The organism is Bacillus fungorum (genome assembly GCF_002746455.1).
GTDB lineage: Bacteria > Bacillota > Bacilli > Bacillales > Bacillaceae_G > Bacillus_A > Bacillus_A fungorum.
In genome coordinates this window covers 230,686-288,356 of the sequence record NZ_NWUW01000003.1, presented here as the reverse complement: position 1 = coordinate 288,356, position 57,671 = coordinate 230,686, and the positions used below count along the sequence as shown (strand labels likewise).

At 35.0% G+C, this 57,671-nt stretch carries 53 protein-coding genes, 7 pseudogenes and 4 other annotated features (2 of these 64 only partly in view); of the genes and pseudogenes, 22 read left to right on the top strand and 38 right to left on the bottom strand.

Features of this window, described 5'->3' with window-relative positions; translation table 11 throughout:
- From aroC to CO726_RS06120, 3 genes are all read right to left on the bottom strand, one after another.
- A protein-coding gene (aroC, locus tag CO726_RS06140; RefSeq protein ID WP_099683670.1) for a chorismate synthase crosses the window boundary here: on the bottom strand, positions 1 to 983 show its 5' portion. Its footprint begins 190 nt before the window's first position; the window shows 983 of its 1,173 coding nt (coding positions 1-983); it begins with the start codon at positions 981 to 983; its stop codon lies off the left edge, out of view.
- Positions 984 to 1,036: 53 nt separating this feature from the next.
- Positions 1,037 to 1,256, bottom strand: a binding site (T-box leader).
- A gap of 9 nt (positions 1,257 to 1,265) precedes the next feature.
- Positions 1,266 to 2,342, bottom strand: a complete 1,077-nt coding sequence (locus CO726_RS06130; RefSeq protein ID WP_099683668.1) for a bifunctional 3-deoxy-7-phosphoheptulonate synthase/chorismate mutase — start codon at positions 2,340 to 2,342, stop codon at positions 1,266 to 1,268.
- Between the two features lie 196 nt (positions 2,343 to 2,538).
- Positions 2,539 to 2,775: a binding site (T-box leader), on the bottom strand.
- A 54-nt stretch (positions 2,776 to 2,829) separates the two neighbouring features.
- Positions 2,830 to 3,066 (bottom strand) — a binding site (T-box leader).
- A gap of 108 nt (positions 3,067 to 3,174) precedes the next feature.
- Positions 3,175 to 6,687, bottom strand: coding sequence for a DUF4020 domain-containing protein (locus CO726_RS06120; RefSeq protein ID WP_099683667.1), 3,513 nt, complete (start codon positions 6,685 to 6,687; stop codon positions 3,175 to 3,177).
- Positions 6,688 to 6,836: 149 nt separating this feature from the next.
- Between CO726_RS06120 and CO726_RS06115 the strand changes: the two genes are divergently transcribed.
- Positions 6,837 to 7,274, top strand: a complete 438-nt coding sequence (locus CO726_RS06115) for a YndM family protein (RefSeq protein ID WP_098759940.1) — start codon at positions 6,837 to 6,839, stop codon at positions 7,272 to 7,274.
- A 189-nt stretch (positions 7,275 to 7,463) separates the two neighbouring features.
- Here CO726_RS06115 and CO726_RS32380 read toward each other — a convergent pair whose 3' ends face one another.
- The 3 genes and pseudogenes from CO726_RS32380 to CO726_RS06100 all read right to left on the bottom strand — a co-directional run bounded on the left by CO726_RS32380 (position 7,464) and on the right by CO726_RS06100 (position 8,864).
- The gene (locus CO726_RS32380; protein ID WP_245916580.1) at positions 7,464 to 7,994 is read right to left on the bottom strand and encodes a cysteine hydrolase family protein; all 531 of its coding nucleotides are present in this window, start codon (positions 7,992 to 7,994) and stop codon (positions 7,464 to 7,466) included.
- A 15-nt stretch (positions 7,995 to 8,009) separates the two neighbouring features.
- Positions 8,010 to 8,543 (bottom strand): annotated as a pseudogene (locus CO726_RS32375) (GNAT family N-acetyltransferase); the annotation flags it as partial.
- A 15-nt stretch (positions 8,544 to 8,558) separates the two neighbouring features.
- Positions 8,559 to 8,864, bottom strand: a complete 306-nt coding sequence (locus CO726_RS06100; protein WP_099683665.1) for a YfzA family protein — start codon at positions 8,862 to 8,864, stop codon at positions 8,559 to 8,561.
- 101 nt (positions 8,865 to 8,965) lie between these two features.
- Between CO726_RS06100 and CO726_RS06095 the strand changes: the two genes are divergently transcribed.
- Positions 8,966 to 9,484, top strand: coding sequence for a kinase (locus CO726_RS06095; RefSeq protein WP_099683664.1), 519 nt, complete (start codon positions 8,966 to 8,968; stop codon positions 9,482 to 9,484).
- Positions 9,485 to 9,535: 51 nt separating this feature from the next.
- Here CO726_RS06095 and entB read toward each other — a convergent pair whose 3' ends face one another.
- Both entB and CO726_RS06085 read right to left on the bottom strand, forming a co-directional pair.
- A complete protein-coding gene (entB, locus tag CO726_RS06090; RefSeq protein ID WP_099683663.1) occupies positions 9,536 to 10,930 on the bottom strand; it encodes a cell wall-binding protein EntB in 1,395 nt (464 codons plus the stop codon).
- Positions 10,931 to 11,126: 196 nt separating this feature from the next.
- Positions 11,127 to 11,618, bottom strand: coding sequence for a nitroreductase (locus CO726_RS06085; RefSeq protein ID WP_136699412.1), 492 nt, complete (start codon positions 11,616 to 11,618; stop codon positions 11,127 to 11,129).
- A 179-nt stretch (positions 11,619 to 11,797) separates the two neighbouring features.
- On the opposite strand from CO726_RS06085, the pseudogene CO726_RS06080 reads away from it, so the two are divergent.
- From CO726_RS06080 to CO726_RS32360, 5 genes and pseudogenes are all read left to right on the top strand, one after another.
- A pseudogene (locus CO726_RS06080) lies at positions 11,798 to 12,057 on the top strand (VOC family protein); the annotation flags it as partial.
- Positions 12,035 to 12,193: pseudogene (locus CO726_RS06075) on the top strand (GNAT family N-acetyltransferase); the annotation flags it as partial. The pseudogenes CO726_RS06080 and CO726_RS06075, both read left to right, overlap by 23 nt.
- A 155-nt stretch (positions 12,194 to 12,348) precedes the next feature.
- A complete protein-coding gene (locus CO726_RS32370; RefSeq protein WP_245916574.1) occupies positions 12,349 to 12,654 on the top strand; it encodes an FAD-binding protein in 306 nt (101 codons plus the stop codon).
- Positions 12,655 to 12,720: 66 nt separating this feature from the next.
- A complete protein-coding gene (locus CO726_RS32365) occupies positions 12,721 to 13,083 on the top strand; it encodes a hypothetical protein (RefSeq protein WP_245916571.1) in 363 nt (120 codons plus the stop codon).
- A gap of 15 nt (positions 13,084 to 13,098) precedes the next feature.
- Entirely contained in the window at positions 13,099 to 13,305 is a 207-nt protein-coding gene (locus CO726_RS32360) for a BBE domain-containing protein (RefSeq protein ID WP_245916569.1), read from the top strand.
- A 57-nt stretch (positions 13,306 to 13,362) separates the two neighbouring features.
- On the opposite strand, the gene CO726_RS06065 is transcribed toward CO726_RS32360, so the two are convergent.
- The 3 genes from CO726_RS06065 to CO726_RS06055 form a co-directional block, all read right to left on the bottom strand.
- The gene (locus CO726_RS06065; RefSeq protein ID WP_099683661.1) at positions 13,363 to 14,910 is read right to left on the bottom strand and encodes an MFS transporter; all 1,548 of its coding nucleotides are present in this window, start codon (positions 14,908 to 14,910) and stop codon (positions 13,363 to 13,365) included.
- A gap of 19 nt (positions 14,911 to 14,929) precedes the next feature.
- On the bottom strand, positions 14,930 to 15,505 hold the full coding sequence (locus CO726_RS06060) for a TetR/AcrR family transcriptional regulator (protein WP_099683660.1): 576 nt from the start codon (positions 15,503 to 15,505) through the stop codon (positions 14,930 to 14,932).
- Between the two features lie 135 nt (positions 15,506 to 15,640).
- Positions 15,641 to 16,687, bottom strand: a complete 1,047-nt coding sequence (locus tag CO726_RS06055; protein WP_099683659.1) for a DUF2332 domain-containing protein — start codon at positions 16,685 to 16,687, stop codon at positions 15,641 to 15,643.
- Between the two features lie 381 nt (positions 16,688 to 17,068).
- Here CO726_RS06055 and CO726_RS06050 point away from each other — a divergent pair, with 381 nt between their 5' ends.
- Complete coding sequence (locus CO726_RS06050; protein WP_099683658.1) at positions 17,069 to 18,571, top strand: malate:quinone oxidoreductase; 1,503 nt, start codon at positions 17,069 to 17,071, stop codon at positions 18,569 to 18,571.
- 46 nt (positions 18,572 to 18,617) lie between these two features.
- Here CO726_RS06050 and CO726_RS06045 read toward each other — a convergent pair.
- Positions 18,618 to 19,202: pseudogene (locus tag CO726_RS06045) on the bottom strand (substrate-binding domain-containing protein); the annotation flags it as partial.
- A 153-nt stretch (positions 19,203 to 19,355) separates the two neighbouring features.
- Here CO726_RS06045 and CO726_RS06040 point away from each other — a divergent pair.
- Genes CO726_RS06040 through lsrF form a run of 4 tightly spaced genes read left to right on the top strand, consistent with a single transcriptional unit; the run spans position 19,356 to position 23,027 of the window.
- The gene (locus tag CO726_RS06040) at positions 19,356 to 20,288 is read left to right on the top strand and encodes a sugar-binding transcriptional regulator (RefSeq protein ID WP_099683657.1); all 933 of its coding nucleotides are present in this window, start codon (positions 19,356 to 19,358) and stop codon (positions 20,286 to 20,288) included.
- On the top strand, positions 20,288 to 21,850 hold the full coding sequence (gene lsrK / locus CO726_RS06035) for an autoinducer-2 kinase (protein ID WP_136699410.1): 1,563 nt from the start codon (positions 20,288 to 20,290) through the stop codon (positions 21,848 to 21,850). Before CO726_RS06040 ends, lsrK begins: the two co-directional genes overlap by 1 nt.
- Positions 21,851 to 21,875: 25 nt before the next feature.
- Positions 21,876 to 22,238: a cupin domain-containing protein gene (locus tag CO726_RS06030; RefSeq protein ID WP_000909986.1), complete on the top strand. Its 363-nt coding sequence runs from the start codon at positions 21,876 to 21,878 to the stop codon at positions 22,236 to 22,238.
- Between the two features lie 6 nt (positions 22,239 to 22,244).
- Positions 22,245 to 23,027: a 3-hydroxy-5-phosphonooxypentane-2,4-dione thiolase gene (lsrF, locus tag CO726_RS06025; protein ID WP_099683655.1), complete on the top strand. Its 783-nt coding sequence runs from the start codon at positions 22,245 to 22,247 to the stop codon at positions 23,025 to 23,027.
- Positions 23,028 to 23,148: 121 nt separating this feature from the next.
- On the opposite strand, the gene CO726_RS06020 is transcribed toward lsrF, so the two are convergent.
- The 6 genes and pseudogenes from CO726_RS06020 to CO726_RS05995 all read right to left on the bottom strand — a co-directional run bounded on the left by CO726_RS06020 (position 23,149) and on the right by CO726_RS05995 (position 27,032).
- On the bottom strand, positions 23,149 to 23,652 hold the full coding sequence (locus tag CO726_RS06020; protein WP_099683654.1) for a GNAT family N-acetyltransferase: 504 nt from the start codon (positions 23,650 to 23,652) through the stop codon (positions 23,149 to 23,151).
- A gap of 120 nt (positions 23,653 to 23,772) precedes the next feature.
- Positions 23,773 to 23,943: pseudogene (locus tag CO726_RS06015) on the bottom strand (VOC family protein); the annotation flags it as partial.
- Positions 23,940 to 24,224: pseudogene (locus CO726_RS06010) on the bottom strand (nucleotidyltransferase domain-containing protein); the annotation flags it as partial. The pseudogenes CO726_RS06010 and CO726_RS06015, both read right to left, overlap by 4 nt.
- 69 nt (positions 24,225 to 24,293) lie before the next feature.
- Positions 24,294 to 24,620, bottom strand: coding sequence for a heme-degrading monooxygenase HmoA (gene hmoA / locus CO726_RS06005; protein WP_136699408.1), 327 nt, complete (start codon positions 24,618 to 24,620; stop codon positions 24,294 to 24,296).
- Positions 24,621 to 24,716: 96 nt separating this feature from the next.
- On the bottom strand, positions 24,717 to 25,937 hold the full coding sequence (locus CO726_RS06000; protein WP_099683652.1) for an MFS transporter: 1,221 nt from the start codon (positions 25,935 to 25,937) through the stop codon (positions 24,717 to 24,719).
- A gap of 51 nt (positions 25,938 to 25,988) precedes the next feature.
- A complete protein-coding gene (locus CO726_RS05995) occupies positions 25,989 to 27,032 on the bottom strand; it encodes an ArsR/SmtB family transcription factor (RefSeq protein ID WP_099683651.1) in 1,044 nt (347 codons plus the stop codon).
- Positions 27,033 to 27,196: 164 nt separating this feature from the next.
- On the opposite strand from CO726_RS05995, the gene CO726_RS05990 reads away from it, so the two are divergent.
- Positions 27,197 to 28,390, top strand: coding sequence for a NupC/NupG family nucleoside CNT transporter (locus CO726_RS05990; protein WP_099683650.1), 1,194 nt, complete (start codon positions 27,197 to 27,199; stop codon positions 28,388 to 28,390).
- A gap of 49 nt (positions 28,391 to 28,439) precedes the next feature.
- Here the strand turns inward: CO726_RS05990 and CO726_RS05985 are convergent, their stop codons facing one another.
- Together CO726_RS05985 and proB are read right to left on the bottom strand one after the other, a co-directional pair.
- Positions 28,440 to 29,687 (bottom strand): glutamate-5-semialdehyde dehydrogenase, encoded by a 1,248-nt coding sequence (locus CO726_RS05985; RefSeq protein ID WP_099683649.1) that lies wholly within the window; start codon positions 29,685 to 29,687, stop codon positions 28,440 to 28,442.
- A 29-nt stretch (positions 29,688 to 29,716) separates the two neighbouring features.
- Complete coding sequence (gene proB, locus CO726_RS05980) at positions 29,717 to 30,820, bottom strand: glutamate 5-kinase (RefSeq protein ID WP_099683648.1); 1,104 nt, start codon at positions 30,818 to 30,820, stop codon at positions 29,717 to 29,719.
- A gap of 145 nt (positions 30,821 to 30,965) precedes the next feature.
- Positions 30,966 to 31,176: a binding site (T-box leader), on the bottom strand.
- A gap of 339 nt (positions 31,177 to 31,515) precedes the next feature.
- Between proB and proC the strand changes: the two genes are divergently transcribed.
- Complete coding sequence (proC, locus tag CO726_RS05970) at positions 31,516 to 32,334, top strand: pyrroline-5-carboxylate reductase (protein ID WP_099683647.1); 819 nt, start codon at positions 31,516 to 31,518, stop codon at positions 32,332 to 32,334.
- A gap of 147 nt (positions 32,335 to 32,481) precedes the next feature.
- On the opposite strand, the gene CO726_RS05965 is transcribed toward proC, so the two are convergent.
- Positions 32,482 to 34,122: a M20/M25/M40 family metallo-hydrolase gene (locus CO726_RS05965; protein ID WP_099683646.1), complete on the bottom strand. Its 1,641-nt coding sequence runs from the start codon at positions 34,120 to 34,122 to the stop codon at positions 32,482 to 32,484.
- Positions 34,123 to 34,197: 75 nt separating this feature from the next.
- A complete protein-coding gene (locus CO726_RS05960) occupies positions 34,198 to 34,947 on the bottom strand; it encodes an IclR family transcriptional regulator (protein ID WP_099683645.1) in 750 nt (249 codons plus the stop codon).
- 266 nt (positions 34,948 to 35,213) lie between these two features.
- Between CO726_RS05960 and CO726_RS05950 the strand changes: the two genes are divergently transcribed.
- Together CO726_RS05950 and CO726_RS05945 are read left to right on the top strand one after the other, a co-directional pair.
- On the top strand, positions 35,214 to 36,638 hold the full coding sequence (locus tag CO726_RS05950; RefSeq protein WP_099683644.1) for an amino acid permease: 1,425 nt from the start codon (positions 35,214 to 35,216) through the stop codon (positions 36,636 to 36,638).
- Between the two features lie 303 nt (positions 36,639 to 36,941).
- Positions 36,942 to 37,016, top strand: a pseudogene (locus tag CO726_RS05945) (VOC family protein); the annotation flags it as partial.
- A 67-nt stretch (positions 37,017 to 37,083) separates the two neighbouring features.
- Here CO726_RS05945 and desA read toward each other — a convergent pair.
- The 3 genes from desA to CO726_RS05930 all read right to left on the bottom strand — a co-directional run bounded on the left by desA (position 37,084) and on the right by CO726_RS05930 (position 42,731).
- Positions 37,084 to 38,115: a Delta(5) desaturase DesA gene (gene desA, locus CO726_RS05940; protein ID WP_099683643.1), complete on the bottom strand. Its 1,032-nt coding sequence runs from the start codon at positions 38,113 to 38,115 to the stop codon at positions 37,084 to 37,086.
- 298 nt (positions 38,116 to 38,413) lie between these two features.
- The gene (locus CO726_RS05935; protein ID WP_099683642.1) at positions 38,414 to 40,798 is read right to left on the bottom strand and encodes an immune inhibitor A domain-containing protein; all 2,385 of its coding nucleotides are present in this window, start codon (positions 40,796 to 40,798) and stop codon (positions 38,414 to 38,416) included.
- A 259-nt stretch (positions 40,799 to 41,057) separates the two neighbouring features.
- On the bottom strand, positions 41,058 to 42,731 hold the full coding sequence (locus tag CO726_RS05930; protein WP_099683641.1) for an alkaline phosphatase: 1,674 nt from the start codon (positions 42,729 to 42,731) through the stop codon (positions 41,058 to 41,060).
- A gap of 284 nt (positions 42,732 to 43,015) precedes the next feature.
- Between CO726_RS05930 and CO726_RS05925 the strand changes: the two genes are divergently transcribed.
- Together CO726_RS05925 and CO726_RS05920 are read left to right on the top strand one after the other, a co-directional pair.
- Positions 43,016 to 43,498 (top strand): DUF2975 domain-containing protein, encoded by a 483-nt coding sequence (locus tag CO726_RS05925; protein ID WP_099683640.1) that lies wholly within the window; start codon positions 43,016 to 43,018, stop codon positions 43,496 to 43,498.
- Positions 43,499 to 43,508: 10 nt separating this feature from the next.
- A complete protein-coding gene (locus tag CO726_RS05920; protein ID WP_063547714.1) occupies positions 43,509 to 43,724 on the top strand; it encodes a helix-turn-helix domain-containing protein in 216 nt (71 codons plus the stop codon).
- A 40-nt stretch (positions 43,725 to 43,764) separates the two neighbouring features.
- On the opposite strand, the gene CO726_RS05915 is transcribed toward CO726_RS05920, so the two are convergent.
- The 9 genes from CO726_RS05915 to CO726_RS05875 all read right to left on the bottom strand — a co-directional run bounded on the left by CO726_RS05915 (position 43,765) and on the right by CO726_RS05875 (position 49,666).
- Positions 43,765 to 44,064: a hypothetical protein gene (locus CO726_RS05915; RefSeq protein WP_099683639.1), complete on the bottom strand. Its 300-nt coding sequence runs from the start codon at positions 44,062 to 44,064 to the stop codon at positions 43,765 to 43,767.
- A 106-nt stretch (positions 44,065 to 44,170) separates the two neighbouring features.
- Positions 44,171 to 44,557: a DUF3887 domain-containing protein gene (locus CO726_RS05910; protein ID WP_099683638.1), complete on the bottom strand. Its 387-nt coding sequence runs from the start codon at positions 44,555 to 44,557 to the stop codon at positions 44,171 to 44,173.
- 2 nt (positions 44,558 to 44,559) lie between these two features.
- Positions 44,560 to 45,237, bottom strand: coding sequence for a YhfC family glutamic-type intramembrane protease (locus CO726_RS05905; protein ID WP_099683637.1), 678 nt, complete (start codon positions 45,235 to 45,237; stop codon positions 44,560 to 44,562).
- An 89-nt stretch (positions 45,238 to 45,326) separates the two neighbouring features.
- Positions 45,327 to 46,643 (bottom strand): GHKL domain-containing protein, encoded by a 1,317-nt coding sequence (locus CO726_RS05900; protein WP_099683636.1) that lies wholly within the window; start codon positions 46,641 to 46,643, stop codon positions 45,327 to 45,329.
- Positions 46,643 to 47,377 (bottom strand): LytR/AlgR family response regulator transcription factor, encoded by a 735-nt coding sequence (locus tag CO726_RS05895; RefSeq protein ID WP_099683635.1) that lies wholly within the window; start codon positions 47,375 to 47,377, stop codon positions 46,643 to 46,645. Before CO726_RS05895 ends, CO726_RS05900 begins: the two co-directional genes overlap by 1 nt.
- A gap of 162 nt (positions 47,378 to 47,539) precedes the next feature.
- Positions 47,540 to 48,121, bottom strand: coding sequence for an HAD-IA family hydrolase (locus CO726_RS05890; RefSeq protein ID WP_099683733.1), 582 nt, complete (start codon positions 48,119 to 48,121; stop codon positions 47,540 to 47,542).
- 23 nt (positions 48,122 to 48,144) lie between these two features.
- Positions 48,145 to 48,726: a kinase gene (locus tag CO726_RS05885; protein ID WP_099683634.1), complete on the bottom strand. Its 582-nt coding sequence runs from the start codon at positions 48,724 to 48,726 to the stop codon at positions 48,145 to 48,147.
- On the bottom strand, positions 48,726 to 49,268 hold the full coding sequence (locus CO726_RS05880) for a GNAT family N-acetyltransferase (protein WP_099683633.1): 543 nt from the start codon (positions 49,266 to 49,268) through the stop codon (positions 48,726 to 48,728). The genes CO726_RS05885 and CO726_RS05880 overlap by 1 nt, the downstream gene beginning before the upstream one ends.
- A 14-nt stretch (positions 49,269 to 49,282) precedes the next feature.
- Positions 49,283 to 49,666, bottom strand: a complete 384-nt coding sequence (locus tag CO726_RS05875; protein ID WP_099683632.1) for a VOC family protein — start codon at positions 49,664 to 49,666, stop codon at positions 49,283 to 49,285.
- A gap of 283 nt (positions 49,667 to 49,949) precedes the next feature.
- On the opposite strand from CO726_RS05875, the gene CO726_RS05870 reads away from it, so the two are divergent.
- Entirely contained in the window at positions 49,950 to 50,195 is a 246-nt protein-coding gene (locus tag CO726_RS05870; RefSeq protein ID WP_000433602.1) for a hypothetical protein, read from the top strand.
- A gap of 369 nt (positions 50,196 to 50,564) precedes the next feature.
- Here the strand turns inward: CO726_RS05870 and CO726_RS05865 are convergent, their stop codons facing one another.
- Together CO726_RS05865 and CO726_RS05860 are read right to left on the bottom strand one after the other, a co-directional pair.
- Positions 50,565 to 51,101, bottom strand: a complete 537-nt coding sequence (locus CO726_RS05865) for a DUF2812 domain-containing protein (protein WP_099683732.1) — start codon at positions 51,099 to 51,101, stop codon at positions 50,565 to 50,567.
- Positions 51,102 to 51,108: 7 nt separating this feature from the next.
- On the bottom strand, positions 51,109 to 51,426 hold the full coding sequence (locus CO726_RS05860; RefSeq protein ID WP_043936952.1) for a PadR family transcriptional regulator: 318 nt from the start codon (positions 51,424 to 51,426) through the stop codon (positions 51,109 to 51,111).
- 206 nt (positions 51,427 to 51,632) lie between these two features.
- Here CO726_RS05860 and CO726_RS05855 point away from each other — a divergent pair, with 206 nt between their 5' ends.
- The 3 genes from CO726_RS05855 to CO726_RS05845 are packed head-to-tail and all read left to right on the top strand — an operon-like array spanning position 51,633 to position 54,806.
- Positions 51,633 to 52,562, top strand: coding sequence for an AAA family ATPase (locus CO726_RS05855; protein ID WP_099683631.1), 930 nt, complete (start codon positions 51,633 to 51,635; stop codon positions 52,560 to 52,562).
- Positions 52,559 to 53,722 (top strand): DUF58 domain-containing protein, encoded by a 1,164-nt coding sequence (locus tag CO726_RS05850; RefSeq protein WP_099683630.1) that lies wholly within the window; start codon positions 52,559 to 52,561, stop codon positions 53,720 to 53,722. The genes CO726_RS05855 and CO726_RS05850 overlap by 4 nt, the downstream gene beginning before the upstream one ends.
- Positions 53,697 to 54,806 carry a DUF4018 domain-containing protein gene (locus tag CO726_RS05845; protein ID WP_099683629.1) on the top strand — a complete coding sequence of 370 codons (1,110 nt, stop codon included), beginning with the start codon at positions 53,697 to 53,699 and terminating at the stop codon, positions 54,804 to 54,806. Before CO726_RS05850 ends, CO726_RS05845 begins: the two co-directional genes overlap by 26 nt.
- A 202-nt stretch (positions 54,807 to 55,008) precedes the next feature.
- Here CO726_RS05845 and CO726_RS05840 read toward each other — a convergent pair whose 3' ends face one another.
- Complete coding sequence (locus CO726_RS05840; RefSeq protein ID WP_099683628.1) at positions 55,009 to 56,466, bottom strand: MFS transporter; 1,458 nt, start codon at positions 56,464 to 56,466, stop codon at positions 55,009 to 55,011.
- Between the two features lie 302 nt (positions 56,467 to 56,768).
- On the bottom strand, positions 56,769 to 57,671 hold the 3' portion of the coding sequence (locus CO726_RS05835; protein WP_099683627.1) for an aspartate aminotransferase family protein. Its footprint extends 315 nt past the window's final position; 903 of the gene's 1,218 nt are visible here — the last part of the coding sequence; the start codon falls outside the window, past its right edge — the gene reads right to left on this strand; its stop codon occupies positions 56,769 to 56,771.

The following is a 57,671-nucleotide window of genomic DNA, read 5'->3' as shown; positions in this document are numbered from 1 at the left end:
TCAATGTCAACACTTGCTAACGGTTTGTATAATGTAGGTATTGGTTTCATAACACCTCTTACGACAATTGGCATTCCTGTTGTCATACCGCCTTCTAAACCGCCGGCATTATTCGTTTTTCTCGTGTATCCTTGTTCTTCATCCCATAAAATTTCATCGTGCACTTTACTTCCTGGCTGTCTTGCCGCTTCAAAACCAACGCCAATTTCAGCACCTTTAAATGCATTAATACTCATAATTGCACCAGCAAGTTTTGCATCTAATTTACGATCGTAATGAACGTAACTACCAACACCTATTGGCATACCTTCTGCAATGACCTCAACAATACCGCCGATTGAATCCCCACTATTTTTAGCATTATCTATCGCATCCATCATGTCTTGCTCTACTTCTTTATCCAAACATCGAACTGGTGAGTTTTCAGTAATTTTTTGAATTTCTTCAATTGATAAGTTTGAAATATGTTTTGCTTTTACTCCACCAATTTCAAGAACATGTCCTGCAATTTCCACGCCTAATTCTTTTAAAATTTGCTTCGCAACTGCACCAGCAGCTACACGAACTGTTGTTTCTCTTGCTGATGAGCGCTCTAATACGTTTCTTATATCACGATGTCCATATTTAATTGCTCCGTTTAAATCCGCATGTCCTGGACGTGGTTTTGTAATTGTACGTTTCATTTCTTTACTTTCTTTTTCCGAAATTGGCTCTGCACCCATTACTTTCGTCCAATGTTTGAAATCATCATTTTTTACGATTAACGTTATCGGCGAGCCAAGTGTCATCCCATGACGAACACCACTTACAATTTCAACTGTATCAGTTTCAATTTGCATGCGTCTTCCGCGCCCATGCCCTTTTTGTCTTCTTAATAATTCTTTATTAATATGTTCCGCTGTTAAAGTTAAGCCTGCTGGTACACCTTCTAAAATAACTGTTAACTGCGGCCCATGTGATTCTCCAGCTGTAATGTATCTCATTTCTCTTGCCCCTTTACTATTTTTTTGTACAAAAAAGTCCCTACTGAGCGCTCAGTAGGGACGATGTTTATCGCGGTACCACCCTAGTTGTAGACAACTATCGTCTACCTCTCTTCTTCTTTAACGATCGTTTGACCGTCTTTCCCTCCAAAAATTGGTGAAAAAGATGCTCCAAGGCTGTAATTCATGCTTACCTTTGTACTGATTCACACCGACCATCAGCTCTCTTTAACAGTGAGATAAGCACTACTGTTTCCTCTTCAGCGCATATATGATATGGAATTAAGATAATTTATTTTTGAATCCTTTTAACTCTTCCATGAATTTATGGAATTCTGGAATATCCATTTGTTGTGCAGAATCTGATAATGCCACTGCTGGATCTGGATGTACTTCAGCCATTACTGCATCTGCTCCAATTGCAAGTGCTGCTTTCGCTGTTGGTAATAATAAATCTCTACGTCCAGTTGAATGCGTTACGTCAACGATAACTGGTAAATGTGTTTCTTTCTTTAAAATCGGTACTGCTGAAATATCTAATGTGTTACGTGTTGCTCTTTCGTATGTGCGGATACCGCGCTCACATAGAATAATTTGGTCGTTACCTTGTGCAATGATGTATTCAGCTGCGTTAATGAACTCATCAATTGTTGCTGCTAATCCTCGTTTTAATAATACTGGCTTGTTAACTTTACCTACAGCTCGTAATAAATCGAAGTTTTGCATGTTACGTGCGCCCACTTGAATTACATCAACGTAGTCTAATGCCATTTCAACGTCGTTCGGATTTAAAATTTCACTAATGATCGCTAAATCAAACTCATCTGCTACTTGGCGTAAAATTTGTAATCCTTCTACTCCTAAGCCTTGGAAATCGTATGGAGATGTTCTCGGTTTGAAAGCACCACCGCGCATTAATTTTAAGCCTTGGTCTTTCATCGCTTGCCCTACTTGGCGAACTTGCTCTAAGCTTTCTACCGCACAAGGTCCCATGATGAACGTTTGTGTTCCGTTACCAATCAATTCACCTTTTACATCAACGATTGTGTTTTCTTGTTTCTTTTTACGTGATACTAATAATGCTTTACGGTTATCATCTTCTTGTAATTCTAAGCTAGCTTTGAAGATTGTTTTGAAAATATGTTGAACCGTTGACGTTTCGAATGGTCCTTCGTTATTCTCTGCAATCATATCAAGCACTTCACGCTCACGTACTGGATCAAAACGTTTCGTACCTTGTACTTGCTTTTGCTCCCCAATTTTTTGAACGATTTCACCACGTTTGTTTAAAAGGTGTAATAGTTGTAAGTTAATTTCATCTACCTGTTTACGTAATTGATCTAATTCATGATTTGCCATTTGGAAATCCTCCTCTAATGTTTTAAAAGTATAGTAAGAGAACGGAAAATTCTCTATTTTCTGAACTGATAAATTATACAAATTTTAAGTGGAATCGATACCTCTTCTTATTTTAAACGAATACTTACTATAAGGACACTATCTACTAGATAAAACCCCACTTTTTTTTGTACAAAAAATCCCTACTGATCCAATCAGTAGGGACGATATTTATCGCGGTACCACCCTAGTTGTAGACTTCTTTCGTCTACCTCTCTTCATTGTTAACGATCATCTGACCGTCTTTCCCTTCATAAAGACAAATACTATCTTTACTACGAAAAAGATGCTCTAGGACTGTAATTCGCTCTTGTTTTTGTACTGGTTCGCACCAACCACCAGCTCTCTGTTACAGGGAAACAACAACTACTGCTTTTCCTTTCAACGCATGAATATTTAATTTTCAAGTTGGACCACTAAAATACAAAAAGTCCCTACTGAATAAATCAGTAGGGACGATATTTATCGCGGTACCACCCTAGTTGTAGACTAAGTTTCTGTCTACCTCTCTTCACTGTTAACGATCAATTGACCGCTTTTTCTTCATAAAGACAATACTATCTTTACTACGAAAAAGATGCTCCAAGACTGTAATTCATGATTATCCCTGTACTGGTTCACACCAACCACCAGCTCTCTGTTACAGTAAGACTAACCACTACTGTGATCTCTTCATTGCACTTTGTTTATTCAAATGTTTTTTGAAATTGAATAAGTATGCTTCGTATTATAGAACGCTTTTTAAAACAATGTCAACAACTTTTTATATATTTTTTTAAATTCCGCTTTCGCCCTACATTTCTTCTTGTAAATTCTCCATAACAATTCCGATGCGAATGATCTCATTATCTATTGCATTTAATACACATTTTTCTACTCTATACCCGATTAATACGTCTTTTATTTGAATGATTTCAGTTTCAAGTAAATCGGCTTCCTGAAGCGTTTGCAGTAAAGTGAAAAAGACATTTGCATACAATTCTTTATACATTTTTATACTCTCTGTCTTTTCAAGTATTTCATTAAATAACTGTTTTAACTCCGTTTGATTCCCTTTTCCACCTACGTCCGAAAATGTTTTACATATTATCGATAATCCTCTTTCTACTATTTCATCCATCAATAAAATAATACGTAAAAGCATTACATATTCTCTAGCTGTGATTTCACTCATTTTCGGTCGTTCTCGCAAAAATATACTGAGCCAAGCTGCCCAAAATTTTTGTTGTTCTTTTGCACTTAACGTTTTGACGTAATAGCATAAAAACTGCATAAATTTAATTTTATTTTCATCATTTTCTCGTATAAGTAAAGGGTATAACCAATCTGTTTTTTGCTCCCAATACAGTACACATTTAATAAATACAAAACTAAGCCATTTCAAGAAAGCTTCCCTCGTATGCGCATGTAATACTTCCAAATGTTCTACCGCATATTTAATAAATCGCTTCATCTCTGTAAATAAAGGTAAATTTATTTGCGTGTAACATAAGCCTGCCCATGCATATTTCGTAACCTCATTTTCCTTCTTCAAATCTAAGTACGGTAACAAATATTTTCGGCACCATTGCTTCTCAATATGATAAAGAAATGTAATATCTGCTACTAAACGAGCTAACATAAAATTTGTCCGTTCTGAACTAACTCTTACTTGTTCTTCAAATAAAAATAAATATTCATATACATTGCGATCGTATAGATGATCATATGATAACAGTTTTAATAATACAGCTGTCATTTTCCCAACAGGATGCTGAATCGATTCATTGTAAAAATCTTGTTTTCCAATTTTAAAATCTGTATCACTTTTCATTACTTGAGGGAATACCGAAAAAGCAAACCGTTTCACATTGCGTATACTATTTTCCTCTAACTCTTCTAACCGATTACTAATTTCATATAGAAAGCTACTAATTAACCAATGAAAAGCAGTATTTCTAACAAATTTCTGTAATAACGGAATAACTTTTTGGATTTGTTCATTTGTCAGTCCTCGGTTATTTCTCCACTCTCTAATACAAACAAACCATACTTCATTACTTATTTCATGCATACCAACTAATTGATAAGCAAATGAAATACTCCATTCTGTATTCAATTTACATGCTTTCGATAACATCTCTAAAAAATGACGTTGGTCAAAAACACCATCTTGAGAAAATTGACGAACTTGCTTCATAATTTCATCGTCTTTCAGCTGCAATAATCCATCAGCAGTTACATTACAAGTAATACTTTGTTCTGTGACCTCTTTCTTTTGTACACTGTATCGATCAGAATGAAAGTGAGGATGCTTTTGCTTCATTAACTCGTAACCTCTTGCCGTAGATGGACTCTTCGAATCACAAGTGAATAATAAATCTAACACTAAACAAACATCAAATGCCCTCTCCTCTGCAAGGTCCTTCAGTACAATTTGAATGACTTCTTCCTTTGTTTTTTCTAAAGAGAGTGCGAAATGATTTTTTATAAGGTGAAAAACTTCGTGTTTATAGGTGACATCAAAAAGTAGTCTTTCCTGTAACAACCATTTCATTTTTTCATCGGCGCTAACGAATATATTTTTATTCATTCCATCAATTGCAATTCGATTTTGAAGTATGCTATTTGCTTCTATCATTTCTGTAATATAATAATTTGCTTTTTTCTCATTGTTCTCACATAAATAGGCTAAACACTCTTTTACAATTTGAATTAAAAATGCAAGATCATTTTGCTGAAACTCTTTTTCCACATTTTCCTTATCCCTTTTTTTCAGTGCCGTTTGTCTTAGTGATAACATTCGCATCTTCTCTATTCCCATCATCATAATTGGAACGGCGTAATAGGAAATATGTGGTTTCATCTTCTCATTCCAAATTTGCTCTACATAAGAAAATGTAGACACTGGTAAACGACTTGATTCCTCAAGTTCTATTGATTCTTGCGTATCATTTCCCCATTTTCTTTCCCGCTTCAATTTAAGTTTTCCGTCCAAAATAAACGTTAGTAACAATAAAGCAATCTCTTTATGCTCAGGAAAAGAACATTTTTGCAGTAAGAAAGAAATTGTTTCAATAGATTTACTATCTTTTTCAGCTGTTTCTAATAAAAGCAGTGTCCATCTTGCAAACAACAACGGGTCCATTTTAATTTTCGTCTTGTTTAAGTAGCTACAAATTGTTCTCCATAATAACGGAGATATTTTAGAATGATTTTTAAAAATTAATTGAAATAATTCTTTTTGATGACTAAAAAGAAATTGTTCCACTAACCATTCTGCAAGTAATTCATCTACCTCATCATAGTTTGATGTAACTAAAAATAAATTTTGTAATTTCCCTTCTGCTTCAAGCCATTCCACCCATTCATAGTCATGAGCAAATTCAACGAAGTAGCGGACCGTTTCAATTTTTTTTATTGATTGTTTTATGTAAGATAATTGCTCCTGCTCTACTGACGGGGGAACTGTTACAATGTCACGAATTCGCATTCGTTTTGTAATATAATTATCCCCCATTAATTCCGCCCATCGCTTCACTGCTTTAACAAGAGATTGATGATTATTACCTTTATTCGGATACACAATCGGTCTTATTCCTAAATGCTCCCAGTGATACGTATTTTCCCCTTGTGCAACAAATGCATAACGCCTTGTACTTGGTGGTAAACCCGTTGCCAAATATTTCATTACTGGGTCATTATGACTATATCCAACGAACAAAACGGTATAATTCGAGAATAAATCAACTAAAAATCTTCTTGCCCATCCTTCTGTCAAGTAAGCCCTTCCAAAATCACCATCTGTTAAAATTAATGCTTCTTTTTCTTGTTCTATATTGCCATGTATGTAAGCGAGTCCTTTAAACGCTCTACCTGTAGGTAACGCAGGTGCGTAATATACGTTTAATTCTCTATTCATTTCTTTTATTGCAGTTGTAAAATGTCGATCAAAATTTGTCGTTACAATACGAACTTCCGTGTCTAAAGGAAACAACCTCGGAATTGCATAATGCAGCGGATTCGGTTTTGACTTTTCTATATGAACTAGGTCTCTTGCAACTTGATGTACATCTTTTGTTTTCGCAATTTTACCAAGATAATAATCATGAGGTTCTGTTATTTCACGTTTTTCGACATATAATGTTTTCGCAATTTCATCAACAAGATCATCAAAATTCGGTAAGTTAGATTTCCCTTTCATAGAAACTCCCGCTCCAACAAATAGTACTAACTTTCCTTGTTCCAGATGATCAATTAACTCATCTGGAATTTCTACTTCTGAAGTAATCCACACCAAGGATTCCCCCTTACCTAAAAATATCATATACTCTCATTTTACTATATCATTTTTTCTTTGTTTTTTTAATATTTAGACAAAAACAAACATGAAAAAGTTTTATGTAAATATATTCGTTACAATGTATGAACTCCTAAATTTATTGTAAAACTATGTATAAATCGGAGGTGTAAATATTGAATGGTTTTACTGTAGTACTTATCAAGTTTATATCGTGCATTATCGCATTTAGTATTGGACTCGCTTTATTTTTCCCTGCAACGTTCGTCCAAATTATTTCATTTAGTCTCTTTGTTACAATCGTATCTTATATGTTCGTTGATAAAATTATTTTAAATCGAATAGGCAATACTGGTGCCATTATGTCGGATTTCTTACTAACATATTTAAGTGTATGGATTTTCGGTAATATTTTGTTAGACAACTACATGCAAATTGCATGGGGAAGCATCCTTTCCGCGAGTGTCTTCACATTATCAGAAGTAATCGTTCATCGCTTCTCTAACTCACACACAAGGCACAACAATGATAACATTCATATTAATCGCCGCTTTGCATATGGTACGGAGTTTGCGGAAGAACAGAATGTGTTGGATAAAGATAAGAAGAAGTAATATTTTGATGCAGGAGCGCCCATTTTAATTATGTGGTGCTCCTTTTTCTGTTTTCCTTATGATACGTGAAATTATATCGACGATTTTTCAAATATATCTATCGTAACTTGAAATATATCGACGTTTCGACAAATAATATCGATTTATCGACATTATTTGATGCTATTTCTTCTAATAAAAAACTGCCTCTTATTTAGAGGCAGTTACTTTCAAATCTTTTAACGTAACAACATTAGCGAACGCTCCAAACACTACGTTATGATGCTTCACAATGTCTTCAGCACGTAACACTTCTGTATCAAACGTACTATGCGCATCACTCACTAACGTTACTTTATACCCTTCACTAAACGCTCTTCGCGTTGTCGTATCCACACAGTACTCTGTTTGCATTCCTGAAATAATAACATGTTCAATTCCTTTTTCTTGTAATACTTCGTTTAAGTTTGTTTTATGGAATGAATCTGGTGTTGTCTTTTTAACAACGAGATCCCCTTCTTGCGGTGCAATTGCCGCATGAACCTTCCAGCCATCTGTACCTTTTTCTAACGGATGATCTTTTGGTCCGTTATGTTGGACATAAATAACTGGAATATCATTTGAACGACATTCCCCAATAAGCTCTTGCAATATTTCTAAAAACTTTTCCCCATTATGTACTGGTATTCCTGCTGTATACATACCTGCTTGCACATCGATTACTAATAACGCTTTTTTCATATCGCGCAGCTCCCTTTGTTTGTATTCCATCATCCAACAATCTTCTAATACCCCTTCATGCAGTTCATGTTCTTTTAAAATCTTTACCTTTTTAAATCCACATTTTTCATAACACTTTATCGCACGTTCATTATTTACTTTCGGGTCCATTGCAATTGCTTCTGCTCCCGCGTTCTCCATAATATATGTAATTGCTGCCTGAACAAGTTTAGTTCCAATTCCCTTTTCCCAATAGGATGGTTCACCAATGAATTGGTCCATTCCCCATACATTTTGTGATGCTTCATAGCCATATAATGTTTTCCACTCCGAATCAACTGGATACATTTGAATATAACCAATTGACACATCTTCAAACTCTATTAAGCATCTTTTTTCATGACTATTTGGATTATGTATAAAATGATCCAGTACCATTTCTACTGATTGCGGATTATCTCTTCCTTCGTAATACTGCAGGACTTCTGGGTCTGTTAACCATTTTGAAATGATTGGTGCATCATCTTCTACTACGTACCTAACCGATACATTATCTATTTGAAATAGCATATATAGCACCTCTATTTAATTATTTATATTTTTTCTTGCGGTAAAATCTTTAATTGCACCTATCAGTGCATACGGTAGTAATGTAACCGCAAAAAATACTGTAAACACATTAAAATGAGGGATTTCATATAGAGTGAACCATTCCGTGAAAAATTGAGAATTTAATACTCTATTAAAAAATTCTCCACCAGGTCTAAAGTTTGGTGCCCATGCAGTTACTTCACAAATAATAAACAACAATTGTACAATTATAAATGCCCCAAGATAGCGAAACCATGTTCGTTTCCAAATCGGCTGCGCCTTATTTAATGTACCTTCCATTTAGCCCCCACCTTTTTTATTTGCATCCTATTAATTATACACTTTCTACGCTTCATTTGTTAAAATTTTCTATATAATCATTCGCGTTGGGGGAATACATTATGTCTAATCCTATACTTAAATCAACTTTAATCATCCTTAGAGGAAACTCCGCAAGTGGTAAAACCACAATCGCAAAGCAACTACAAGAACATTTTGGACAAGGCACACTTTTAGTATCACAGGATGTTGTACGTAGAGATATGCTTAGAGTACACGACACGATGGGTAATTTATCACATGATTTACTATTTGAAATTACAAAATACGGAAAAAGAAAATGTGAGTTTGTTATTTTAGAAGGTATTTTAAACAGTCGTAGATACGGTGATATGCTGAAAGAATTAATACATTTTTTTGAAGGAAACGCGTATACATATTACTTTGATTTATCGTTAAAAGAAACGATTCGACGACATAACACAAGGGAAAAGCGGAATGAATTTGGTGAGGATTCCCTACAAAAATGGTATAATCCTCACGATACAATTGAAGTTGCTAGGGAAATTATTTTTACAGATGACTTAACGCAAAAAGATATATTTGATGCAATTCTTAATGATGTCATGGTACGAAAATAAGACCGACAGAATATGTCAGTCTTATTTTCATTATGGTATATTCTAGATTTATTATAGAATCTTCACTTTAACAGTTTGTCTTCCCCAATTCATCGCTTTACTTTTTGAACCCATTAAAACATCAATACGATTGCCTTTAATAGCACTTCCCGTATCACCAGCAATTGCTTCTCCATAACCTTCTACCCATACTTTAGATCCTAATGGGATTACTTTCGGATCTACTGCGATAATTCTCATATTCGGATTAGCTGTTAAATCATGCCCCATCGCAGTTAAAACACGTCCACCATAAGTACCATTCTCACTTGGATCAGCCGTATACGCTGTCGCTACAACCGTTAATTCACGTTTAGCAGACTGTGTGTTATTTTTAGACTCTTCTTTTGTCTTTATTGCTTCTCGTGCTTTCGCTTCTTCCTTAGCTTTTGCTATTTCTCGTGCTTTTGCTTCTTCTTTAGCCTTTGCTATTTCCTGTGCTTTTGCTTCCTCTTTTGCCTTTGCTATCTCTTGCGCTTTTGCTTCCTCTTTTGCCTTTGCTATCTCTTGCGCTTTTGCTTCTTCCTTAGCCTTTGCTATTTCCTGTGCTTTCGCTTCCTCTTTTGCCTTTGCTATTTCCTGTGCTTTCACTTCTTCCTTAGGCTTTGCTACTTCTTGGACTTTCACTTCTTCCTTAGGCTTTGTTACTTCTTGGACCTTCACTTCTTCCTTAGGCTTTGCTACTTCTTGGACTTTCACTTCTTCCTTAGGCTTTGTTACTTCTTGGACCTTCACTTCTTCCTTAGGCTTTGCTACTTCTTGAACTTTCACTTCTTCCTTAGGCTTTGCTACTTCTTGAACTTTCACTTCTTCCTTAGGCTTTGCTACTTCTTGAACTTTCACTTCTTCCTTAGGTTTAATTGTTTCTTTTGCCTTTGTTACCTTCTGTGTTTTAGCTTCTTCCTTAGCTTTAACCGTTTTTTGTACTTTCGCTACTTGCTTCGTTTTCTCGTCAGCCTTTTTTTCAACTGGTGCTGTACTAGATAAGAAAGAAACATTTGCATAAGCTGTTTTTCCTTTATACTCAAATTGCAGCCATCCATCTTTTACTTGATGCGTTGATTCAATTACATCATCTTTTTTCAGTCTGCCAAGAATTTCTGATTCCGTGTTTGATTCAGAACGTACATTTAACAAATTTGCTGTTACATGGTAAATATCTTTAGTAAACTCCGAGCTTACAAATACTTCTTTACCATTCAACTCAATTTTTGACCAGCCATCTTCAGTATTTATGACTTTTAATTCTTCCCCGTTTTTGACTTTTTCTACAACTTTTGATTCCGTAGTCGGTTTTTCACGTACGTTGAGTACATCTGCTGTTACAATCGTTTCTGCGGTAGCAGTGGTGGTAAAAGCCCCCAATCCAAAAACAGTTGCTGTTGCTGCGCCAATTACTTTTTTCATATTAGCCTCCATTATATTTTTTTGAATTCTATCAAATGCTTCCATAAATTCATGGAAGCATTTGCAGCAATATATTAGTACCACTTAATATATTGCTATTAAAACTCCTTACTCCAATACTATCAAATTCTTATTTCTAATTCTATATATTATAAGTCTCCTTATCTTCTATAAACGTTTCATGTCCGTCTTCACACTATATAGTTGTCACAATTCCCGCCAAAAATAAACTTACGATTGCTAAAAATTGAGTAGCGACTATAGCCCCTCTTAAATGAAACTTATAATCTTTATATCCCTTCATCCCTTCCGTACAAGGAATAACAACGAATCTCGGGGTAATCCAACAAAAGATTAGCCAATCAATTATGAGTAAATCTACTAAATTGAAAATCATTAAAATACCAAAAGTATGTAAATAGGTATCCAGATATAATAATTTTTCGTGTTTATGTAGTATATATGTAGAAACGAAAGGAGTACCAAAAAGAATAGCATTATATGCAATATTAAAGTAAATCGTTTGCTTTTTTTCATGAATCGATTTTGGAAAAACTACTTTTTGAATATCTTTCGGATAATCCGTTAACGAAAGTCGGGGATTATAATATAAGGACCCTAAAATCATTACGGATAGTACAATAGACATAAGGAAACCAACGTACATCATTTGCTCAAATGAACTCATATGCATCATTCACCCTTTTCAGTAGTTACTATGTAGATATTTCATTTAATTACCTATTATATGTACGTACATGACCAAAAATTAACAATCCCCTTCAACACCGAATCAAAATTGTTGCAATGTAAATACAATTTTTATACAGTGAAGCCAAATTAGTTAAGTTAGGATTGGGGAAAACTATGAAAATTGAGCATATTGCAATATGGGTAAATGATTTAAAATTAATGCGTACTTTAATGGTGAAGCGAACTCTTTGTATCATAATGAAGCGAAACAATTTGAAGCTTATTTTATTACGTTCGAATCTGGAACAAGACTTGAACTTATGCGTAAAAAAGGAATTGAAAATACGCCTAATCTAAATATAACCGGCTATGCTCATATGTCTTTCTCTGTTGGTAGTGAAGAACGTGTAAATGAATATAGCGAAGCAGACAAATGTAAACGTACTAAAAGCAATTATCGATCCAGGCAACATCCCCTCTCCCCCAATTTTACTAAACGTCGGTTTTACATCAGAGAAAGTTTGCGAGATTGATGGATTACCTGGAGAGATTTTGAGTACATACATATAATTACAAAAAGGCAGTGCTACATATGAAGCACTGCCTTTTTCTTTATTGGAATAATCCGCTTCCCTTATTCACTTACTTATAAAGTATTGTCAGTTCTTTTTTATTTTCTGTATTTCCACATTATTTACATTTCACGTCAAGGAGAGCTAGCTGAAATGAATAATCAAAAAATTGAACTTACTGGTCGTATCGTTACACCTAATAGTCCTGATTATAATTCAGCTCGTGAGGCGTTCAACACATTCTTCAACAAATTCCCGTTAATTATTGTCTTTACTCAAAATACGCAAGATGTAGTAAATGCCGTTCGCTGGTCAAGGCTCCACAACGTCCCTATGCGTATGCGCTCTGGACGTCATGATTATGAGGCATTATCCGTTCGCAATGCTGGCCTTGTAATTGATGTAAATGAAATGAAAAAATTAGAAATAGATCACAATAGTGGAACTGTAACGATCTGAACTGGATGGAGGAACATTTCTTTAATTGAAACACTTGCAACTGAAGGATTAGAACCGTATTTATTAATGCAAGGTGTTTTTCTCGGTTCTGTTCAAGAATTACAAACGCTACTACAGCATTTAATAGAATCCGGTTCACCATTACAAGTAACGATAGAAGAAATCCCTTGGTCAGAAGCAGCAGCGAAAATAGCTGAGAAACAACCAGCAACTCCTTTACCATTTAAAAGTGTAGGTCCGTACGTATATGAACTTCTACCAGAAGAAGGACTCTCCATTATCGATCACTTTATTAATAATGCACCTCCCTATTCCACTACCTCCGTATTTTTCCACGGATTAGGCGGTGCTGTTGCTGAGGTGCCAAATGAGGCGACTGCTTACTTTTACAGAAAAGCACTATCAAACATGTCAATATTCGCTACTTGAGGGCAACAAGAGGGTGTGGCTGGAAGTATTCAGTGGGTTGAAGACTTCCGCTTAGCAATGCTCCCATTTACAAAAGGTGTCTATGTTAATACACCTGACCTCTCTATTAAAGATTGGCCAGATGTATACTTCAGCGGTAACTTTGAACGATTAATGGAAGTAAAAGCAAAATATGATTCGAAAAATGTTTTTAACTTTCCGCAAATTATTCCGCCATTTTAATTATTTAAATACTATTTAGCAGTTTAGTATAAAAATGTTTTTGTTTACATAACAATATTATGATGTATAAGGTATTACTCTTTTACTTCTCTTTTTATTTATAATGACTCTTCCTATATTAAAAGCAAAAGCGATAAAAAATATAATACTCCCTATTAAAAATACTAAATTATAACTACGAATAATTCCTTGCTTATATTTCTCCTTTAGTTGCTTGTAAATCTTATCCTCCTCATCAGTTTTTAATAATATCTGTTGTTTTTTATTTATGGCTTGCAATACTTGTTCCCTTTCTAAATTTGACAAATCACTTTTTTTAATAACAGTCACTATTTCCCTATTTATCTTCTCTTTTTCAATTAACAACTGATGATTCAAAAACATCACCAGTATCGCTACCCCAACAATACTTCCAACTGTTCTAGAAATATTACATATACTTGAAGCAACACCTGAATTTTCAATTGGCACACTTAAAACTGCCGTTGTTGTATACGGTGCTAACGTGCAACCAGTTCCAATCCCAACAATTATTAATCTCCAAATATAATCCCATGTAGTAAAGTTTGAATCTATTTGACTAAATAAATATGATGCTATGATAAATGTTAGTAGCCCTATACTACCTATTAATGAACTTCCTCGCTTTGCTGCAATTGGTGTTACTACTGCTGTAACAAACATCGAAACAATCGCTAGCGTGCTAATTATTAAGCCTGAATGTAATTCAGACATACCTTCTACTTGAACAAAATAAAAAGCTAGTATAAACAAAAAGTTCATTAATCCCATTCCTACGAAGAATAAAGAAAAATTCGAGATTGAAAATTCTTTATTTGTGAATAACTTTAATGGCAACATTGGATTTTTACTTTTCTTTTCAATGATAAAAAATAATATAAAACCTATGAGTGAGAGTATAAAAAGCAGAATTAAGCATATGGTGCTTAAATGATTTGTATTTACTTGTATGAGTACATATACAAGTAAGCATAGTGCCGATGCAGAAGTAATCATACCTGCCCAATCTATTTTAGAGCTTGCAGCATGATCATACGATTCCTTAATACAAAGAATCACGAAGATGGAAGATAATATACCCACTGGTATATTAATAAAAAACACCCAACTCCAATTTAATTTGTCAGTTAAAACGCCTCCAAGTGAAGGGCCAATTGCCGCTGCTCCCCCCCCAAAAGCTCCCATGATGCCTCCTATCATACCTTGTTTCTCTCTCGGTACTAAATTAAGGCCTAATGGCATAGCAACTGGTACGATAACTGCGGCGGAAATTCCTTGTATTATCCTAAAAGCTACTAATGTATGAAAAGAAGTGGCTATACCACATATAAATGAACTAATAGAAAATCCCAATAAACCAATAATATACAGCTTCTTGCGACCAAACTGATCCGCCAGACGTGCTGCAATTAATAAACACGATACAAAGGCAACATTATAACCATTAGTAACCCAAGAAATTGTATCAATTGAAGTATGAAATGTCTTTGTTATTTCTGGTAATGCGATATTCACTATATTTGAATCTAAAATTGCCATAAAAAAACCTGCAATTAAAGCTATTAATGCAAATGTATTTCTCATTTCTGCCACCTTATTCGTTTTATTTATTTAATATCCCATTCATAAATAACTTTACACATGTCTCTATATATTCTTCTAACTGAATTTCTTCTTCCGATATACTTACATTCATAATATATAAAAACAATTGTCCATAAAACATGTTCGCTATCAAACGGTAATTACAAGGAGAAATGTGTCCCGCCTCCCCAAGTTGCTTTAAATATCTTTCTAAGTGATTCACTAAATGTGAATTCAACTCGTGTAGTAATGCTTTCATTTCACTATTTTGTCTTGACTCTATTAATGCAGCCCAAATGTAATTTAGCTTTGACAAATTGGTTTGAAGATATATTTCTGCCACTTTCGTAAGGTCCTTATGTAAATCACCAGTAAATTGCTCTTCTATTTCCTCTAACAAAGCCACTGGTGTCGTCCGTAAAATAATACTCTCCCTGAATAGATTTTCCTTATTTCTGAAATTACGGAATATCGTTAACTCACTTACCCCCGCTTTTTCTGCCACTTCACGAATTGTTGTTGCTGTATACCCCTTTTCCCCAAATAATAACGTAGCAGCTTCCATAACTTTTTCTCGTGCTGTTAATTTCCCCATCTTTATTCCTCCATTCAATATGTAAGTAAGTAATTACTAACATATTATCACAAAAGAAAAATGAAAGTAACTAGTTACTTTCATTTTTCTGGAATTTCATTATCTAATTTCTTGAAAATAAAAATCCCTCAAATATTAACAAATCGTCTCCTTCCCAAGCTTCCAACTAAACCATCTCCCATGCCCTTCCGTTTCCCCAACCGTTTCACGATATTCGTTTCCGTTAATATAATAATTCATATGAAGGTCCCGGTCCCACATGTTGTTATATAGGTGGAATACATCACGTTTTACACCGATTTCTTGGATTTGTTTTTCTAGCTTGCGTTTTACTTGTTCAGGTATTTGATTTGCGACATGTGTATGAAAAATACAAATTACAGCATCTCCACTTATTTGTTCAATAATAGACGGCAATAACTCTACACCGTCTCCTTCTATTAATTGAACAGATTCATTTTTTACTAAAGATGCAGCTTGATCAAACAGTTCAAGCCTTTCTTTATGCTCTGGCCAAATGAGTGCACGTAGCCATAAATAATCTTCATCACTATGTAAATCATTTACATGTAAATCTAGTCCGATTCTTTCTACGACAGGTGGACTTTCTTTTAATAAATGAGGCACATTCTCCCCTCTTATTTCAGAAGTTAAATGTACATTCGAGTTTATATTTCCGTACATTTTATCTGTTCCGTACGAATAGCTATATTGGTCCCAGAATAGTTGTAATCCGGAACTTGTCCCAATTTCAATTAACGCTAACGGTTTGTTTACTTTATTAAATATGTAACTGAAACTTGGATATAAATATGCACATCGTCTTACTTCATTCGTTTGAACAAGTTTCGTTTGTAATAAAGTAATGATTTCTTCTCGGTACGTTTTACAGAAATCTTTAAAATGATCAAAAGCTTGATCTAAATCCGTATTAGCATTTTCAACTAAACTACTATAATACGTTTTTAAATGATGTTCTTTCCCTGCTAGTAATAAATAATGTACAGCGCCTAATAATAAATTTGGGACTGGTTGACCTACTTGAGCGTAAGAAGATAGTGTAAGTACCTCCTCATCTTCAGCAATTTTTATTGATAAGTATTCATATAAGTCACTTGACCCTTTACATTCTTTTATTGAAAAATTTCGAAATAAGTTTGCGATTTGTTCTTGTGTATGCATTGATATCCCTCCTTTTCGATATTACAGAATAATCTTACTATTAAAGGAACATAAATTCCATAAAAAGGTATCCATTCTACCCACTTTAGTATACGTAAGCTTTTTCGAGATAATTTCAAACTGTAATTTTTTTCTATTTACCACCTTAAAAGAGCTTGTTAAATAAGATTTTTGGCGAATAAAACGTTAAATAGTTTAAAATTATCAGATAACACTAGATATTTTAGTCTATTAATTATTATAATAGAGTATGAGATGGTTATATAATTGAGACAAAAAAGGTATACACCTAGGTGGGGCCTAGGCGGTGTTTCTCTTTTACGGCTTAGACATAGAAAACACCTACTCTTTTTTGCCAATATAGGGGATGGAGAGATTATCATGAGCAACATGCAGCAAAAAACAGACGTTATCTTAATTGGTGCAGGAATTATGAGTGCAACGTTAGGCTCATTACTAAAAGAACTAGCACCAGAATGGGAAATTAAAGTTTTTGAAAAACTCGCTAGTGCCGGGGAAGAAAGCTCTAATGAATGGAATAATGCCGGTACAGGGCATTCTGCGCTATGCGAACTGAACTATACTTCCGAAAAATCTGACGGATCTATAGATATTAGTAAGGCTGTAAAAGTGAATGAGCAATTCCAGCTTTCAAGACAATTTTGGGCATATCTTGTAAAAAGCAAATTAATTCGTAATCCACAAGATTTTATTATGCCTCTACCTCATATGAGTTTAGTACAAGGTGAAAAAAATGTGGAGTTTCTAAAAAACCGTTTTGAAGCGCTTTCAAAAAATCCACTGTTTCAAGGAATGGAATTTTCCGATGCTCCTGAAACATTAAAAAAATGGCTTCCACTCATTATGGAAGGCCGTACATCTAATGAGCCTATGGCGGCAACGAAAATTGACTCTGGAACAGATGTTAACTTCGGTGCATTAACACGTATGTTGTTTGATTACTTAAAAACTAAAAATGTCGAGCTAAACTACAAACATAGTGTCGAAAATATTAAACGCACGAAGAATGGTTTGTGGGAAGTAAAAGTACACGATATGAATAGTGGTAAAATTGAGCATCATACTGCAAAATTCGTCTTTATCGGCGGCGGTGGAGGTAGTCTACCTCTACTACAAAAGACTGGTATCCCTGAATCAAAACATATCGGTGGATTCCCAGTAAGTGGACTATTTATGGTATGTAAAAACCAAAAAGTTGTAGAACAACATCATGCGAAAGTATACGGTAAAGCTAAAGTTGGCGCTCCGCCAATGTCTGTACCTCACCTTGATACGAGATATATAGACAATAAAAAAGCTTTACTATTTGGACCATTCGCAGGGTTCTCACCTAAATTCTTAAAAACTGGCTCAAACCTTGACTTAATCGGTTCTGTAAAACCGAATAACGTCTTAACAATGTTAGCCGCTGGTGTAAAAGAAATGGGATTAACAAAATACTTAATTCAGCAAGTTATGTTATCACACGAAAAACGTATGGAAGAATTACGCGAATTCATTCCGAACGCGAAAAGTGAAGATTGGGATATTGTAGTTGCTGGGCAACGTGTACAAGTAATTAAAGATACTGATGCTGGTGGTAAAGGGACACTTCAATTCGGTACAGAAGTTGTAAGTGCAGCTGACGGCTCAATTGCTGCATTACTAGGCGCTTCACCAGGTGCCTCTACTGCCGTTCACGTCATGCTTGAAGTATTAGAAAAATGTTTCCCAAGCCGCATAGTAGAATGGGAAGAAAAAATAAAAGAAATGATCCCTTCTTACGGCATTTCACTAACGGAAAATCCAAGATTGTTCCAAGACCTTCACACTTCTACAGGTCGTACCCTTGGATTAAATGAAAAAGAAACAGTTCATAATTAATGAAGAAATAAAAAAACGTCCGATATATTCGGACGTTTTTTCGTTGCTAGAAATTATATTTATCAATATTCTCTTTCGTAAATACAACTCGCTCTGGTAATACGATAATTCCGTTTCCTTCTGCCTCATAACCATAACCTTGAATGGAGTTTGGTTCTACTTTCACTTTTCCAATTCCTTTTACTTCAAAGCTATCTCCTACTTTTAACTTCTTCCCTTTTACTACTATTTCATTTGCTACATACGTTGCGAGCGCACCTTGCTGTTTTACATCCCATAATCCGAATTGTTGTACTGTACCTCGTTTTACGTAATCACGCATAACGTTAGGTGTCGAAAACCCAGTTACAACAACTTTTTTATCCATTTTCAAGTTTTCAGCTGCTTGTGCCATTGCCGGAAGTGCCGTTGCATCCGGGCAAATGACGGCATTAATATCTGGATACGTTTTTAATATATTCTCCCCTACCGACAAAGACTTTTGCACATTATTTTCGCCGTACTGCGTCGTTACAATTTCCCAGTTTGGATATTTCTCTTTAATAATTTCTTTCGCTTTCGTTACCCATTGGTTTTGATCCGTTACTGTTGGACTAGAATAAAAGAAGGCTACTTTTCCTTTATCTCCAATTTATTTGTTCTACTTGTTTTGTAGCATTGTATATTCCTTTTTTTATATCTAGAACACTTTTTTCTACGTACTATTAATCGTTTCAACTGGAATAAACAAAATATATGGCACATATGTTTAAGCAGTGGTCAATTGTTGAAAGGGATGAAGAGTATGACTCAGCTGAACTTTGAAGAGAATTTATTAACGAAAGTAGCTTGGTACTATTATAAAGACCAATTAACACAACAGGAGATCGCTTCACTTCTTCATATTTCAAGAAATAAAGTCGTCCGGTTATTAGATAAGGCGCGGAGTGAAGGTATCGTTACATTTCACGTAAAAGGGACTGGTTTGCACTGTTTAAGTATAGAGCGTGAATTAATGAAAAAATTCCACTTAAAAGATGCTTTTATTATCCCTACCCCAGTAAACAATTATCACGCTTCTCTCGGAAAAGCTGCTGCACAATATTTAGAAACTCATCTCCAGCAAGGCGATTTACTCGGAATTGGCTGGGGAGAAACAATTAGCAAAGTGCTAGAAAACATTCATTTCGAAAGTTCTATTAATCTTTCAATTGTTACGTTAACAGGCGGAGTAAATCACTATCTCCCGAGAAAACAAAACTATTTACACTACATGCAAGGCGATCTTTACATTATCCCTACGCCGTTTCTAGCATCTACAACCGAAATGGCACAAAGTATTTTATCAGAACCGAGTGTAAAAGATATGCTTCATGTCGCTTCACTTGCTCATACGGCTGTTGTCGGGATTGGGGGATTATCTCAAGACGCTACGATTGTAAAAGAAGAAAAATTAACACTACGTGAGATGACATATATTCGTAGTCAAAACGGGGCGGGCGATATTTTAGGGCAATTTTATAATACGGATGGTGATTTATTAAAACTTCCACATCATAATCGACTAATTGGCACGCCTCTCTCTATTTTGCGCAAAATGAAGCATGTCGTTGGTGTTGCTGGAGGTACAGAAAAGATAAATGCAATTTATGGTGCCTTAAAAGGAAAGTTCATTCATACATTAATTACCGATGAGGAAACTGCCCTCTCCTTATTACGAAAGGATGGTGATTGTTAATGTCTCATTTATTAGCTTTTGATGCTGGTACAGGAAGCATTCGAGCTGTTCTTTTTGATCTACTAGGTAATCAAATTGCGGTCAGTCAAAAAGAATGGGTTCATAAAACGGATTCTCGTTACCCAGGTTCTATGAATTTTGATGTAATAGAAAACTGGAAGCTATTACATCAATGCACGAAAGAAGTTTTACAAAGAAGTAATGTCTCTCCCTCTTCTATTCAAGCTATTAGCGCTACTAGTATGCGAGAAGGTTTTGTTTTATATGATAAAAATGGGCAAGAAATTTGGGCTTGTGCAAATGTTGATGGACGCGCATCTGCTGAGGTTAGTGAACTAAAAGAAATTCGGTCACATCTTGAAAAAGATTTATATACAAAGTCTGGTCAAACTTTTTCATTAGGTGCTTTACCCCGCCTACTTTGGATTAAAAAACATGAACCCGACGTCTATAATGCTATTCAATCTTTTACAATGTTAAACGATTGGATCTTATATAAATTAAGCGGCGTGCTGCAAATCGATCCCTCAAACGGATGTACGTCAGGTATTTTTGACTTACAAAATAGAGTGTGGGATAACGATGTCGCTAAGGAGTGCGGTCTATCTTTGCCATTTTCACCAACAGTAAATGAAGCTGGTACAGTAATTGGCAACGTTACAAAAGAGTGTGCAGCATTAACTGGATTACGTGAAGGAATTCCTGTCGTTGCCGGCGGTGGTGATGCTCAAATGGCATCCCTTGGAACTGGAGTTGTTAAGCCAAATCAAACTTTAATATGCGGGGGCAGCTTTTGGCAACAAGAAGTGAATATTACAGAGCCAATAACGGATCCACATGCTGCGATTCGCTTAAATTGCCACGTCGTTCCTAACCTATGGCAATATGAAACAATTGCCTTTTTCCCTGGTCTTGTTATGCGCTGGTTTCGAGATGCTTTTTGCCAAGAAGAAAAGAAACTCGCTGACAAACTCGGTGTAGATACTTATGAATTACTAGAAGAACAAGCGAAAGACGTACCTGTCGGCTCACATGGCATTGTCCCTACTTTTTCAAACGTTATGAACTACATTTCTTGGCGACATGCCGCACCTTCTTTTTTAAATTTAAGTTTAGACGCTGACAAATGCGGAAAAAAAGAACTGTTCCGTGCTATTGAAGAAAATGCCGCCTTCGTTACACTTGGTAACTTAAAATTAATAGAAAATCTCACAGGAACATTCCCTTCTGAAGTCATTTTTGCTGGCGGTGCCGCTAAAGGAAAACTATGGCCACAAATTCTATCAGACGTCCTTGGTATTCCTGTAAAAGTACCAGTTGTGAAAGAAGCAGCTGCTTTAGGAACTGCGATTGCTGCTGGAGTTGGCGCTGGCATATATTCATCTATGGAAGAAACTGCTGAACAGTTTGTACAGTGGGAAAACACATTCGAACCAGTTACTGAAAATCATGAACTATATAAAGAATTCTATGAAACATGGAAAACTGTGTATGACAGTCAACTCGCTTTAGCTGATAAAGGGCTCACCTCACATATGTGGATTGCGCCTGGTGCTCTGTAACACATTACATAAAGGAGTGAAAAGTATGTTAAAAGCGAATGAAAATGACTTCTCCTATCGCTTCGGTGATAACGGGCCGAAATATTTAATACAAGGTCCGAATATTGATCTTGGCCTTGTTGTCATTCAGCCTGGGCAAGAGTTTCAAAACCACTATCATACGACGTGCGAGGAAGTCTTTTATGCATTAGAAGGTGAAATTGATTTCTATGTGAATAACGAAAGAGTTCCAATTAAACAAGGTGATGTCCTGCAAGTTCGCCCTCATGAATCTCACTATCTAATTAACCATTCTGACAAACCTTTTAAAGCAGTTTTTATTAAGTCACCACATTTACCAAATAAAGATACAGTACAAACGGAAAATCCAACATTAACGAAGGAGTGATTTCAAATGACTTGGGGATTTAAAAATCGATTAAATACAATTTTACCTGATGGAAGAGCGGTTATGTTAGCGATAGATCACGGCTACTTTTTAGGACCAATCCATGGGCTAGAACAACCGCTTGAAACGGTTAAAAACTTACTTCCTTACACAGATTCTCTCTTTTTAACGCGTGGTGTACTTAGCTCCTGCATTCCTGAAAACTGCAGCACACCGATGGTTATGCGTGTTTCAGGTGGAGCTACTGTCGTCGGTAAAGACTTAGCGAATGAAACAATTGTTACACCTGTAAAAGAAGCAGTAAAACAAAATGCAATTGGCGTCGGCGTTTCTGTTTTCGTCGGATCAGACTACGAAACCCAGACAGTTTCAAATCTTGCAAATGTAGTCTCTGAGGCTCACGATTACGGTCTGCCAGTACTCGGCATTACCGCAGTTGCGAAAGAATTACAAAAACGTGAAGCTCGCTTTCTAGCACTTGCTTCCCGCGTATGCGTTGAAATGGGTGCTGACATTATTAAAACGTATTACTGCGAAGGATTCGAAAAAATCACCAGCACTTGTCCTGCCCCAGTTGTAATCGCTGGTGGACCAAAACTAGATTCAATTGAAGACGCATTAAACATTACGTACAATGCACTGCAAGAAGGTGCAATTGGAGTAGATATGGGCCGAAACATATGGCAATCTGAACATCCTGCTGCGATGATTCAAGCGATACATGGTATTGTAAAGAATGGATTGAATGTGAAAGAGGCGCTGGAATTATATGCTGATGTAAAAAACTAAGGTAATAGATAGACTATTACACTTAATAAATACAAAATCAATATTTACTATAAGGAAAAGCCCATATATAACAAATGGGCTTTCTTTTACATTTTTAATTGTTACGAATCTAATTAAATTTCTACAAATCGCGCACATTCCAAACAATCTCACCGCGTTCACCAAACGTACTGTGATGCCGCTTAAATCCTATCTTTTCTAATACCCGAAAAGACGCAGTATTCCAAGCGCCTACAGTAGACCATAGTCTATGGCGACCCGTAGCAATCGCAGCCTCAAGTACTGCTGATGCTGCCTCTGTCGCATAACCCATGCGATGAGCACTGCGGAACAACTCGTATGCAATCTCCGGCTCTTCAAGCGTAGAACGACCGATAATTAAGCCACAGTATCCGATGAAATCGCCTTCGTCTCGTCTACGAATAGTGAGAAGAGAAATGCCATTTTCATCTACTTTCTTACGCATCTCAATTAGATTGTTACGAACAGAGTCAATGGTTGGCATTTCCACTCCACGTTCACCAATTAGTTTTCTAAGCCAGTCTGCATCGGATTCCTCCCACATATTCAGGTCGAGTCGTTCCGTTTTCAGCTGGAACGCCATATCTTTAAATACAGATGTCATAGCGGTAACCTCCTATTTATATCGATGTTCACTTATCATACAAATAAAATGATCAAGCCTCCTTCCAAACTGGATAAGAGGCTATATTTACATCTTCAAAACAATTTCTCTTATTGATTGCTATTGAACTTTCTTACCGTCTTTATAGTCAAGGCAAGACACTTCAATTAATAACCCATTAAACATTGAAAAATAAAAACCATAACTACTACCTCTCATCGCATACGGTTCCTTATCTATTTCAATGCCGTCAGCTATTAAACGATTATATGCTTGATCAACTTCTATAGTTCCATCTGATTGTTTTTAAAGTTTACTTGAATTTGATTAAAATCTGCACCCTTATATTCAACTAAAATATCTTCTCTCGTTTCAGAATGAAATTTCTTCTTTTGTCCTTCTTCTAAAAGAATATAAAAATCTAAATCCGAATCAGGATATGCGTCACCTCTTGCGACAGATCCGATAAGCATACATCCATTTATCTTATCTGTAGATAAGATTTCAGCTACTATTGTTGGCACTAATTTTTTATGTTGTTCATAAGTAATAAATGCAAGGTTTTCTATCATCCTCATCCCCCCATTACTAAAAAAGAGGATATATGTTGACTTCTACAACATATATCCTCTACTTATATTTTACGACTGCTGATAAGCCGCTTTCGATGATTTCACATAATAAACCGCATGATTCACATTAATAATATGATCTGGTTTTGGTTTACCACGGTTCGCTCTATGTCCAGCTAAATGCTCTTCACTTGTTTCCCAGTTTTTCCATGCTTCTTCAGATTCCCAGCGAATCATAACGACTACTTCTTCATCGCCGCGTCTTACTTTTTTCACAAGAACACTTAAATCAATAAAACCTTCAAACTTTTCAATAATACCTTCTCCAGTAAAACGTTCTACAACTATATTTGATGTACCTTCTTTTACTGTAAATGTTTTCGTTTCGATAAACATATATCCCACTCCCTCTTTGTAATACGAATACTACTATTCTTCTATTATAGTTGATTATGATAATTATTTTCAATTATAAAGTTTAAATTTTTTGAATCATGCTGTTTTCTCTTCTATCGCCTCATCTAAAAATTTGAAATATGGGAGTAATATTCCGATTAAAGAAGTGGCACATATAATTGAACCGATAATAAAGTATAGTGCTCTTACTCCCCACATTTCACTCAATATTCCCCCTACTAACACACCTAACGGCATAGCGGATCGTATGAAAAATAAACGCACTGAAAATACTTGTCCTATCATATTATTCGGGACAGTTTGTTGGCATATTGTCATGTTATGAACATTGAAAAATGCAATACAAATCCCTGCTATTACTTCAATTATTATTGCAATGATAATACTATGATTGAACCCTAGCGAAATGTATGTGAGTCCCCCTATAAACAATCCTCCAAGCATAAGTATACGCCGGCTTTTATATGTTACTTTTCCGACTAATACTGAGCCAATTACGTAGCCAAGTGGAAAACCTGCCATGAAATAGCCGAACTCTGCATATCCCGCTGACAGCTCGTCTTTTATATAAGGAAGATTTGTCACCATCGTTACCCCTACCCCAAACTGCACGAAAGTAAGAAATATACCGAGCCAAACGATGATTGTTTTTGTGAAAAAATATGTAAAGCCGTGAAGAAACTGTTCTAGCCACGTTTTCCGAATGGGCTGGGACGTTCTATTTTCTTTTATATAAAGTAAGAAAGCACCACTAACAAATAAACAAATGCATACAAAAGATAATGTAAGTTCTGTTCCAATGAAATGAATGACTACTCCGCCTAATACTGGCGCAAGAAACATCATAAGGCGGGTCATTCCATCAATGTACGCATTTGCATCTTGAAGTTGTTCTTTCCCTACAATACTCGGTGTAATCGCTTGACTTGCAGGTGTATAAAGTGGTGTAATAAGTCCGACTACAATTTGAACAACATAAATGTGCCAAACTTCTAAACCACCGGAAACTAGCATTACCAAAGGTAATAAGAATACGGACGCTCGTATCCATTGTGAAAAAATCATAATCCACTTCCGACTCCATTTATCAATAAATGGTCCACTTATTAATTGCAGTATGAGTGATGGGATGAAATATAATAGCCACATACTACTTAAAGCCATTTCCGATCCTGTTAATTCATATACCAGAATTGAATTACATAACGTTCCGAAACCCCCTCCTAATTCTGAGATTGCACTACCAATCCACATAAAAAAGAACGAACGATTTTTCAATACATTTTTCAATTTCATACACCAACTTTTCTCTTAAATTCCTCCCTTTATGTACATTCTCGTTGTTAATTATCTATTCAAAAACATATCTAATTCTTTCGCTAAAGACTGTACTGCTTTCTTTCTTAATACATATTTTCCGTCATGTATATCCACTAACTTCGCTGCACGTAACAATTTCAAATGATGGTGTACAGTCGATTTACCAAGCTGCAATTTTTCCGTTATTTCCTGTAATGTACGTTCTTTTTCAAACAACATTTTTACAATTCGCAATCTCACTTCATCTCCAAGAGCCTTATGTTTTTGAACTAAAAAATAATTCGGTTCATATAGATCTTCAGGATGAATACTTTCATTCGCAACTGGATAATGAAAGACTTTCGTATCTTCAATATCGGCTTCTATATTCCACGGTCTGTACGTCATTTGGGGGATAAGAAGTACGTGATGAACACTTGGCTCTGGCATATAGTTCACTCCGCCAGTGGCCCATTCGACAAACTCTTCTGGTTTCATTTTTTTATTCATTTCATTCTTTGCTTCATAGTCTCTTTCTAATATAGAAAGTATTTGTTCTTCCTCTTTTTGGATAACACTCTCATACCATCCTGTCATAACGGCTACTAAATGGTCCTTTAGTTTTTGTACATCAACATCACATATAAAACGAATATAAGTAGAGAAAAACTGATGTTCTTGTGTCAGTTCCATTAGTTCATGTATTGCAGTTACGTTTCCACTTGCCGCTAAAGTTCTTTTTTCTTGATACTTCTCTCCTAAAAACGGTAAACATATATATTTCAAATCTGCTTCTAAAAGTGAATCAATTTTAAAATTAAACTGCGATAAGTCCTGAAAATCCTCTTCATACAACAACTGAAGCAACGCTTTCCACGTATTATGTTCTTCTACAAACTGTAAGTGTTCTCTCATCTCATCTGTTAATGATTGTCTAATTCTTTCCCATTCACTTTGAGTCTTTTCAAGAGTATCAATTAACCTTTTATGAGTAATTGCTGCAATGCCAAGCGCGCATTCGAAAAGTATCGAATATTTCACTTGAACGTTATAAGTTTCCCTCTTTCTACTCGTTATGTGATAGACCTTCATTTTATCCTCTCCTTGTTTGCTATATATCATATTCTATTTTTATCGAATTTCACCTTCTATATTTTTAGAATTTACAGAAATATAAATTAAAACACATTCATTCTAAATTAAGAAGAATAAGAGCTTTTTTATATACAAATAATAAAGCTCAAGGAGTTGTTGACATGCATTTCATATTGAATATGTTAGGGATTTTTGTTGTAATCTTATTCGTTTTCCTATGTTCGCCTAATAAAAAACAAATAAAATGGAGACCAATCGTTATTCTCATCATATTGGAGCTTTTTATTACGTGGTTTATGTTAGGCACGAAGCTCGGCAGTATTATCATTAATAAAATTGCGTCATTTTTCAGTTGGCTACTATCATGTGCGAATGAAGGTATTCGATTTGCATTTCCTTCAGCTATGGACATTCCACACATTGATTTCTTTTTTAGTGCATTACTTCCTATCATTTTTGTTATTACTTTTTTCGATATTCTTTCGTATTTCGGAATCTTAACTTGGATTATTGATAAGGTAGGTGCAATCATTTCAAAGATTTCTCGTTTACCAAAGCTAGAAAGCTTCTTTTCCATTCAAATGATGTTTTTAGGAAATACGGAAGCACTTGCGGTTGTTCGTGATCAATTATCTGTGTTAAGAGAAAATCGTTTGTTGACTTTTGGAATTATGAGTATGAGTAGCGTTAGCGGATCCATTCTTGGCGCTTATTTATCAATGGTTCCAGCAACATATATTTTCAGCGCAATCCCATTAAACTGTATTAACGCATTAATTTTAGCCAATGTATTAAATCCTGTGGAAGTTTCGAAAGAAGAAGATGTCGTATATACACCTTCAAAACATGAAAAAAAGGATTTCTTTTCTACTATTTCAAACAGTATGTTAGTCGGGATGAATATGGTTATCGTTATTTTAGCTATGGTAATTGGATATGTAGCATTAACAGCATGTTTAAATGGGATTTTAGGATTTTTTGTAACAGGTTTAACAATTCAAAAAATCTTCTCCATTATCTTTAGTCCCTTTGCATTTCTACTTGGTTTATCAGGCAGTGATGCTATGTATGTAGCTGAACTTATGGGGATCAAAATAACGACGAATGAATTTGTTGCAATGATGGATTTAAAATCGAACTTAAAGTCTTTACAACCGCATACGGTTGCAGTTGCAACAACATTTCTAGCTTCTTTTGCTAACTTTAGTACAGTAGGTATGATTTATGGAACTTACAATTCATTATTTGGCGGCGAAAAATCATCAGTCATCGGGAAAAATGTTTGGAAGCTTCTTGTGAGCGGAATGGCAGTTTCCTTATTAAGTGCTATGCTTGTTGGGTTATTTGTATGGTAAATACTCTTTAAAATAAAAGACACCCAACCTAATTGAGTGTCTTTTATTTTTATTTTCGAATTTGTCCATTTCCACGAATCACATATTTTGTGGAAGTTAATGCTGGAAGCCCCATTGGTCCTCTTACGTGTAGCTTTTGTGTACTGATGCCAATTTCTGCTCCAAATCCGAATTCAGATCCATCAGTAAAACGAGTTGATGCATTATGATAAAGTGCCGCCGCATCAACAGAAGTGAAAAATTTGCTGACATTTTCCTCGTTCTCTGTAATAATCGCTTCAGAATGCATAGATCCATACGTATTTATGTGATAAATCGCTTCTTCTATAGAAGAAACTACTTTAACTGCCAGCGTGAGTGATAAAAATTCTGTCTCCCAGTCTTCTTCTGAAGCAAGTACAATTGAAGAATCAATTGCCAGTGCTCTCTGATTACCACGTAGCTCCACGCCTTTTTCCTTCAAAGATGAAAACAATTCGCTACCAAATTGCTGCGCCCACTCCTCATGAAGTACAATCGTTTCAATGGCATTACATACAGATGGACGCTGCGTTTTTGCATTTATAATAATATCAATTGCCATTTGTTTATCAGCTGTTTCATCAATAAAAACATGACAATTTCCCGCACCTGTTTCAAGTACTGGAACAGACGCTTCTCTTACTACAGTATCAATTAATTGTTTACCACCTCTTGGAATAAGAACGTCTAAGTAATCATTCATTGTAAACAACTGCTTTGCGCTATCCCGTGTTGTGTCTTCTATGAGCTGTACACTTTCTTCTGGCAAACTTGTTTGTTTAAGCGCTCGGTGAATAACGTCAACAATAGCTTTGTTAGAATGGATAGCAGAAGAACTACCACGTAATATAACTGCGTTTCCTGTTTTTAAACAAATTGTAGCAGCATCTACTGTTACATTTGGCCTTGCCTCGTAAATCATCCCAACAACACCAAGTGGTACACGCATCTCCTGAATAGATAGTCCATTTGGTCGCTCCCATTCACTTACACATTCTCCAACAGGATCACGTAATTCAATTAACTGCTTAATTCCCTCTACCATATCAACAATTCGTTGTTCAGTTAGCATAAGTCGATCAAGGAGTGAATCAGAAAATCCTTTTGCCTTACCTTCTTCGATATCACGTTTGTTTTCCTCTAAAATATAAGTTGTTTCATTTATTAATTGATTTGCAACCATAGCAAGTGCTTCGTTTTTTTGATTTGTAGATTTTAATACAAGTTCCCTAGCAACCTCTTTTGCTCTTTTCCCCTTTGCTAACACTTCATTCATTTTTATTTCCTCCTTTTTGATCCCTATTCTTAAAATGAAACCCAATGATCTCTATGGATGACTTCATAACTATGTCTTTCGCCTCTTGCTTGAATATGTTGGCTTTGCATACCTTTTACAGCTCTTAATTCCTCTGCGCTATATGTGCATTGTCCTTTTCCAATCACGCGCCCTTGTTGCGTCATTACTTCTACGACTTCGCCTACTTGGAAAAATCCTGAAACATTTGTAACACCAGCAGGAAGAAGACTCTTACCATGCTGAATGATAGCTGTAGCTGCTCCGGCGTCTATTTCAATTTGTCCGCTAACAACCGAATGCAAAGCGATCCATTGCTTATTCATCTTCATTTCTTTTTGAGGGGCATTTCCGACATATGTTCCATCACCTTTCCCCTTCAAAACATCTACAAATTTCTCTTGTCCACGTCCTGTTCCGATAAATACACTCACACCAAGAGAGAGTGCTGTCTTTGCAGCATCGATTTTTGATTTCATACCGCCAGTCCCAAGTTTTGAACCAGCATCTCCTGCAAGAGAAGCGATTTCTTCTGTAACTTCAGGAAGGAAATAATATTTTTTTGCATCCTCATTTTTCTGCGGATTTTTGTCATATAAACCGTTCACATCCGTAAAAATCATAAGCATGTCTGCCGAAATAAGCCCGCTTACTAAAGCTGACAGCATATCATTATCACCGAACGTTAGCTCCTCTAAAGAGATGGAATCATTTTCATTGATTATCGGGAGAGCGGAACGGTTTAGTAATTCTCCTAAAGTAGCGTAAGCATTACTATATTGTTCTTTTCTAGAAAAATCACTTCTTGTCAGTAAAAGTTGCGCAGTAACAATACCATATTTACGGAATTCCTCCGTGTACGCCTGCATTAACAAACTTTGTCCGACAGCTGCAGCTGCCTGTTTTCCTTTAATTGTCACGGGTCTGCTAGGATATCCTAGCGCTGAAAAACCTGCAGCGACGGCTCCAGATGTAATTAACACAACCTCGTGTCCTTCTTCTTTCAACCGAGCCAATGCGGCAACATGATCTGAAAGTTGTTCTTTAGAAATGCCTCCGTGACTATCTGCCAGGGAGCTGCTCCCAATCTTAACGACAACTCGTTGTTTTTTCACTTTTGTATCCCCCAAATCTAAAATCAAAGTTTTTTATACATTACACTTTTATTCATACAGCTTTCAGTGATTTCTATTCTCATTATTGCTGCACCTATCCAATTAAAGGACAAAATAAAAATGACCGCTTCGCCCTTAATAAAATAAAAAGGACGAAACGGTCATTGTTCCGCGGTACCACCTTAATTGATATACATAGATATCCACTTGGCGCCTATAACGCAGGCGAACGCCTAAACTTTCATTTAAGACTCAGGGATAGGTTCGATATATTCTATACGAGGAATCTTTCAGCCGGTGAATTCCACTCTCTTTCGCAAGAAGACATATGTACTATTTCCCTTCAACGATTTTCGGTTTAATTTTTTTATATTATGCGATATAGTTCGATTTGGTGTCAAGAGGTATTTTTAAAAATAAATAGAGCTGCGAGTTACTTGTATGAAGTTATTGCCCTACTGAATGAAAATACAAATGAATATAAATTTAACTCATATTTATAAACATAAACTTTATATTGTAGTGTATATATTTACAGAATGTCGAATATCATTGATTTTTATCTTTTAGTATTGCAAAAAGGAATATATTCTCTTAGAATGTTTCTTTATATTGCACAGAGATGTTATTGTTATATTAAGATAACAATTTCGAAATGATATAATTTATTAAAAAAGGAGCAAGATTGAGTTATTATGGATAAACAAATTGGATTCATCGGATGCGGAAATATGGGGATGGCTATCATTGGCGGGATGCTAAACAAAAAAATAGTGTCTTCAAATAAAATCATGTGTTCAGATTTAAACACGACGAATTTAGAAAATGCTAGTGAAAAGTACGGAATAACTATAACTACTGACAACAATGAAGTCGCTAAAAATGCTAATATTTTAATTTTATCAATTAAACCAGACTTATACGCATCAGTAATTAACGAAATTAAAGAAGTGATAAAAAACGATGTTATTATCGTAACAATCGCTGCTGGAAAAAGCATCCAAAGTACAGAGGATTCTTTTAATAAGAAGTTAAAAATTGTACGAGTAATGCCTAATACACCTGCTCTTGTTGGAGAAGGAATGTCTGCATTATGTCCTAATGAAATGGTAACAGAAAAAGATTTAGAAGATGTGCTAAACATTTTCAATAGTTTTGGTCAATCAGAGATTGTAAGTGAAAAGTTAATGGATGTTGTAACATCTGTAAGTGGTTCTTCACCAGCGTACGTATATATGATTATAGAAGCGATGGCAGATGCTGCTGTACTAGATGGCATGCCTAGAAATCAAGCATATAAATTTGCTGCTCAAGCTGTGTTAGGCTCTGCAAAAATGGTACTAGAAACAGGAATACATCCAGGTGAATTGAAAGATATGGTTTGTTCTCCTGGCGGAACAACGATAGAAGCTGTAGCAACTTTAGAGGAAAAAGGCTTACGAACTGCAATTATTTCAGCTATGCAACGTTGTACACAAAAGTCTGTCGAACTATCTGGTCAAACGAAAAAGTAAAAGTATAAAAGAGATCACGTTAGTTATGAATTCATATGAATTTAATGAGAAATGCACTACATGATAAACGGCCAAACTCGAATATACTTGAGTTTGGCTGTTTTAGTTTTTAATTATATTAAAATAACTTCACTTATCCCTTCCCTACTACGCTTGTGTAATTTTATTAGAAACTAATAATTTTCCAATGCATTTCGGTAACATATCTAATAGCGTTTCAAATGCGTAATTTACATCTAGACGTTCTGTCCATTGATGAGCATCTTTTCCTACCGGCCCCATATTTAATACTGGGACGTCAAACTCTTCTAGTTCCTGAAGTGGAATTGAGTAACCTTTATCCCATAATGGCATATTATCTACAAGTGAACTCATTGAATCTAATGGGTTCTGTAAGCCCACATAGCTCAAATCTGAAATTCCTCCAAAATAGTTTTGGTTTTCAAATGTAATATTATGATTGAATTGTGCATACTTTTCCATTTCTGCAACTACCTCTTTAATTAACTGGTTGTTGCGTGAACTTACAGCTGGATAATATGGCGGAGCAAAGAAAAGGACAATCATCGGTGCCTTTTCTTTACATAAGATGGCTAGTTTATCTACTAAATCAATCGTTACCGCACGATCATCTTTATCTTCTCTATTTTTTATAATACTAGATTGAATATCATCTATTTTCTCTTGCCCCTGTTGTTCAATTGCATAAGTGATAAGCTCTTCATATGTCAATACATTTACTTTAAGATTAGGTGGTATGAATGGATTATATTTAGAAAAACGATATGCATGTTTTTCATACGACTCTTCTATTTTCTCTGCTACTTTCGTTACTTTTTGACGTAACAATGAAACGACATCTGTCATTGATTTTTCTAATAAAAACAAATTAAATAATGTGACTGCACGATGTGGAATTTGTACAGAATAATCCTCCTTTAAATCTCTTTGAAGTAAGTTAGTTGGCGGAGGACTCGCTTCCCCTTCTACAATATCACAAAGATCTGTGTTCAACTCTAATTCTGCTGTTATTAATGAAGCCATATAACTCCCATTTAAGCCTGCAAAAGGTTCACCTACATGTGTTTCTTTACCGTAGCAAAGAAAACCAGGTAACACTTTACCAATAGAACCAGTGTAAATATACTTATTTTGGTCACCAGGGTGCCTTGAAAACATAGGCTCTGAATTTAGTACCGTTTTATACTCCAAGTTATGTTCTCTTGCTAACTCTAGTAATCTTGGGACAGCAGCTCTCATTCCTACAGAGTTTACTTCTTCATCTGGTACAGCCAATAAAAGAACATTCCCATCAAATCTTCCTTCACAAGCTTGCTCAATCATTGCCATTTGTAACGTGAGGCCGCATTTCATATCCATTGTTCCTCTACCAAATAGCCAATCTCCATGTTCTATATCTTCACGTACATGTTCTGGAAGTTCATCTTTATGAGAATAAAACATAGATGTTAGCTTTTTAGGATTGAATGCATCTTCTTTCCACACTCCGTAATCTTGTACATCTACAACATCAAAGTGACTTACTAGAATTACGGTATTTTTTGTACTATCGCTTTTCTTTACTAGTGCTGTAACAAAATATCGTCCGTCCCCTGTCGGATTTTTTTGCAAATGGTGTGGATTTTCTTTGAAGTACTGTAAATCAGATAATTGTTCCACAACGAAGTCTGGCAATATTACTTCAGCTTCTGTACCTGTAATACTAGGAATTTCAACAAGACTGCTTAATAATTGAATTAATTGTTCTTTTGATTGCCACTTTGACATATAAATCCCCCTATTTTTCCGCATTATGAAAATGAATTCCAGTATATGAATAAAAAATGACGACAGTTATCAAAATTATAGTTCTGATGTACTGCCGATTTTTATTGATATTTCATGAGCTGCTTGTTTCACCTTACTAATAAGAAAAGAAAGTCGATCATCATTAATGCGATGACTAATTAACCCAACACTTAATGCTCCTACTACTTTATGATTAAATCCGATAATAGGTGCAGCTACTGAAGCTGTCCCTTCTGTTTTTTCTCCATAACTGACAGCATATCCTTCGTTTCTTATTTGCTTTATTTGATCAAGAAGAATTTGCTTTTGTTCTGGTAAAGCAGAAAGTAGTTGCTCAACAATATATTCCATTTCATTCTGTTTCATATTGGCAAGCATCGTTTTATTTGCGGCACCAATTGAAAGTGGAATCTGTTCCCCTAGGTTATCAATAACTCGAATTTTTAAAGGGCTATCAATTCTTTCAATGATAATAGAATGTGTTCCATTTGGAATGTTCAAATAAACACTTTCTTCCACTTCAGAGGCCAATCGCTTCATTACTTCTCTTGCGACTGATCTGTAGTCTACCTTCTCCAATTGTCGTAATCCTATTTCCATCCACATTGGTCCAATTTTGTACTGTTTCGTCTCTGAAATTTGCGTAACTAGCCCATGCTCGATTAGAGAGTTAAGTAATCTATGTACTGTACTAACTGGGAGATGTGTTCTGTCCGCTATATCAGAAATGGCCCAATACTCTTTTTCATTAGTAGAATTTAATAACTTTATAATACTTATCGCTCGATCAATGGACTGTACCATAACTCACCTCTACTTGACTTGTAATATGTTAGTACGCTCAATTACCTATCAATTTAACAAAAAATCAAAATGAAATCAATTCATTTATTTAATTTTCTAAAAATAAAAAATACTACGAACGATAATTCGAAAGCGCAAACAAAAAAATATTGACTTTTCTTTTTAATTATCTGAAAATTATAACAAGATTTCACATCACGGAATACATTCCATAATACGGAAAAACATCAAACTTTATTCTATCAACTACGAAAGTGAGGAAAACAATGGCACAAGTAAATAATACAAACAATGAATTAAAACGTACGATGAAAAGTAGACACTTATTCATGATTGCACTCGGTGGTGTGATTGGAACGGGGTTATTTAACGGATCTGGCTTTATTATAAGTCAAGCTGGACCTGGTGGATCCGTACTTGCCTTTATGGCCGGTGGATTATTAATGTATTTCGTTATGCTATGTCTTGGTGAACTCGCTGTAGCCATGCCTGTTTCGGGTTCTTTCCAGGAATATGCCACTAAGTTTATCAATCCTGCAACTGGCTTTACAATTGGATGGTTGTATTGGTTAAGCTGGGCGAATACGACCGGCCTTGAATTTACAACTGCCGGCATTACAATGCAGCGCTGGTTTCCTGATATTCCTGTTTGGGTTTGGTGTTTAATATTTGGCGTTACAATCTTCACTATTAACGCACTATCTGCTCGTAGTTATGCAGAAACAGAATTTTGGTTTTCAAGTATAAAAGTATCTGCCATTATCGCTTTTATTATTCTTGGCTGCGCCGCTATGTTCGGTTTTATTGATTTAAAAGGCGACGAACCAGCTCCGCTATTATCAAATTTCGTAAATCATGGTGGTTTATTCCCAAATGGACTTGCCGCTATTCTTTTAACAATGGTTACAGTCAATTATTCCTTCCAAGGTACAGAACTTGTCGGGATTGCAGCAGGTGAAAGTGAAGATCCAGCAAAAACTTTACCTCGTTCTATTAGAAATATTATATGGCGTACGATGTTTTTCTTCGTCTTAGCAATCTTTGTTCTTGTTGCTTTAATTCCTTGGGAAGAAGCAGGATTAACAAAAAGCCCGTTCGTTGCTGTTTTTGATAATATCGGTATTCCATATGCAGCTGATATTATGAACTTTGTTATTCTTACTGCTGTTCTTTCTGTCGCCAATTCAGGATTGTACGCGGCAACTCGCATGCTTTGGTCATTATCAAAAAATGAAATGGCTCCTGCCTTTTTAAAGAAATTATCATCGCGCGGAATACCTTTAAACGCTTTAATTATGACGATTGCTATTTCTGCTTTTTCCCTTTTGACGAGCGTTGTAGCTGCTGAAACGGTTTACTTATGGTTAATTTCCATTTCTGGAGTCATAACAATCATTGTTTGGATGTCAATTTGTGTTTCTCAATTCTTTTTCCGTAAACATTATTTAGCAGGCGGTGGAAAATTAGAAGACTTAAAATTTAAAACTCCACTTTATCCACTTGTACCAATTCTTGGTTTTGGACTGTATGGCATTATATTAATCAGTCTTATTTTTATCCCTGAACAACGACTAGGAATCTATTGCACTGTACCATTTATCATCTTTTGCTACACTTACTATCACTTTAAAGTTAAGAAAAGAATTTCTATTAACACTCATAGTGAAACTAAAATTAGCGAGACTATGTAATACTATACTTATATATAAAAGACCGCACATGGTTTTCAATTCATGTGCGGTCTTTTATCATTGTCACTTTTTCTATTCCCTTTTCATTCATTACCTCATACGAGTCAGTATTGCTATACACCTTTACTTGGATTGCAAGCTCTTTGAAGAACAATATCGATTTCCATAATGCGATAAACACTCCAATACTAGTAATTGGAATTTTTCACTTTTTAAAGGTTATTAATTTCCCTTACTATTACTGTTTTGATATATTGAATATACAATGCCATAAAATTTTAAAAGAGACAGGGGCTATCTACGATGATAAAAGGTTTCGGGGGAATATTTTGGAGAACTAAAAATATTGATGTTATAAAAAAATGGTACAGTGACATCTACTATTTAAACAAAAACTCCCCTAAAATCAAAAATGATTAAGGAGAGTCTTTTATATACGATGAAATTATAGTTCAGATTTAACCCGAACAGAAACATTATTTTTAATTATATTTTTGACATCTTTAAAGCTAACGAAATTGTTACTTTTCTCATCCCAAAGACGGAAACGAAGTGAACGCAAGCTTGTAGCAAGAGTAATCGTTGGTACATTTTTTAACGGAAGCGTATTATTGTGTGCCTCTTCTAGTTTATAGTTAGGTACTCTTGGGCTTAAATGGTGAACATGATGGAATCCAATATTACCAGTTAGGAATTGCAAAATTTTTGGAAGTTTATAAAACGAACTTCCTTCTACTGCCGCTTTCACATATTCCCAATCTTTATCTTCTTCAAAATAAGAATCCTCGAATGTGTGCTGTACGTAAAACAGCCAAATCCCTACTGAACCTGCTATTAAGAATATGGAACCATGTACTAACAGAAACGATTGCCACCCAATTGCCCAGCAAAGTAAAGCTACTAAAGCAACGATAATAATATTCGTCAAATAAGTATTCATACGTTCTTTCTGTCTAGCACCTTTTCGGTTAAATCTATTTTTAAGCAAGAATACATAAATTGGACCTAACCCAAACATAACGAATGGATTACGATATAAACGATATGCTAAACGAAGTCTAAATGGCGCAGCTACATATTCATCCACTGTAAGCGTCCAAATATCTCCTGTCCCTCTCTTATCCAAATTACCACTTGTAGCGTGATGAATAGAATGCTCATGCCCCCATTGATCAAACGGGAATAATGTTAAAACACCCATACATGTCCCAACTATTCTATTTGCACGTCGACTTTTAAAGAATGAATAATGGGTACAATCATGAAAAATTATGAAAATTCGTGTCATAAAACCAGCAGCTAGCAGAGATGGAACTAATGATAACCAATAAGAAACAGACAAACTTTTATAAGCAAGGTACCATAAAATAATAAACGGCACGATTGTGTTAATAAGTTGCCACGCACTTTTTTTAATTGTTGATTTTTCATAAGGAGCAACTTGTTTTTTTAAATTTTTAGTATTTTCTAATGTCATTTGTTTTAATTCCTTTCCTTTATGTTGCTAATTCATATTATAGCATACTATTAGTATCAGGTGTTAAAAGTAGATGTAATAAATATTATATAATATGAAAATCTCTTTTTTCTTACTCATTACTTACAAATTACTTACGTTCAAAATAGCGCTATAATTGAACAGATTGAACATTTTATTTATCAAATACATTTCCAGTCTTTACAATTAAAACTGAGAATTTTTTTACAAGCAGAAAAGAGCTGCCACAAGTCAGGTTTCATCGGCTTATGGCAGCTCCTCTTCATTTCATTTTATTTTAGCGATGGATCCAAACTGCACCTGCAGACTTGTCTTCAGCTTGACCTACTACTTCAAACTTCAATCCTAGTTTCGGCAACTTACGTCCGGCATCTGGAATAACGCTGTTGATGTATTGCTTAGAATCATCAAATTTTGCAACTCCTGGTAATCCTTTATAGTCAAAGATACCGCGAGTTGGCGAATCTACTCTCCATGCTGGCGTTTGATCAAATGAGAATGCCGCATCGGCAATTTGATAACGCGTACTGCTCTTCACAGTTGGTTGTCCGTTTAACGTTCCTACGATTGCCTCTGGATGAGAATCTACTACCCCAAGGAATCCTTCGCCTGGATGAACACCTACCCAGTTATCTGTAAAGCTTTGATCCGCATACCATACAACCATTCCTGTATTAAATACTGGACCACGTGCATGTTGTAACGCAGTGTCCGATCCAGCATAATTTCGCCACTCAATATAGTAGTTATTTTTTTTCTGTTCAAATCCGTTTGACACAGTAAATCCTTTTAGCGTCATTGCTGGCTGGCCTTCCGCATCATCAGAGAAAACAACTTTTCCATCTACAGTTAATGCTGCATTGTCTAACGCGAATCCTTTATAAGCTACTGCAATATCTGTTACATACTCAAATTGCAGTTTTACTTTCTTGCCTTTAAATTGGGTTAAATCGTATGATTTATCAATCCACTTACCATCCGTTGTATCTACGCCGCCTTTTACATCTTTTTCGCCCATTCGATCAATACGCGTCTTCGTTCCATCTTCTGTAATGGCATTTACGTCAAGGAAATCATACTTCGCTTCCAGTTCATAAAATGCCTTATAATCAAATTTAGCATCCGTTGCAGTCGTTAAGTCAAATACTGGTGTCTCCAGTGTTGTATGAATGTCATTTCCTTTCGTGCTGTAATAAAACTTCTTACCAAATGCTGATTCAATATTTTTTATATCTTTGTCTGGCAAATTAACACGAACGATTCCTGGTCGTTTTGATTTTGTCACACTTTGATCTAAATATGTTGCAGTACCGATTCCCGTGCGAAGTTTATCATAATCTACCTCAACGATATTCGCCCAGTTCCCCTTCATGTTCTTTTGGAAAAACTCTTTATTTTGCGGTGAGAAACTTGTTGGCTCTGTTCCTGCAATTTTTCCAGCCCAGCTACCGCCACTCATTAGGGACCAGGATTCAACTGGCTCACCTTGTCCTGAGTACTTTGTATCATACTCATCTGGTAAACCTAAATCATGACCGTACTCATGTGCAAACACACCAACTGCTCCGTCTTCAGGCTCGATTGTATAATCATATGCCGCCATCTTTCCGCCCCAGTTCGAAACAGAAGATTTTGTACCATCAATCGCATATGGCTTCGATCCAAGTTTTGAACGATGAGACCAAATCGCATCATCTTTCAATTTACCACCGCCAGCTTCTTGACCTACACCTGCATGTACTACCATTAAATGATCAATGATTCCATCTGGCTCATTTTTATTTCCATCACCATCTTGATCGTATTGATCAAATTGATCATAATCTGCTAAATTGATACCTTTTGCTACTGCTGCTTTCAATGCTTCTTTCACAAAATCCTTTGGGCCTAAAGGACCTTTGTTGTCGTGACCAGTTCCCGCATCCGCACCATAGTCCGATGCTTTCCCTGGAACAGTAAGCCATTCTGTTACAGTTCCATCAACTGTGTAGCTTCCGCCAGATTGTTCTTCATAATACTGTTTAAATGTATTAATCTTTGATCCATCAAATAACGTAAATGGCTCATCACCAAATAACATTTTTTGATAATGTTCACGATTAAAGTCCTTAGAATACATATAACCCGGTTCTTGATCAATATTATTATGCTTAAAATCGCTAAATTCTACGAGTAACACAAGTACTTTATCTTTTCGAACAGCCCCATTGTACTCAGCTTGCTTCGCTGGTGTAGTCGGTACTTTTCCATTTAATTTTCCAGGGTTCAATCCTGCACCTTGCTCAGCTACTGGTCCTACTTCGGGCTGCTGCGCTTGTTCATTTTCCTTCATTTTTGCATCTTTTACTTTTTTCATAAAATCTGAAGCTTCTTGCGTAAGGTTATCTCCTGTCATGCTTTCTTTTCCAGGGTTTTCCCCTTTCTTTTTCTCAACATATTTTTCGACAGCCTTTGATGTCTCAGCTTGTGATGCAGATTGATCAATTACTCCCCGTTGTTTCAGTGCTTCGGCCAAACGTTCCTCTGGTATTAAATGCTCATCTATTGGTAGAGATGATGGCGCATCAGCATACGCTGCATGACTTCCAAAAGCAAACGTACTACTTAGTACTGCTGCTGTTGTTAATACCGCTAATGGTTTTAATTTCTTTTTCTTTTTCAATGTATTTCCTCCCCAGTGTCTGCAAATTATCGTTTTTTGCCGATAATAACATAATATTCGTTATAATACGAATATTAAATCTTTTTAAAGTACTAAAATGTTGAGAAATATTTTTTCGAGGGTGAAAAACATAAAATAGGTAAATTTATAGGAAGTTCACTCTTGAATTTGTGATTCTCTTTCCTCTTTTTTTTCGAGTGAAATCTCATCTACACAAAAAATGCCAATTCCTAAGTACAAGTTAAGGAATTGACATTTTTTAAAGAGAATGCTTTATAAATAAACGGATTGCTTCTTCTGGTACATAGAACTTACCATTGCTTTCTACAACAACACTTCCTAATTCATAATCTTTATTCTTAATACGAATTATATTTTTGTTTACAAACAATTGAGCTTTTACATTATTACGTTTTACTATAAGCACCGGATTTACTGCATTATTATGATCTATTGTTACAGTTGCACCGTTTTGTTTAAAGGCTGATTCACTCTCTACAAATAATTTGTTTGTTACTTCTTCTAAATTAAAGCCCATTGCTTTCGCCATCTTTTTCGCAACGTCCGTGTTTTGGATTAAACCGTATGGCCTTTGAGGGCCGTAAGAATATAAAAACACATCCTCACCTGTATGCCCTCCTGTTGTGAAGCCTATATTCGCACGATTGGCCAATAATGTAGTAAGTATTGGACCTACATCCGTTTTCTTTTTTGCTGCTTTTAATCTTTCTTTTTCATAAAAAGTTAAATTGTCCAAACCGTATAATTTAGCTACATTTTCTACATTTGATAAATCAAATTTAAGTTTATTTGTAGTCCCTTCAAGCGTCATTTTCGCGTTTTTCAATGGTTCAATGTATGCAGAGACCGGCGTATTATTATATCCTTTTGTCGTATTCATATTCCCGATAGAAATACCGCTGTTACCATGGTCAGCCACGGCTATTAGCAGCGTATTACCATCTTTTTTTGCAAATTTTAATGCTTCCGCAACTGCATTATCAAATGCTAATACATCACTAATAATTCCAATTGGATCATTCACATGAGCTGCCCAATCTGGCTTACTTCCTTCAACAAATAAAAAGAAACCATTTTTATCTTTTGATAATGTTTGAATTGCTTTTTCTGTCATTTGAGAAAGTGTTGGTTGCTCCGGATGTGTTGCTATACGATCTATATCGAATGCAAGGGCATTAGGTGAAAAAGAGCCCCAAATTTTGTTAGATTTAGAGCCTAATAATGCTTCTTTCGTTTCAACAAAATCGTATCCTTTGTTTTGAATCACTTTTACTAAATCTTCACCATCTTTTCGAATTCCACTATCTGTATCAGGTAGCAGTGCCGCTTTCCCCCCGCCTAATACGACATCTATATTTTGATATACTTGTTGCTCCGCGAGCACTTCAAAATTCTTACGATTCACATGGTGAGCGGAGAATCCAGCAGGAGTAGCATGCTGAATTTCAGCTGTAGCAACAATTCCAGTTGCGCGACCAGTACGTTTGGCACCTTCTAAAACATTGGCCACTGGCCGTAACTTGTCCTCTTCTTTTATTGGTTTTAAGCCAGGTGAACTTACAATAGAAGGTAATACACCTACATATCCTGAATTCGATTTATTTCCCGTCGCTAAAGCTGTAGCTGCTGGAGCTGAGTCTGTTATAGCTGATTCCGCTGAATATGTACGAACACCTCCTGTTACAATTTTATCTAATGCAAGTGGTTTTCCTTTATACAAGCGAGCTAATGTAGTTGCTGAAGAACTCGTTCCGTCCATAACCATTATGATTACATTTTTCGGTTGACGTTCTACTTTTTTCACTTTAGCTTCCACCGTATGATCATTCATCATGCTTTCAGCACCTAACATACTTAGTGTGATTGTTCCTACTAGCAGTAACTTCTTCATCTTTAAACCCAATACAAACATTATTGCGCCTCCATTAGTTTCACATTCATTTACATACAAAGTTCTGGTTTCCTTTTACTTTTCACTACCTATATATGTTTTATTAGTTCCCAAATCTTATAAAGCTAACAATAGTTACTTTCTTATTCATTACATGTCGGTATAGTTTATCTATCTTATAAAGAATATTTTTCATTATTAACTTGTTTAACAACAAATCCCTAATTAAAATAAATAAAAATTTATTGTTAAACAATAAATTTCGTGGTAAATTAATAATATATTAAATAAATGAGGTGCTTTTTATGAAACAAGGATCAACACTCTTCTTAAAGACAGCTGTGATTCTAATGGGTATCCCTGTTCTTGGTATGTGCATTTTTTTAGTTCCTAAAATAGGAAACTTCGCCGCAGAACTATATCCTGATATTGCATATATTAAATATCTTGTATTTATCAACTTATACGCAACAGCAATACCTTATTATTTTGCGCTGTATCAAACATTTAAACTTTTAAACTATATTGATAAAAACAACGCATTCTCAAAGCTATCTGTTAAAGCTTTAAAAAATATTAAGTACAGTGCACTAGCAATTAGTGTATTATATGTATTAGGTATGCCACTTTTCTATCTTGTGGCAGAGAGAGATGACGCCCCTGGCATTATTATTATCGGAATGATTATGATTTTTGCTTCAATGGTAATCGCGGTCTTTGCTGCCGTACTCCAAAGACTATTAAAAGATGCTATAGATATAAAATCAGAAAATGATTTAACGGTCTGAGGTGAATAATATGGCAATTATTATTAATATTGATGTAATGTTAGCGAAAAGAAAAATGAGTGTAACAGAGCTTTCGGAGAAGGTTGGGATTACAATGGCTAACCTTTCTATTTTGAAAAACGGAAAAGCAAAAGCAGTTCGTTTTTCAACTTTAGAAGCCATTTGTAAAGCATTAGAATGCCAACCTGGGGATATTTTAGAATATCAACCTGAAGATATCGAATAAAAAGAGTCCTTCTCGTATGAAGGACTCTTTTTATTCGGTATTACGGCGCAAAACTAACTCGTCCAGTCAAAACTAAAATAATCGCGATGATCCAAAATATAAATAATGATAAGGACAGTATGAATGAAAGAATAGCAATCCCCTTCTTCTCTGTTCTTTTCGTCATCGTAATGACAGAAAGTATGATACCTGCAACTGTAATATAATCTCCCACTACATTACCCACATTCGCTATTCTTGTCGGTGTAATAAATACGAACAGAAAACATAAAATGCCGATGAGTAAAGATATGTAGCTTATTATACTGTACTTCTTTTTAGGAACTAGTTCAGTTTTCATACTAACCCATCCCTTCTATATAACTATAAGTTCATATTAGCAAAAATAACCATAATTTAATTAAAACAAAAAGCAGATACAGCGGAAACTCCCACTGTATCTGCTTTTATTTAATAACTAAACCTGCTATTTCTTCTTTATCATTATAAGTTATAATAAATGTCCGTTGTTCTTTACTATACTTCGCTACAAGAATAACAGTATATAAACCATCTTTTTCTTCAATCGATTGTTTTTCAATTTTTTCGAATGTACCAGCTTTCTCAATTACAGGTGTAAGATCTTTCATCTTTTCTTCTGGCAATGCAGCTTTCATTTTACTATCAAATTTTTCATGCACTTCTTTATATTTCGCCTCATTTAATAATGATACAATTTCTTCCGCTTTCGGAATAAATTTTTTAGACGTACTTTCATCTACTTTATTACCGGTACATGCTGCGAGCGCGAACGCCGCGATAGCACTTATCATAATAAGTAACATTCTTCTCATTTTCATACACCCTTTCTTTTTAAAATGAAACTATAACTAAAAACGAGTAAAGCACAAATTGCTATTGAAACTTCTGATATGATTATCCCGCTTTTTCCTGGTACATAAAGTGATATAATACCCGCTAATGCATTTGCAGTCCCATGGATAAGAATTGCATATACAACATAACGAAATTTCTTTTGGACTACAGCTTGCAATACAATGAAGGAAAGCCCAATATGCAATACCATCGCAAAGATGCGCTCAATACCGCCGAAATAATAACTGTCACCATTTTGGATGACTGTTTGTGACAATAATAGGGATATTACCGGGATACCAACTATCAATACTGCCTCAATACCACCATGCCCTGCCCCAAATAAAAAACCAGACTGCCAATCTCGTTGTTTCATAAAATAACGCATGGCGATACAACGAGCTACCTCTTCAAAAATTCCAGCTGATAAACTAAGCAAAAGTACAAATAGGACAGGCTGCATAACAGAAAACATTTGAAAATCTGTGCTAGTTCCATTTAAATAATTCAGTATTGGTATGCGAATCAATATTTGTGATACAACAAAAGCCAATACACCTAACATATATGGAATATAGCGTTTCTTCGAAAAAGCATATAAAAGTGTTATAAGCGGTAGACCAAAGCTAATCATTATTGTAAAAATAAGACCATTCATCTCGCTTCACCTCTTACTTGAAGTGTATAAAAACGAGTGAAGAAAGTATGTAGTTATTTCCTATTCGGTTTCATTTTCATCATAGATGGTCATTTCATTTCTTTTAATATAAATGTTTGTGTGAAATAAGGACTTACATAAGTTGTTTCTAACGTCGCATTATTTGTTTTATTCATGATACGTTTTAATGAGAATAGCCCGTATCCTCTAATCCCTTCTTTACTTGAATGGTTTTTCTCATAAATTTTTTGCAAATCAATCTCTTCACTCTTTGAACTATTACGCACGATAAAATATTGTCGTGAATCCATTTCAAAGAATGCGATTTGCAATATCTTTTCCTCACTTTGTACTGCTTCTTCAATTGCATTATCTACTAAAACTGAAATGATGCGAATAAATGAAATAATCGTCATTGAAACACTTTCAATGTTTTCTGGTATATCAAGCATTACTTTTATTTGTTGCTGCTGGGCAGTGCCGACTTTCGCTCTTAATACACTTCTTACTTCAGGAATATGTATGCGAGATAATTTTGCAATATCAAGTTCATGGTCATTTATTGTTTTTAATGTAGGTGCGACAACTTCATAATACACTTGCTCAATTTCTTTCACATTTTTTGTACGTATTCCCTCTTCTAACGATAGTAATACATTCATATAATCATGACGGAAACTAGCAAGCTCATCATGCATATCCTCTAATTTCTCCACATAATCTAATAACTCTTTATCTAAACGTTTTTCATGCTCTTCTCGTAACTTTTCTTTCGATAAGTGTGAGCTTATTAGTACAATGATTAGTAATAATAAAAAAATAATAATCGCTGAATTATAACTTACTTCACTGTATTGTTGATTTATTTTTGCTAAAAACTCAGTTGACGGCTGAGTTAAAATTAGTTCAATAATAAACCCGACAATTAATAATATGTAAGTTATATAATATAACGGACTACCTACTATATATTGAGCAATTTTTTGAATTCTTTTACGCGCTAATACAATACCGATAAAAGTAAGTGTCGATACGATAAGATGAATCATGCTACCTGTCCATAAATATAAATTGAATGGCGTTAACATAAAGATTTTCATTCCTAAATCGAAAAGTAACATTTTCACTAACGTTATAATCACCATACTCACCAGTGCAAAATATAAATTATGCTTAAATTTCAATTCATTTTGCATTAATCCTAAACTTATTAAAAATAACACAATCGTACTATTCAACTCTGGATATCTCGTTACTGTTACGACAATAGCAAGTAAAATAATGAATACCGCACTTAAAGCTATTAACATTCTAACTGACAATCTATTGTACCGGATTAATTGAATGTATAAAAACGTATGGCACATACTAGTAAGCAATATTGCAAATAAATCATAAATATACATTACATCTCACCCTTTAACATGTTACGTACTTTATTCACTAAACGCCGTGATACTGGAATGCGTTTCCCACTTTTTAAAACTATCGTTTTTTGCTTCGCATCGTAAGAAGACATTTGCTTCGTATTCACGATATATGATTGATGACAACGAAATAAACGTTCATCTATTATTTCTATCTCCTTTAATGTTCCATAAAAATAAACGATACGATCTAGCGTCACTAACGCTAAACGGTGCGGTTCATCAGTCATAACATATTCAACTTCATGAAAAGGAACCCGTACAGTCGCATTACTATTTTCAACGATAAAATCGTCCGATGGAACGATATGCTTATTACGCGCTTCATACTGAAGTAAACATTGTTCAAAAACTTTACGCCTCTCCTCGTATGGCAATCCTTTATCAATAAAAGTTAAAGCTGATACCATGTATTGATATGAAATAGGTGCAAATTCAGAATGCGTCGTTACAAACACAATAATCCCTTGCGTGTCATACTTCCGTATTTCTTGCGCCACTTGTAAACCTTTACGCTCTTCTCTTTTTATCTCTATATCTAAAAAATAGATTGGGACATACCTCGCCTTAGGAATATTAGTAATAATGTTTTCACTTTTACTAGTTACCTCAATAAAGTCAAAAGGCAACATATATTTATCACAAATCTCTTCAACTAGCCGCTTCATTTGCTGTGCTTGTATGACATCGTCTTCTAAAATGAAAATACTCATGTGATCACTCTCTTTATTGAAATCTTTTCATCTATAGATTTATCTATAACTATATAATTCAAATTGTAATACTAATCTCCTTCTAAAGAATTGAAATAATTAATTTGCTATTACATAGGAAAACCTCAACTTTTCAAGCGAAAAGTTGAGGTTTTCTCCAAACTACTTATAAAGAAATTTTCTATCATTCACTACCTTATAAAATTCCGAATACTGCGCTAAAGAATAATCCGCTACATCACAGTCCCCTTGAAACATACATGTTGAAATACCTAATTCTTTTGCAGGTAATAAATCTAATTCTCTATCCCCAATAGCTAAATCAATATTGTGCTTTTTATGTAGATGATCATAAGCTAAAGAGTTCGGTTTTCGAGGAAAGCCATCATCAATTGTAACCATGTCTACGAAGTATTTGTCCCAGCCGTAATGGTTTAAGATTTCCATAACCCCTGCTCTATGTTTATGGGTCATAATCACATTTTTATCCGCAAATTTCAAAACCTCTTCGACACCTGCAAAAGGTTTCATATCTTTTGGATTGATTTTCCCCTTCAAAACTTTAATCTTTTCTTCCTGCTCGCATGAAATATTATAATAATGAATTGCATGTGAGTATGATATTTTTAAGTTTTTGTATATTTCTTGTTTATCTACTGTATCACCTAATATTTCAGAAAGCATCTTTGTATATGCAGGATACGTATCAAATAACGTACCATCAAAATCCCATAAAATATTTATTATGTTCACCTTCTATTTTCAATTCATTGGATGACTAAATCCGCCCTATCCTTCGGCAATTCCGTTTCTAAGTAATAATCCTCTGCTTTCCAATACCTATTTACAAACTTTGAAAGATTTTTCTGCGTTTCCTTACTCTCGCGTAAAAACCTTATCTCTCTTGGACAATCCAAATACACCATATAATGAAAGAAATCTCTCCATTCTTCTCGCTGTAGAAAAACTCCTTCAATTACAATTACGCCTACTATGGGGATTTGTACTTTTTTCATTTCACATGTGTCTATGTCATCATAATAGAACGGCAATTTCAGTTTTGTTTCATTTTGTAACTTTTGAAAAAACTTCTGCCGAAGCCATTCAATATCCCATTGTAAATAATAATACTCATACCATTCTTCATATCCAGTATCATAGCGTTTATTACGCTCTACTATGTGATCATCAATATGAAAAATATGAAATGGAATACTTTCTTGTTTCATATTTTCCTTTAAGTTTGCTACGAATGTTGTTTTTCCCGATCGACTTAAGCCATCTATACCTAAAATGAACCTCCTTTCTTTATGTTTCTTCATTATATTTATAATTTCATTCATACGCATTACTTTTTCCACTCTTCTTTTAATAAAGAATATAAAATCGTATCATGAGCAACTCCATTTTGAATCATATGTTTTCGAAGTAATCCTTCTTCTTGAAACCCTGCTTTACTTAATAATTTTTGAGAGGCTTTATTCTCTACGTATACAACAGCTGCAATTCTTATAAGTTGCAACGTTTCAAACCCGTAACCTAAAATCGCCTGTAACGCTTCCGTTGCATACCCTTGTCCCCAATATGTATCGTCTAATTCATAACCAATTTCAGCTCGCTTATGATGATTGTTTATTAAATGAAAACCGCATGTTCCAATTAGTTGTCCTGTCCCTTTTTTCTCTATTCCCCAGCGCAATACACTTCCCTCTTCATAACGGTTTTTAAACGTTTGAATCGTTGTTTTCGCTTGCTCAATATTTTCGAAAGAATCCATTCCAAAATAACGTATAACAGATTCTTTCGAAAAATAACGGAACATCGTTTCTGCATCTAATAGTGTAAGTTCTCTTAATTGTAAACGTTCTGTTTCTAGTTTCGGAAACCCCATCTCTTTTTCTCCTTCTATTCTAAGGAACTGCAAATTTCAATATAATTCCCATCTGGATCGGAAATGTATGCAATTGTTTGTCCCCACGGTTTCACAATTGGTTCAACTAAAATCTTTATACCTTTCTCTCTAAATTGATCAATCGTTTCTTGCACATTATCGACAACGAACCCTAATTCGAAATAAGAAGATTGTAACTCTCCTTCTGTAAGCGGCAGCCCTGTTAATTCTTTCACGTCTTGCCGCGTATTCATCGCTAATATGGTAGTTCCCGTATTAAATTCAATATATGTACCATGCTCTGCTTTTATAGGTAACTGTAAATTATCTTTATAAAATCTTAAACATTCTTCAAACTTTTCTACATATAAAATGATGTACTTCATTTTTAAATTCATTTTACATCCCCCTTTATATCCATACTTAAAATTTCGACAAAAGTCTTATAAAAACCTTGTTTCTCATAGCAATGTGCACAAAAAAATGAGGCCGATTTCTCGGCCCCCCAGCTTATTGGCATAAAACAGGAGATTTGGTTTGGACATAACCAGTTCGTACCCTTATTATATTTTATTTTTTCTGAATTTTGAATACTTTAAACATCCATTTATATTGAGAAAGTTTTTTTGCTTGCATAAAATCATATCATGTAAGAAATGCTACAAATGGAGGTGTATACATATGGAACCAATGCTATGTCCAAGTTGTAAAACGAACCGTACTCGCTTTAATATTCTTGAGCAACAAGTAAAACCAGTCAAAATAAATCCACAAACTGGTCAAGTGGAAGAAGAATACACAAATGAAACGATGAATGCTTTTCATATGGCCTATCAAGGACCTACATACCGTGTCCAATGTGCTGTATGCGGACTTGTTGAAAATCCAGAACAATTTATTAAACCTGCGCAAAATCAGTCTTTCTAATAAAAACATGATTATCCCTTGTAGAAATAGATTTTTCTATAAGGGATTTTTTCGTTTAATACGGTAATAAAAAACGTATCTCTTCCTTATTATAAACTTCGCACTCTTTTGTTAATATTCAAAAAGGCAGTGCATCAAATAATATTAATATATAGGATTTCAGATCATTTTAACTAGTAGTTTATTATTAAGAATCGTTTCTTATTCATTTTTGATTTTTCTTTGGTAAGTTAACTATAACTGGTAGTTCTATACCTTAATTGCAAAGTTTTTATTATGTAAAAAAGAGTGAACAAGTTACGTTTATATAGAGACAAAAGAAGTTAATTCCGATTTCCCGCATCAACTTCTTTTGAACTCCACTTTTTATTATAATATTTCACTTTTTAATTTCTTAATTTTCCAAGAGAGTCTTATAAAGAAATACATCCACATACAACCTGAAAGACCTGTCATAACTTTCGCCCAAATTGGCACTCTTGATTCCATCGGGCTTAAAAATAGGTTATACATTGATGGTAATATACTTGCTGATACAATAACAAGGAATAGCAATAATTCATTTAGTTTTTGTATCCTCGTCTCCTTATCTGAATATATATCAGGCAACTCATTTTCCTCTTCTACTTCTTTACAAAAATAATTCCAGCTTGTGAAACTTGTTACGCGTTTCCAACCTGACATTTCGTATATTTCGAAATACTCTTGTTGTTTTTCTTTTGAATCGCTATAGGCCAATCTAAAATCGGCTTTATAGATTATATCTTTCGGCTCAGTTTTCTTAAACGTATACATTAAATTATATTTTTGTAATCCCCAACCTTGTTGATGCATCTTTCGTAAAAAAGCTTCTTCTTTTTCTAAATTCCATGCAGTAAAAAATTTGAATACCCTTTTAGTCTCCATCATCCATTCACTCCCCTAATATACTATTTCCATTCCTTACAGATCTCTGCAATCTGTTGTACTCGAGCTCTAACACTTCTCTCCCAAAGGTCGTTAACTCATAGCACTTCTTTCTATCTGTAGAAGCAACTTCCACAATCAATTTCTCTTTTAATAACTTCGTTGTATTCCCATATAAAGTACCAGGGCCGAGTTTTACTTCTCCATTTGTCATCTCTTCTACCATTTGCATAATTCCGTAACCGTGCATTGGCTTCACTAATGACAACAATATGTAATATGTCGCTTCAGTTAACGGAATATATTTTTGCGCTTTCACATTCATTATAACTACCTCCGATACATCGCCCGTTGATATATCGGCTTGCGATATATCGTATAACGATATTATATATTCAGATTCCGAAATATGCAAGAGTATAATTAAATAATCAAATATTTATTTCTTTGAATTGAAAAATCATATCAATTTTCTGAATAATTTGTTAAAATACAGAAATATCCGTTTATATTTTGAAAGGAATGATACATATGATAAATAAATTTAAAAAAAATATAAGTTCTGTGTTTGTTGGCAAAGAGAATGTAATAGATTTACTCCTTGTTTCCTTGCTTGCTGACGGGCATGTATTACTCGAAGATGTGCCTGGTACTGGGAAAACGTTACTTGCGAAAACACTTTCAAAAAGTATTGGTGGTAATTTTTCTCGCGTCCAATTTACACCGGATGTACTTCCAAGTGATGTAACAGGTATTGAATACTTCAACCCAAAAACAAGTGAATTTGAGTTAAGAATTGGACCAGTTATGACAAACATTTTGCTAGCAGATGAAATTAACCGTGCAATGCCGAGAACACAGTCTAGTTTGTTAGAAGCGATGGAAGAAAGGCAAGTAACGCTTGAAAAGCAGTCTACTCCGCTTCCGAAACCGTTCTTTGTTATTGCGACGCAAAACCCAATTGAATCACAAGGAACTTTCCCTCTCCCAGATGCACAGCTTGATCGTTTTTTAATGACAATTTCTATAGGTTATCCGAATCCTGAAGATGAGCTACAAATGATGCGACGTTTTCGTAACGATACACCACTAGAAAGTGTCACATCTGTTATTACTTTAGATGCTATTTTAGAAGCACAGAAACGAGTGAAAGAAATTTTCGTATCAGAACCGTTAGAACATTACATCATTAAGCTTGCTCATGCTACAAGAAATCATGATTATATCGCTAACGGTGTAAGTCCACGTGCCACACTTGCTTTAGTGCGAGCAGTTCAAGCACTAGCCTTTTTACGCGAGAGAGAATATTGCACGCCTGAGGATATACAATTGTTAGTTCCTTCTGTTTGGAATCACCGTATCGTCTTATCAATGGAAGGCGCATTACGTACGACCAAAAATGAAATTATGAAAAGAATTTTAAAAGAAGTTGACGTACCAGTGGAGATTGAGCAAGCATGAATGGACAGCGCGTTGTAACTGTACCGTTATTTTTCCAACTCCATATTATTCAACTAACTGTCCCAGGCGCTATACTATTTACGTTTTTTATGCCGCAACGAATCATTATGTTTTTCTTTTTCTTCTATTACTTATTTGCGATTTTCATTTATAAATATGTCGCTTACATTGAGAAAACATTTGAAGTGGTCAACGAGAAACAAACTACTCGGCTTTTTCCTAATGAATCTGGGCAGTTTTTTATTCATTTAAAAAATGGAGCAAATATACCACTCGTTAATGGTGTTTGTTATTTTCATTTAGACCCATCCCTAATACCGCATAAAGATCAAGGAATTGAACAAATATCAAAAACACTATTCTCTTTCCCGTTTTCACAACCTGCTCATTCGGCGCAAAAATGGGATTTAACATTAACCGCAACGAAACGTGGTGTGTTTCAAATTGAACAATTCGAATGTGTCTTGAAAGATCCTTTTCATCTTTTAACTGTACATTTACCCATTTTTGATAAATTACGGACTGAAATTATTGTGTACCCTTCTCCTAAAGAAGTAGCAGGTTTGCAAGAACTTCAGCAACTTTTAAATGGTTCTTATCGAACGAATTTTTCTTTTTACAATGATGAAACATCTATTATCGGTGTTAAACGATACGAACGTGAATCTTTCCGCTCAATTCATTGGAAAGCATCTGCTAAAATGCAGGAATTACAGGCAAAGCAATATGAACCTGTTAAAAATTATAGTTGGACAATTTGTCTTTCTTTAGCTGCTGATCGCGGTTTTGGTTGGAAAGATAATATAGAAGACCTTATTTCATTTGCAACATACATTTGTCAATACGCAACGAAGCATCAAATACCGTTTGAATTATTTATTAGTGTATTAGCTGAAGGTGGTCCTCTGCACTTACCATTAAACGAAGGGCAAGCACATTACGGAATATCTTTAGAAGAATTAGCACGTATTTCAGATGATAGTACGTTACTTCCGAAACAAGGATTTCTTCATTATGTAACGAGAAAAAGAGAACGAACGTCTACAATGATATACATTGGTTTACAGAGAAATGAACTCCCTCTTCTCTCGCAGCCTACGTTTCTCATTACTAACGAAGGGATGGTGGAAAAGCTTGAAAACTTGGCTCTATCACGTTAATGACTTTATTCTGCTGCTCCTCCTTTCGTTATTAACAGAAAGAGATGAACTTGTTGCTGTTGCTATATTTTTAGCAACAGGCTATATTAGCGTATTTCTTATTCATAAATTAATGAAGAAAAAAACAATAGGATTTGTCATTCTGTTAATGACTCAAATAATCGGTTGTTCTTTCCTTCTACCTTTCTCTCTATTTGGCACAATTATGTTACCGCTTTTCTTCTTTATCGTACACGTAGTCGGACCTGGATATCCAGTTCAAAAATCGTTAGGCGGTATTATATGGTTTGGTGTTTCAGCTATATTTTATGCGCCGTTTCCACCGTTATGGAAATTATTACTATTAGTCTTACACATTATGATTGCGTTTTGGTTAACAGGTTCCAATCGTAATCAACAGCTATTACGTTTTACTTCTATTATTACAATCGGAACAATTTGTGCTTTACTTATTCTAGCATTCCCTTATATACGTCTTATTTTTTCTTATATTATCCAAGTAGTTGCATTAGGATTCGGTTACGCTATCAATCCGCTATTTTCAGCAGCTGAATTAAAAGAAACTGATGATTTTTGGTCGAATAAAGGGAATTTAAAGGATCCTCAAATTAAGGATGAGTTTGGACAGCGTCTTTTTGATCCAACTCTCATAAATAGCATTACAATAATAGTATGTACAACCATCGCTATTTACGTCGTTTGGAAAATAATAAAAAAACGAAAATATTTAAGTTTACCAAATATGCCTGCCTTCGAATCTACTATCATCACTAATAAAGAAGGAATGAGCCAAAATCGTTTTAAACGAAATAAACCGCCACATAACGAAATTCGGAAGGAAATTTTCAAGCTTGAGAGTAAGTTAATCCCCCCATTAAATAGAAAACGAGGAGAAACTGTTGAGGCTTGGCTGGAAAGAATAAACCATGAAGAAGATGTAAATATTCAGAGTGATATTATTATAGACGCTTATAATACAGTGCGTTATTCAAATGAGGAAAACACCGTACTTTTGCAAGAATTTAAAGAAGAGGTTCATAAGCTTTACGTGTATCAGAAAAGCTTGAAGAAAAGAAAAAAATAACACAACAAAAAGACTCCTATTTTCATGAGGCCACTGAAAAAGTCCACCTAATAAGAAAAAGGAACCCACCACCTACTATATACAGGTAATGGAATCCTTTGTTTTTCTATATATCGATAAAATACACGTTATTTTTTCAAAGCAATCACTTTTTCAGTGCCTTCATTTTCATAGGAGTCTTTTTATATTTCCACGTTACTTTTTAAATTGACGCGTTTTTCCCTGCTTCAATTTCTAATGACTCTTCATGCCACCAAAGTGTTTCTTCAGGGTCTTCTTTAGCGATTAGGTGTGCTTCTTTTTTCGTTTCTACTGTAGGATATGAACCTTTTAGCGCACGTCCTGAAGTTGTAACGAATAATACACTAAATACGACTAATCCAATAATACTTACACCTGCTAAATAAAATGCTGGGGCAAGCGGGTTACCGGTTGCATGAACTAAGTATGAACATACGAGCGGTGTTGTTCCACCGAATATTGATACAGAAATATTAAAGGAAATCGAAAGTGCTCGATAACGTACATCAGTGAAAAATAGTGATGGTAATAATGAAGGTAATGTTCCCTCATAAACACTTAGGAAGAAACCTAGTACGAAAATACCTGCAAATATAGCTGCAATATGTCCGTTACCTATTAGTAAAAATGCTGGAATTGCAAATACAGTTAAACCAAGCAAACCAATTTGCACGACGCGTTTATTACCAATTTTATCACTTAATTTACCGAAATAAAGTGCCAGTGGAATCATAAGTGCCATCGTAATAGAAATAATTAATAAGCCTGTTGTTTCTTCGACTTTAAGTACTTGAGTTAGATAAGAAGGAATATACGAAAGGATCATATAGTTTGTAATGTTAAAGAAGGCAACAATTACTGTGCTTAATAAGAAGTCTTTTTTGTGATATTTTAATATATCCATAAATGAAAATTGTTCGTTGTCTTCAGATTCCTCTTGTGCTTTTTCCATCCCTTCAAAGATTGGAGATTCATCTAAATGACGACGTAAATATAAACCGACCAAACCAATTGGTGCAGCTATTAAGAAAGGAATACGCCAGCCCCAGCTGAGCATTTGCTCATCTGTTAACAATAACGTCAAAATGGTAACAATTACCGATGCAGCAATGTAACCTGAGAGTGTTCCAATTTCAAGACCACTACCGAGTATACCACGCTTTTTATCTGGAGAAGATTCTGCGATATAAACCATTGCTCCTGAATATTCGCCGCCTGTAGAGAAGCCTTGAATCATTCGGGCAACTAAAAGTAGTATTGGTGCCCATACACCAATTTGTTCATAGGTTGGTAGTAATGCGATGAATAATGTAGAAAGTGCCATTAAAATAATAGTAGTACTTAACACGATTTTTCGGCCGTACTTATCTCCTATTCTACCAAAGAATACACCTCCGATTGGTCGAACGAGAAAGGCTGCTGCAAATGTACCGAATGTAAGTACAAGTTGCAATCCACTATTATTAACACCTGAGAAGAATAATTGACTTAAGATAACCGCTAAATACGCGTATAATCCGAAGTCAAACCACTCCATTGCATTCCCTATACCAGTAGCAACTACTGCTTTCCTGGCTTGTTTAGGATTGACAATATTAACGTCTTGAGGTTCAAAATTTAAATCATTATTTTGTTGCATATAATAAAACAGCTCCTTATTTAATTTAACTTCTTTAAGCACACCTTCTCTTATTGAATAAAATTAATTCGAAGCACTTAAGGAAAATTAATGTCTCCTTATCTGTTATTATTGTTTCACATAATTAATTATTTGTCCAATGAGATGCTCTCTAGGTTAAGTAATTTACTATTTTAAAAAGCTGAAGAAGGCGCTATACGAGTACCTTTTTCAGCTTTTTATTTTAATACGTAAATTTATTTTTTTCACCCCTATTTTCTTCCTAGTTGGATTAAAAATAAGGTACTTTTTCATAAAGCTTTTTAAACACTTGCTATTGCTGCTAAACTATGAATACAAGAGATAAACTCATAAATAAATGCATCAATTTCTTCTTTTGTAATTATATATGGAGGAAGTAAGCGGATGATGTTCCCTTGTGTAACGTCAACTAACATCCCTTTTTCCATTAGCTCTATCTGTATTCTTTTTACATTTTTATTCGTATCATTCAAACTAATTCCAAACATCATACCAGCATGACGTACTTCCTGAATATAATAAGAATTTTCATTCTGAATTTCTCGCAATTTATCATTTAAATATAGTGACATTTCATACGCTTCTTGCATTAAACCATCGTCAATCAATGTATTTAAAACCGTTAACCCTAAAGCCGTTCCCATTGATGAATGAGCAAACGTTGTGCCGTGATCTCCTGGCGCAAATACATTACATAACTTTTCACCTACAATAATTCCACCTAGCGGTATCCCGCCCCCTGCTCCTTTACCAATTTGAATAATGTCCGGTGTAATATTGAAATTTTGATAAGCAAATAGTTTTCCCGTTCTACCCATACCACTTTGAACTTCATCAACGATAAGAAGCACATTATATTTCTCACATAAGTTTTGAACACCATGTAAATATTCACCCGATAAAGGATATATACCGCCGCTTCCTAATACAGGTTCTAACAGAATCGCAATTGGATTTTCATGAATTATTGTTTCTTCTAATTGCTCTATATTCTCACGCTCTACTTCATATACCGGAATCGATGTTTTAGGGAAATTTTGATATACACTTTCTTGTCTCGTAAAATGAAGTGCTCCTAACGTACGCCCGTGGAAACTATTCTTCAGCACTACGATTCCTTCACGTTCCTCATGCGTATTAGCTCTATATTTGTCAATTAATTTCAACGTTGTTTCTGTCGCTTC

Bases quoted from the DNA above. Each gene is read 5' to 3' on its own strand.
- CO726_RS06060 (WP_099683660.1), bottom strand. From the start codon at position 15,505: ATGGGGAAATTAACAGCACGAGAAAAAGTTATGGAAGCTGCTACGTTA.
- lsrK (WP_136699410.1), top strand. From the start codon at position 20,288: ATGTCTCATTTATTAGCTTTTGATGCTGGTACAGGAAGCATTCGAGCT.
- CO726_RS06100 (WP_099683665.1), bottom strand. From the start codon at position 8,864: ATGGAAGGTACATTAAATAAGGCGCAGCCGATTTGGAAACGAACATGG.
- CO726_RS06020 (WP_099683654.1), bottom strand. From the start codon at position 23,652: ATGACATCTGTATTTAAAGATATGGCGTTCCAGCTGAAAACGGAACGA.
- CO726_RS32365 (WP_245916571.1), top strand. From the start codon at position 12,721: ATGCAAGGTGTTTTTCTCGGTTCTGTTCAAGAATTACAAACGCTACTA.
- proC (WP_099683647.1), top strand. From the start codon at position 31,516: ATGGATAAACAAATTGGATTCATCGGATGCGGAAATATGGGGATGGCT.
- CO726_RS32370 (WP_245916574.1), top strand. From the start codon at position 12,349: ATGAATAATCAAAAAATTGAACTTACTGGTCGTATCGTTACACCTAAT.
- CO726_RS06040 (WP_099683657.1), top strand. From the start codon at position 19,356: ATGACTCAGCTGAACTTTGAAGAGAATTTATTAACGAAAGTAGCTTGG.
- CO726_RS05860 (WP_043936952.1), bottom strand. From the start codon at position 51,426: ATGAATGTGAAAGCGCAAAAATATATTCCGTTAACTGAAGCGACATAT.
- CO726_RS05915 (WP_099683639.1), bottom strand. From the start codon at position 44,064: ATGAAAACTGAACTAGTTCCTAAAAAGAAGTACAGTATAATAAGCTAC.
- CO726_RS05880 (WP_099683633.1), bottom strand. From the start codon at position 49,268: ATGGGGTTTCCGAAACTAGAAACAGAACGTTTACAATTAAGAGAACTT.
- CO726_RS05900 (WP_099683636.1), bottom strand. From the start codon at position 46,643: ATGTATATTTATGATTTATTTGCAATATTGCTTACTAGTATGTGCCAT.
- CO726_RS05885 (WP_099683634.1), bottom strand. From the start codon at position 48,726: ATGCGTATGAATGAAATTATAAATATAATGAAGAAACATAAAGAAAGG.
- CO726_RS05905 (WP_099683637.1), bottom strand. From the start codon at position 45,237: ATGAATGGTCTTATTTTTACAATAATGATTAGCTTTGGTCTACCGCTT.
- hmoA (WP_136699408.1), bottom strand. From the start codon at position 24,620: ATGTTTATCGAAACGAAAACATTTACAGTAAAAGAAGGTACATCAAAT.
- CO726_RS05840 (WP_099683628.1), bottom strand. From the start codon at position 56,466: ATGCAACAAAATAATGATTTAAATTTTGAACCTCAAGACGTTAATATT.
- CO726_RS05930 (WP_099683641.1), bottom strand. From the start codon at position 42,731: ATGTTTGTATTGGGTTTAAAGATGAAGAAGTTACTGCTAGTAGGAACA.
- entB (WP_099683663.1), bottom strand. From the start codon at position 10,930: ATGAAAAAAGTAATTGGCGCAGCAACAGCAACTGTTTTTGGATTGGGG.
- CO726_RS05850 (WP_099683630.1), top strand. From the start codon at position 52,559: ATGAATGGACAGCGCGTTGTAACTGTACCGTTATTTTTCCAACTCCAT.
- CO726_RS06000 (WP_099683652.1), bottom strand. From the start codon at position 25,937: ATGAAATTGAAAAATGTATTGAAAAATCGTTCGTTCTTTTTTATGTGG.
- CO726_RS06065 (WP_099683661.1), bottom strand. From the start codon at position 14,910: ATGAGAAATACATTTGCATTAATAGCTTTAATTGCAGGTTTTTTTATG.
- CO726_RS05960 (WP_099683645.1), bottom strand. From the start codon at position 34,947: ATGGTACAGTCCATTGATCGAGCGATAAGTATTATAAAGTTATTAAAT.
- CO726_RS32380 (WP_245916580.1), bottom strand. From the start codon at position 7,994: ATGAAAAAAGCGTTATTAGTAATCGATGTGCAAGCAGGTATGTATACA.
- CO726_RS05950 (WP_099683644.1), top strand. From the start codon at position 35,214: ATGGCACAAGTAAATAATACAAACAATGAATTAAAACGTACGATGAAA.
- CO726_RS05995 (WP_099683651.1), bottom strand. From the start codon at position 27,032: ATGAAGGTCTATCACATAACGAGTAGAAAGAGGGAAACTTATAACGTT.
- CO726_RS06030 (WP_000909986.1), top strand. From the start codon at position 21,876: ATGTTAAAAGCGAATGAAAATGACTTCTCCTATCGCTTCGGTGATAAC.
- desA (WP_099683643.1), bottom strand. From the start codon at position 38,115: ATGACATTAGAAAATACTAAAAATTTAAAAAAACAAGTTGCTCCTTAT.
- CO726_RS05875 (WP_099683632.1), bottom strand. From the start codon at position 49,666: ATGAATTTAAAAATGAAGTACATCATTTTATATGTAGAAAAGTTTGAA.
- CO726_RS05965 (WP_099683646.1), bottom strand. From the start codon at position 34,122: ATGTCAAAGTGGCAATCAAAAGAACAATTAATTCAATTATTAAGCAGT.
- CO726_RS06095 (WP_099683664.1), top strand. From the start codon at position 8,966: ATGTCTAATCCTATACTTAAATCAACTTTAATCATCCTTAGAGGAAAC.
- CO726_RS05865 (WP_099683732.1), bottom strand. From the start codon at position 51,101: ATGGAGACTAAAAGGGTATTCAAATTTTTTACTGCATGGAATTTAGAA.
- CO726_RS05895 (WP_099683635.1), bottom strand. From the start codon at position 47,377: ATGAGTATTTTCATTTTAGAAGACGATGTCATACAAGCACAGCAAATG.
- CO726_RS05925 (WP_099683640.1), top strand. From the start codon at position 43,016: ATGAAACAAGGATCAACACTCTTCTTAAAGACAGCTGTGATTCTAATG.
- CO726_RS05920 (WP_063547714.1), top strand. From the start codon at position 43,509: ATGGCAATTATTATTAATATTGATGTAATGTTAGCGAAAAGAAAAATG.
- CO726_RS05870 (WP_000433602.1), top strand. From the start codon at position 49,950: ATGGAACCAATGCTATGTCCAAGTTGTAAAACGAACCGTACTCGCTTT.
- CO726_RS05855 (WP_099683631.1), top strand. From the start codon at position 51,633: ATGATAAATAAATTTAAAAAAAATATAAGTTCTGTGTTTGTTGGCAAA.
- lsrF (WP_099683655.1), top strand. From the start codon at position 22,245: ATGACTTGGGGATTTAAAAATCGATTAAATACAATTTTACCTGATGGA.
- CO726_RS06085 (WP_136699412.1), bottom strand. From the start codon at position 11,618: ATGAGTTCATTTGAGCAAATGATGTACGTTGGTTTCCTTATGTCTATT.
- CO726_RS06050 (WP_099683658.1), top strand. From the start codon at position 17,069: ATGAGCAACATGCAGCAAAAAACAGACGTTATCTTAATTGGTGCAGGA.
- CO726_RS06120 (WP_099683667.1), bottom strand. From the start codon at position 6,687: ATGATATTTTTAGGTAAGGGGGAATCCTTGGTGTGGATTACTTCAGAA.
- CO726_RS06055 (WP_099683659.1), bottom strand. From the start codon at position 16,687: ATGCATACACAAGAACAAATCGCAAACTTATTTCGAAATTTTTCAATA.
- CO726_RS06130 (WP_099683668.1), bottom strand. From the start codon at position 2,342: ATGGCAAATCATGAATTAGATCAATTACGTAAACAGGTAGATGAAATT.
- CO726_RS05910 (WP_099683638.1), bottom strand. From the start codon at position 44,557: ATGAGAAGAATGTTACTTATTATGATAAGTGCTATCGCGGCGTTCGCG.
- CO726_RS05985 (WP_099683649.1), bottom strand. From the start codon at position 29,687: ATGAATGAAGTGTTAGCAAAGGGGAAAAGAGCAAAAGAGGTTGCTAGG.
- CO726_RS05990 (WP_099683650.1), top strand. From the start codon at position 27,197: ATGCATTTCATATTGAATATGTTAGGGATTTTTGTTGTAATCTTATTC.